This window comes from Kocuria sp. HMSC066H03, from assembly GCF_001812045.1.
Taxonomy (GTDB): domain Bacteria; phylum Actinomycetota; class Actinomycetes; order Actinomycetales; family Micrococcaceae; genus Kocuria; species Kocuria rhizophila.
The window spans coordinates 653,134-709,916 of the sequence record NZ_KV807506.1 but is presented as its reverse complement, the minus strand read 5'-3'; the positions used below and the strand labels follow the sequence as shown (position 1 = coordinate 709,916).

The 56,783-nt window shown below is 70.8% G+C and carries 49 protein-coding genes, 1 tRNA gene and 1 other RNA gene (2 of these 51 only partly in view); 22 read left to right on the top strand and 29 right to left on the bottom strand.

What is annotated here, in order from left to right:
- Nucleotides 1–318: the 3' portion of a hotdog fold thioesterase gene (locus HMPREF2833_RS06625; RefSeq protein ID WP_199717481.1), read on the top strand. Its footprint begins 168 nt before the window's first position; the window shows 318 of its 486 coding nt (coding positions 169–486); its start codon lies beyond the left edge, outside the window; the stop codon is at nt 316–318.
- A gap of 287 nt (nt 319–605) precedes the next feature.
- On the opposite strand, the gene aceA is transcribed toward HMPREF2833_RS06625, so the two are convergent.
- Nucleotides 606–1,892 (bottom strand): isocitrate lyase, encoded by a 1,287-nt coding sequence (gene aceA, locus HMPREF2833_RS06620; protein ID WP_039101611.1) that lies wholly within the window; start codon nt 1,890–1,892, stop codon nt 606–608.
- A gap of 161 nt (nt 1,893–2,053) precedes the next feature.
- On the opposite strand from aceA, the gene HMPREF2833_RS06615 reads away from it, so the two are divergent.
- Together HMPREF2833_RS06615 and rraA are read left to right on the top strand one after the other, a co-directional pair.
- Entirely contained in the window at nt 2,054–3,811 is a 1,758-nt protein-coding gene (locus tag HMPREF2833_RS06615) for a helix-turn-helix domain-containing protein (RefSeq protein ID WP_246829087.1), read from the top strand.
- 146 nt (nt 3,812–3,957) lie between these two features.
- Complete coding sequence (gene rraA / locus HMPREF2833_RS06610; protein WP_019309855.1) at nt 3,958–4,425, top strand: ribonuclease E activity regulator RraA; 468 nt, start codon at nt 3,958–3,960, stop codon at nt 4,423–4,425.
- A 129-nt stretch (nt 4,426–4,554) separates the two neighbouring features.
- Here rraA and HMPREF2833_RS06605 read toward each other — a convergent pair whose 3' ends face one another.
- The 5 genes from HMPREF2833_RS06605 to HMPREF2833_RS06585 all read right to left on the bottom strand — a co-directional run bounded on the left by HMPREF2833_RS06605 (nt 4,555) and on the right by HMPREF2833_RS06585 (nt 10,529).
- On the bottom strand, nt 4,555–5,328 hold the full coding sequence (locus HMPREF2833_RS06605) for a hypothetical protein (RefSeq protein ID WP_070637028.1): 774 nt from the start codon (nt 5,326–5,328) through the stop codon (nt 4,555–4,557).
- Between the two features lie 536 nt (nt 5,329–5,864).
- A complete protein-coding gene (locus HMPREF2833_RS06600) occupies nt 5,865–6,731 on the bottom strand; it encodes a 3-hydroxyacyl-CoA dehydrogenase family protein (protein WP_019309857.1) in 867 nt (288 codons plus the stop codon).
- Nucleotides 6,728–7,531: an enoyl-CoA hydratase/isomerase family protein gene (locus tag HMPREF2833_RS06595; RefSeq protein WP_047979442.1), complete on the bottom strand. Its 804-nt coding sequence runs from the start codon at nt 7,529–7,531 to the stop codon at nt 6,728–6,730. Before HMPREF2833_RS06595 ends, HMPREF2833_RS06600 begins: the two co-directional genes overlap by 4 nt.
- Before the next feature lie 154 nt (nt 7,532–7,685).
- Nucleotides 7,686–8,909 (bottom strand): thiolase family protein, encoded by a 1,224-nt coding sequence (locus HMPREF2833_RS06590; RefSeq protein ID WP_039101615.1) that lies wholly within the window; start codon nt 8,907–8,909, stop codon nt 7,686–7,688.
- 204 nt (nt 8,910–9,113) lie between these two features.
- A complete protein-coding gene (locus HMPREF2833_RS06585) occupies nt 9,114–10,529 on the bottom strand; it encodes an MFS transporter (RefSeq protein WP_070637027.1) in 1,416 nt (471 codons plus the stop codon).
- Nucleotides 10,530–10,811: 282 nt separating this feature from the next.
- Between HMPREF2833_RS06585 and HMPREF2833_RS06580 the strand changes: the two genes are divergently transcribed.
- The 7 genes from HMPREF2833_RS06580 (at nt 10,812) to HMPREF2833_RS06550 (ending at nt 17,674) form a co-directional block, all read left to right on the top strand.
- The gene (locus tag HMPREF2833_RS06580; protein ID WP_019309861.1) at nt 10,812–11,564 is read left to right on the top strand and encodes a 3-hydroxybutyrate dehydrogenase; all 753 of its coding nucleotides are present in this window, start codon (nt 10,812–10,814) and stop codon (nt 11,562–11,564) included.
- A gap of 109 nt (nt 11,565–11,673) precedes the next feature.
- Entirely contained in the window at nt 11,674–12,414 is a 741-nt protein-coding gene (locus tag HMPREF2833_RS06575) for a CoA transferase subunit A (RefSeq protein WP_019309862.1), read from the top strand.
- Nucleotides 12,411–13,088 (top strand): CoA transferase subunit B, encoded by a 678-nt coding sequence (locus HMPREF2833_RS06570; RefSeq protein ID WP_070637026.1) that lies wholly within the window; start codon nt 12,411–12,413, stop codon nt 13,086–13,088. The genes HMPREF2833_RS06575 and HMPREF2833_RS06570 overlap by 4 nt, the downstream gene beginning before the upstream one ends.
- A complete protein-coding gene (locus HMPREF2833_RS06565) occupies nt 13,085–14,275 on the top strand; it encodes an acetyl-CoA C-acetyltransferase (protein WP_070637025.1) in 1,191 nt (396 codons plus the stop codon). Before HMPREF2833_RS06570 ends, HMPREF2833_RS06565 begins: the two co-directional genes overlap by 4 nt.
- A 303-nt stretch (nt 14,276–14,578) precedes the next feature.
- Nucleotides 14,579–15,118: a DUF2243 domain-containing protein gene (locus HMPREF2833_RS06560; RefSeq protein WP_047979326.1), complete on the top strand. Its 540-nt coding sequence runs from the start codon at nt 14,579–14,581 to the stop codon at nt 15,116–15,118.
- Nucleotides 15,118–16,074 (top strand): cytochrome c oxidase assembly protein, encoded by a 957-nt coding sequence (locus tag HMPREF2833_RS06555; protein ID WP_246829086.1) that lies wholly within the window; start codon nt 15,118–15,120, stop codon nt 16,072–16,074. The genes HMPREF2833_RS06560 and HMPREF2833_RS06555 overlap by 1 nt, the downstream gene beginning before the upstream one ends.
- A 205-nt stretch (nt 16,075–16,279) precedes the next feature.
- Nucleotides 16,280–17,674 (top strand): short-chain fatty acid transporter, encoded by a 1,395-nt coding sequence (locus HMPREF2833_RS06550; protein WP_070637024.1) that lies wholly within the window; start codon nt 16,280–16,282, stop codon nt 17,672–17,674.
- A gap of 70 nt (nt 17,675–17,744) precedes the next feature.
- Here the strand turns inward: HMPREF2833_RS06550 and mmsB are convergent, their stop codons facing one another.
- The 4 genes from mmsB to HMPREF2833_RS06530 all read right to left on the bottom strand — a co-directional run bounded on the left by mmsB (nt 17,745) and on the right by HMPREF2833_RS06530 (nt 21,600).
- Entirely contained in the window at nt 17,745–18,665 is a 921-nt protein-coding gene (mmsB, locus tag HMPREF2833_RS06545) for a 3-hydroxyisobutyrate dehydrogenase (protein ID WP_070637023.1), read from the bottom strand.
- A 25-nt stretch (nt 18,666–18,690) separates the two neighbouring features.
- Nucleotides 18,691–20,085 (bottom strand): MFS transporter, encoded by a 1,395-nt coding sequence (locus HMPREF2833_RS06540; protein ID WP_305778336.1) that lies wholly within the window; start codon nt 20,083–20,085, stop codon nt 18,691–18,693.
- A 298-nt stretch (nt 20,086–20,383) separates the two neighbouring features.
- The gene (locus tag HMPREF2833_RS06535) at nt 20,384–20,878 is read right to left on the bottom strand and encodes a GNAT family N-acetyltransferase (RefSeq protein WP_070637022.1); all 495 of its coding nucleotides are present in this window, start codon (nt 20,876–20,878) and stop codon (nt 20,384–20,386) included.
- Between the two features lie 194 nt (nt 20,879–21,072).
- A complete protein-coding gene (locus tag HMPREF2833_RS06530) occupies nt 21,073–21,600 on the bottom strand; it encodes a TetR family transcriptional regulator (RefSeq protein ID WP_070637021.1) in 528 nt (175 codons plus the stop codon).
- 262 nt (nt 21,601–21,862) lie between these two features.
- On the opposite strand from HMPREF2833_RS06530, the gene bioB reads away from it, so the two are divergent.
- The 4 genes from bioB (at nt 21,863) to bioD (ending at nt 26,674) form a co-directional block, all read left to right on the top strand.
- Complete coding sequence (bioB, locus tag HMPREF2833_RS06525; RefSeq protein WP_070637020.1) at nt 21,863–23,278, top strand: biotin synthase BioB; 1,416 nt, start codon at nt 21,863–21,865, stop codon at nt 23,276–23,278.
- Nucleotides 23,271–24,632, top strand: a complete 1,362-nt coding sequence (gene bioA, locus HMPREF2833_RS06520; protein ID WP_083310946.1) for an adenosylmethionine--8-amino-7-oxononanoate transaminase — start codon at nt 23,271–23,273, stop codon at nt 24,630–24,632. The genes bioB and bioA overlap by 8 nt, the downstream gene beginning before the upstream one ends.
- Nucleotides 24,629–25,807, top strand: a complete 1,179-nt coding sequence (locus HMPREF2833_RS06515; protein WP_070637018.1) for an 8-amino-7-oxononanoate synthase — start codon at nt 24,629–24,631, stop codon at nt 25,805–25,807. The genes bioA and HMPREF2833_RS06515 overlap by 4 nt, the downstream gene beginning before the upstream one ends.
- A gap of 147 nt (nt 25,808–25,954) precedes the next feature.
- On the top strand, nt 25,955–26,674 hold the full coding sequence (gene bioD / locus HMPREF2833_RS06510) for a dethiobiotin synthase (protein WP_047979187.1): 720 nt from the start codon (nt 25,955–25,957) through the stop codon (nt 26,672–26,674).
- Nucleotides 26,675–26,712: 38 nt separating this feature from the next.
- Here the strand turns inward: bioD and HMPREF2833_RS06505 are convergent, their stop codons facing one another.
- A complete protein-coding gene (locus tag HMPREF2833_RS06505; protein WP_070637017.1) occupies nt 26,713–28,239 on the bottom strand; it encodes a gluconokinase in 1,527 nt (508 codons plus the stop codon).
- Between the two features lie 479 nt (nt 28,240–28,718).
- Between HMPREF2833_RS06505 and ilvD the strand changes: the two genes are divergently transcribed.
- Both ilvD and HMPREF2833_RS06495 read left to right on the top strand, forming a co-directional pair.
- Nucleotides 28,719–30,557, top strand: a complete 1,839-nt coding sequence (gene ilvD / locus HMPREF2833_RS06500) for a dihydroxy-acid dehydratase (RefSeq protein WP_070637016.1) — start codon at nt 28,719–28,721, stop codon at nt 30,555–30,557.
- Between the two features lie 154 nt (nt 30,558–30,711).
- Nucleotides 30,712–32,199: an alanine/glycine:cation symporter family protein gene (locus tag HMPREF2833_RS06495; RefSeq protein WP_070637015.1), complete on the top strand. Its 1,488-nt coding sequence runs from the start codon at nt 30,712–30,714 to the stop codon at nt 32,197–32,199.
- A gap of 159 nt (nt 32,200–32,358) precedes the next feature.
- Here HMPREF2833_RS06495 and HMPREF2833_RS06490 read toward each other — a convergent pair whose 3' ends face one another.
- Entirely contained in the window at nt 32,359–33,609 is a 1,251-nt protein-coding gene (locus HMPREF2833_RS06490) for a YkvI family membrane protein (protein WP_070637014.1), read from the bottom strand.
- Between the two features lie 156 nt (nt 33,610–33,765).
- On the opposite strand from HMPREF2833_RS06490, the gene HMPREF2833_RS06485 reads away from it, so the two are divergent.
- Nucleotides 33,766–34,335, top strand: coding sequence for a hypothetical protein (locus tag HMPREF2833_RS06485; RefSeq protein ID WP_135010707.1), 570 nt, complete (start codon nt 33,766–33,768; stop codon nt 34,333–34,335).
- 111 nt (nt 34,336–34,446) lie between these two features.
- Here HMPREF2833_RS06485 and HMPREF2833_RS06480 read toward each other — a convergent pair whose 3' ends face one another.
- Both HMPREF2833_RS06480 and HMPREF2833_RS06475 read right to left on the bottom strand, forming a co-directional pair.
- Nucleotides 34,447–35,163 (bottom strand): succinate dehydrogenase/fumarate reductase iron-sulfur subunit, encoded by a 717-nt coding sequence (locus HMPREF2833_RS06480; RefSeq protein WP_070637012.1) that lies wholly within the window; start codon nt 35,161–35,163, stop codon nt 34,447–34,449.
- Complete coding sequence (locus HMPREF2833_RS06475) at nt 35,163–36,155, bottom strand: succinate dehydrogenase/fumarate reductase transmembrane subunit (protein ID WP_070637011.1); 993 nt, start codon at nt 36,153–36,155, stop codon at nt 35,163–35,165. Before HMPREF2833_RS06475 ends, HMPREF2833_RS06480 begins: the two co-directional genes overlap by 1 nt.
- A gap of 283 nt (nt 36,156–36,438) precedes the next feature.
- On the opposite strand from HMPREF2833_RS06475, the gene HMPREF2833_RS06470 reads away from it, so the two are divergent.
- Nucleotides 36,439–36,852, top strand: coding sequence for a hypothetical protein (locus HMPREF2833_RS06470; RefSeq protein ID WP_019309884.1), 414 nt, complete (start codon nt 36,439–36,441; stop codon nt 36,850–36,852).
- Nucleotides 36,853–36,964: 112 nt separating this feature from the next.
- Here the strand turns inward: HMPREF2833_RS06470 and HMPREF2833_RS06465 are convergent, their stop codons facing one another.
- On the bottom strand, nt 36,965–37,519 hold the full coding sequence (locus HMPREF2833_RS06465; protein ID WP_019309885.1) for a DinB family protein: 555 nt from the start codon (nt 37,517–37,519) through the stop codon (nt 36,965–36,967).
- A gap of 262 nt (nt 37,520–37,781) precedes the next feature.
- Here HMPREF2833_RS06465 and HMPREF2833_RS06460 point away from each other — a divergent pair, with 262 nt between their 5' ends.
- Nucleotides 37,782–38,846, top strand: a complete 1,065-nt coding sequence (locus HMPREF2833_RS06460) for an alcohol dehydrogenase (RefSeq protein ID WP_039101628.1) — start codon at nt 37,782–37,784, stop codon at nt 38,844–38,846.
- A gap of 241 nt (nt 38,847–39,087) precedes the next feature.
- Here HMPREF2833_RS06460 and cls read toward each other — a convergent pair whose 3' ends face one another.
- The 6 genes from cls to HMPREF2833_RS06430 form a co-directional block, all read right to left on the bottom strand.
- Complete coding sequence (cls, locus tag HMPREF2833_RS06455) at nt 39,088–40,578, bottom strand: cardiolipin synthase (RefSeq protein WP_039101629.1); 1,491 nt, start codon at nt 40,576–40,578, stop codon at nt 39,088–39,090.
- Between the two features lie 9 nt (nt 40,579–40,587).
- Nucleotides 40,588–41,103, bottom strand: coding sequence for a GNAT family N-acetyltransferase (locus HMPREF2833_RS06450; protein WP_052239310.1), 516 nt, complete (start codon nt 41,101–41,103; stop codon nt 40,588–40,590).
- 47 nt (nt 41,104–41,150) lie between these two features.
- Entirely contained in the window at nt 41,151–43,448 is a 2,298-nt protein-coding gene (purL, locus tag HMPREF2833_RS06445) for a phosphoribosylformylglycinamidine synthase subunit PurL (protein WP_059281620.1), read from the bottom strand.
- 173 nt (nt 43,449–43,621) lie between these two features.
- Entirely contained in the window at nt 43,622–44,413 is a 792-nt protein-coding gene (purQ, locus tag HMPREF2833_RS06440; protein ID WP_070637010.1) for a phosphoribosylformylglycinamidine synthase subunit PurQ, read from the bottom strand.
- Nucleotides 44,414–44,415: 2 nt separating this feature from the next.
- Nucleotides 44,416–44,673 carry a phosphoribosylformylglycinamidine synthase subunit PurS gene (gene purS, locus HMPREF2833_RS06435; protein ID WP_019309891.1) on the bottom strand — a complete coding sequence of 86 codons (258 nt, stop codon included), beginning with the start codon at nt 44,671–44,673 and terminating at the stop codon, nt 44,416–44,418.
- Nucleotides 44,674–44,833: 160 nt separating this feature from the next.
- Complete coding sequence (locus HMPREF2833_RS06430) at nt 44,834–46,219, bottom strand: CitMHS family transporter (protein WP_070637009.1); 1,386 nt, start codon at nt 46,217–46,219, stop codon at nt 44,834–44,836.
- A 173-nt stretch (nt 46,220–46,392) separates the two neighbouring features.
- On the opposite strand from HMPREF2833_RS06430, the gene HMPREF2833_RS06425 reads away from it, so the two are divergent.
- Together HMPREF2833_RS06425 and HMPREF2833_RS06420 are read left to right on the top strand one after the other, a co-directional pair.
- Nucleotides 46,393–48,108 (top strand): sensor histidine kinase, encoded by a 1,716-nt coding sequence (locus tag HMPREF2833_RS06425; protein WP_070637008.1) that lies wholly within the window; start codon nt 46,393–46,395, stop codon nt 48,106–48,108.
- Nucleotides 48,105–48,761 (top strand): response regulator, encoded by a 657-nt coding sequence (locus HMPREF2833_RS06420; protein ID WP_039101634.1) that lies wholly within the window; start codon nt 48,105–48,107, stop codon nt 48,759–48,761. The genes HMPREF2833_RS06425 and HMPREF2833_RS06420 overlap by 4 nt, the downstream gene beginning before the upstream one ends.
- A 13-nt stretch (nt 48,762–48,774) precedes the next feature.
- Here HMPREF2833_RS06420 and HMPREF2833_RS06415 read toward each other — a convergent pair whose 3' ends face one another.
- The 7 genes from HMPREF2833_RS06415 to ffs form a co-directional block, all read right to left on the bottom strand.
- Nucleotides 48,775–49,134 carry a Rieske 2Fe-2S domain-containing protein gene (locus tag HMPREF2833_RS06415; protein WP_070637007.1) on the bottom strand — a complete coding sequence of 120 codons (360 nt, stop codon included), beginning with the start codon at nt 49,132–49,134 and terminating at the stop codon, nt 48,775–48,777.
- Nucleotides 49,131–50,042: a 3-methyladenine DNA glycosylase gene (locus HMPREF2833_RS06410; RefSeq protein ID WP_070637006.1), complete on the bottom strand. Its 912-nt coding sequence runs from the start codon at nt 50,040–50,042 to the stop codon at nt 49,131–49,133. The genes HMPREF2833_RS06415 and HMPREF2833_RS06410 overlap by 4 nt, the downstream gene beginning before the upstream one ends.
- Nucleotides 50,035–50,508: a MarR family winged helix-turn-helix transcriptional regulator gene (locus HMPREF2833_RS06405; protein ID WP_039101637.1), complete on the bottom strand. Its 474-nt coding sequence runs from the start codon at nt 50,506–50,508 to the stop codon at nt 50,035–50,037. The genes HMPREF2833_RS06410 and HMPREF2833_RS06405 overlap by 8 nt, the downstream gene beginning before the upstream one ends.
- Nucleotides 50,509–50,524: 16 nt before the next feature.
- Nucleotides 50,525–51,811 (bottom strand): aspartate kinase, encoded by a 1,287-nt coding sequence (locus tag HMPREF2833_RS06400; protein ID WP_019309895.1) that lies wholly within the window; start codon nt 51,809–51,811, stop codon nt 50,525–50,527.
- Between the two features lie 151 nt (nt 51,812–51,962).
- Entirely contained in the window at nt 51,963–52,568 is a 606-nt protein-coding gene (gene recR / locus HMPREF2833_RS06395; protein WP_012397356.1) for a recombination mediator RecR, read from the bottom strand.
- A gap of 176 nt (nt 52,569–52,744) precedes the next feature.
- Nucleotides 52,745–55,954: a DNA polymerase III subunit gamma and tau gene (locus tag HMPREF2833_RS06390; protein WP_039101638.1), complete on the bottom strand. Its 3,210-nt coding sequence runs from the start codon at nt 55,952–55,954 to the stop codon at nt 52,745–52,747.
- Between the two features lie 67 nt (nt 55,955–56,021).
- Nucleotides 56,022–56,112, bottom strand: an RNA gene (gene ffs / locus HMPREF2833_RS06385) — signal recognition particle sRNA small type.
- A 152-nt stretch (nt 56,113–56,264) separates the two neighbouring features.
- Here ffs and HMPREF2833_RS06380 point away from each other — a divergent pair.
- Nucleotides 56,265–56,349 (top strand) — tRNA-Ser (locus HMPREF2833_RS06380).
- A gap of 188 nt (nt 56,350–56,537) precedes the next feature.
- Here HMPREF2833_RS06380 and HMPREF2833_RS06375 read toward each other — a convergent pair.
- Nucleotides 56,538–56,783 carry the 3' portion of a hypothetical protein gene (locus HMPREF2833_RS06375; RefSeq protein WP_039101639.1) on the bottom strand. Its footprint extends 150 nt past the window's final position, so 246 of the gene's 396 nt are visible here — the last part of the coding sequence; its start codon lies beyond the right edge, outside the window — the gene reads right to left on this strand; its stop codon occupies nt 56,538–56,540.

Sequence of the window (56,783 nt, the reverse complement as noted above, 5' to 3'; positions counted from 1 at the left end):
GCCACCATGCCCGTGGAGGGCAACCGGCAGTCGCTGGGGCTGCTGCACGGCGGTGCGTCCGTGGCGCTCGGGGAGATGCTGGGCTCGTGGGCCGCGGTGATCCACGGCTCCACCATGGGCAAGGTGGCCGTGGGTGTGGACATCAACGCCACCCACCACGCCTCCGCCACGAGCGGCCGTGTGCGCGGGGTGGCCACGGCCATTCGCCTGGGCCGCACCATGACCAGCCACGAGGTGGTCATCACGCACATCGACACCGGCCGCCGGCTGTGCACGGTGCGGATCACCAACTTCCTCAAGGACGCGCCGAGCTCCTGAGCTGTGGCTCAGAGTGCGCGCGGGACCTGGGGCGGCCGGCGGGTCACCGTGGGCAGTTCCCGGCCGCAGCCGGTCGTCGCCGCCGGCCCGGGGCGGCGCGCCTGCACGCACAGAGCCGCCCCGGCGCCGCAGGGTTGCGGTGCCGGGGCGGTTCGTCGTCCGCGGGAGGGCTGAGGAGCCCCTCGGTGCGGACGGGGTGAACGCGGGGGTCGGGGTGCGAAGTCAAAGGCCCCAATGACCTGCTGCGACCCCCGCGGGTCCGGTTCAGTCCGTGGCCGCTGGGCGGCTCAGAACTGGGCGCTCTCGGTGGAGCCCTTGAGAGCGATGGTCGAGGAGTTCGGGTTGACCACCTGGGACACCAGGTCGAAGTAGCCGGTGCCCACCTCGCGCTGGTGCTTGGTGGCGGTGTAGCCGCGCTCCTCGGCGGCGAACTCGCGCTCCTGCAGGTCCACGTAGGCGCTCATCTGGTTGCGGGCGTAGCCGTGGGCCAGGTCGAACATGGAGTAGTTCAGGGCGTGGAAGCCCGCCAGGGTGATGAACTGGAAGCGGTAGCCCATGGCGGCGAGCTCGCGCTGGAACTTGGCGATGGTGTCGTCGTCCAGGTGCTTCTTCCAGTTGAAGGACGGCGAGCAGTTGTACGCCAGCATCTGGTCCGGGAACTCCTCGTGGACGGCCTCCGCGAACTGCTTGGCGAGCTCGAGGTCGGGCGTGCCGGTCTCCATCCAGATGAGGTCCGAGTACGGGGCGTACGCCTTGGCGCGGGCGATGCAGGGCTCGATGCCGTTGCGGACCTTGTAGAAGCCCTCCGCGGTGCGCTCGCCGGTGATGAACTCGGCGTCCTGCTCGTCCACGTCCGAGGTGATCAGCGTGGCGGCCTCGGCGTCCGTGCGGGCGATGATGATGCTGGGGACGTCCTCCACGTCCGCCGCCAGGCGTGCCGCGTTGAGGGTGCGCACATGCTGCTGGGTGGGGATCAGCACCTTGCCGCCCAGGTGGCCGCACTTCTTCTCGGAGGCCAGCTGGTCCTCCCAGTGCACGCCGGCCGCGCCCGCATCGATCATGGACTTCATGAGCTCGAACGCGTTGAGCGGTCCGCCGAAGCCGGCCTCCGCGTCCGCGACGATCGGCGCCATCCAGTTCTCCACGGTGTGGACGTCCTCGGCGTGCTCGATCTGGTCCGCGCGCTTGAGCGCGTTGTTGATCCGGCGCACCACCTGCGGAACGGAGTTCGCGGGGTAGAGGGACTGGTCCGGGTAGGTCTGGCCCGCCAGGTTGGCGTCACCGGCCACCTGCCAGCCGGAGAGGTAGATGGCCTTGAGCCCGGCCTTGACCTGCTGGACCGCCTGGTTGCCGGTCAGAGCGCCCAGAGCATTGATGTAATCCTCCGAGTTGAGCAGGTGCCAGAGTCGCTCCGCGCCGCGCCGGGCGTTGGTGTGCTCTTCTCGAAAGGAGCCCTGCAGACGCAGGACCTCCTCGGGGGCGTAGTCACGGGTCACGCCCGCCCAGCGGGGGTTCTCCTCCCAGTCGCGGGCCAGCTCGGCGGCGCTGCGGAGGTTGCTGTTCTCGCTGCTCATCTCGGTCTCCTTCGATCGGTCGTCCCGGCGGTACGGGGAAGTTCCGCCCGGGTAACTTGATGAGTTCTACTTTTGCCGCGATCTGCACCCCTGCAAAGGGGTTTTGCGAGTGAAGAACCGCATTTCTTCACGCCTGGGAAAATTGGTTCTAAACTCGGGGTATGACCCCGACCACAGGCCCCCGCAGGCGGCGCCGCACCGTCGACGCCGCTCCCTCCCCCTCCACAACCGGTCGCACCCCCGCGGACACCGACGGGCGGAGGGCCCCCGCCGCGCGCGGCACCGCGGGGTCGCGGACCCCCTCGGCGGCCGCCACTGGCCGGGACGGCAGGGGTGCCGAACGCGCGGCACCCGGCGCGGCGGCGTCGTCCTCCGGGGGCCGCGATGCCCTGCGGGGCTCACGCGCCGGAGCGGGAACCGGGGCGAGCGGACGGACGCCGTCCCCGGTGCCGCCGGAGGAGCCGGGGGACCCCACGGACCCGATCGTGCTGGGGCGCCGCATCCGGTACCGCCGCAAGCGACTGCGGATCACCCTGGAGGAGCTCGCGCGCACCGTGGGCATGGCACCCAGTGCGCTGTCCCTGATCGAGAACGGCAAGCGCGAGCCCAAGCTCAGCACCCTCTCGGCCCTGGCCGGTGCGCTGGACATGGGTGTGGAGCAGCTGCTCGGGTCCAAGGCGCCGTCCCGCCGCATGGAGCTGGAGATCCAGGTGGAGCGGGTGCAGCGCGGGCCCATGTACGCGGCCCTCGGGCTGCCCACCGTGCGCGTGGGTCCGGGGATGAGCACCGAGACGCTCGAGGCGCTCGCCGCCCTGCAGCAGCAGCTCGGCCAGCGGCTGGAGGAGCAGGCCGCCACCCCGGAGGAGGCCCGGCGCGCCAACACCCAGCTGCGCGCGCGGATGCAGGGTGTGAACAACTACTTCGAGCGCATCGAGACCATGGCCGCGGAGCTGCTGGCCGCGATCAAGCACACGGGCGGGCCGCTGTCCGAGCACCACATCTCCCGGCTCGTGGAGCACGTGGGCTTCGAGATCCACCAGGTTCCGGACCTGCCGCACTCCACGCGCTCCGTCACGGACCTGCGCAACCGGCGGTTCTACCTGCCCACCTCCGCGGGGGCGGGCTCTCCGTGGTCCGTGCTGCTGCAGGCTGTGGGGCACCACCTGCTGGAGCACCGCCGGCCCGCGGACTACGGCGAGTTCCTGGAGCAGCGCGTTGAGACCAACTACTTTGCCGCGGCGCTGATGATTCCTGAGGCCTCGGCGGTGGACCTGCTGGCCCGCGCCAAGTCCCAGCGGGAGCTGTCCGTGGACGACCTCCGGGACGCGTTCGCGGTGTCCCACGAGACCGCCGCGCACCGGATGACCAACCTGATGACCCACCACTTCGACATCCCCACGCACTTCGAGAAGGTGCACTCCTCCGGGATCATCCACAAGGCGTGGCAGAACGACGGCCTGCAGTTCCCCACGGACCACAGCGGAGCCGTTGAGGGTCAGCGCGCGTGCCGGTTCTTCTCCGCCCGCCAGGCGTTCTCGGGCACCAACAGGTTGCTGTCCCACTTCCAGTACACGGACACCCCGCACGGCACGTACTGGTGCTCGGCGCGCGTGGAGGGCTCCGAGCACGGCGAGTTCTCCATCTCCTTCGGGGTGCCCTACGAGCACGTCAAGTGGTTCCGCGGCCGCGCCACCTCCTACCGGCGCACCTCCACGTGCCCGGACCCCGCGTGCTGCCAGCAGCCCTCCCCGGCGCTCGCGGACCAGTGGGAGGGGCAGGCCTGGCCCTCGGCGCGTCCGGCCACCCACATGCTCGCGGCCATGCCCGCCGGAGCGTTCCCCGGAGTGGACGAGACGGAGGTCTTTCGGTTCCTGCAGCGCCACGCGCCCGCCGTTGAACTGGACGAAGACCTCGCGTAACCTCCATCACATTCCTACTGCCGCGTAGCCTGCCGTCCGCGGGCCCGTGCGTGTTCCGTTCCGGGGCGCCGTCGGGTCCATCGCACCCGGGCCACTCCGGGGGCGACGACGCCGCGCGGCCCCGTCCGCGACGAAAGGCCAGTCCCATGACCATCTCCACGTGCGACCTCTACGACGAGCGCGGTGACGAGCTGCAGTCCGTGACCACCCAGTTCATCTCGGTGGGCGGTGTGCACCAGTTCACCGGCCCCATCCGCACGGTGCGGTGCTTCGAGTCCAACGTGGACGTCAAGGAGCTGGTGGCCACCCCGGGTGAGGGCGCGGTGCTCGTGGTGGACGGGCAGGGCTCCATGAACTGCGCGCTGCTGGGGGACAACGTGGCCCGCACCGCCATGCAGAACGGCTGGGCCGGGCTGGTGATCAACGCCCCCGTGCGGGACCGTGTGGAACTCGGCACCCTGGAGATCGGCGTCAAGGCGCTGGGCACCAACCCCCGCAAGTCCTCGCCCAACGACTTCGGGGAGACGGACGTGATCCTGAACTTCGGCGGCGTGACCTTCCGACCCGGCAAGACCCTGTGGGCGGACGAGGACGGGATCCTCGTGGAGCGCTGAGGTGCGCGTCCCCGTGCAGGCGCAGGGGGCGGCCACCGGGGATCCGGCAGACGAGAGGAGCGGACCCGCCGCAGCGGGGCCGCTCCTCTCCTGTCGCTGGTCAGGCGTTGCCTGCCAGGGGTGTGAGCGCTACTTCTGGGCCACGAACGCGGACCCGTTCCACGTCCACTGCACGGTCTCCCCGGTGAGAACGCCGTCCGAGCCCACGACCTTCTGAGTCACGGTGGGTTCCCCGGCGGCGTCGATCGTCACGCCAGCCTGCTCGAACGGGTACTGCGACTTCTCCGACCCGGGCAGCGTGCCGTGGGAGTCGTAGCCCTTCTCCGTGGGGCTGATCACGGTGACACCCATGCTGTCCGAGAAGTAGACGTTGCCGTACTTGTCCACGGGACTCTTGGGGTCCACCTCCCACAGCTGGTCGCCGATCATGGGTTCGGCGCCGAACGAGACGGCGGTGGTCTTCTCCGGGGAGGAGGCGTATCCCACGGACTGCCCGTTCTGGTAGACGGCGTAGCTGGGCCGCTTCCCCTGCGGGGCGGTGTCCGGCACGGTGGTCAGCGTGTAGGACACGATCTCCATGGGACCGAACGTGGGGTGCTGGACCTTCACGCGGGCGGTCTCCTCGCAGACACCGGCGCACGGATCCTTCACGGCCGGCAGGGCGGAACCGGAGCCGGGTGCTCCGCTCGCGGAGGGGGCGGCGCTGGCCGCGGGCGAGCCGGCGGCGTCGCCCCCGCCGGTCGTGGCGGCGGGACTGACCGGTGCGGACGACGCCGTTGCGGCCTGGGTCTGCGACGCGGCCGGGCTGCTCGCCTCGGCGGACTGCCCGCCCTGCCCGCACCCCACGAGGAGCGGGACGGCCACGGCGGCTGCGGTCACGATTTTGAGCTTCTGGCTGTTCATGGTTCTCACCTTTCGGATGGATCACCTGCGATTGCCAACACCTCCACCCTGCGACGTGGTGTTTGCAATAGCAACACCTGTGATGCAATCGTGACCGTCGCCCGCCTCGCTCCTGCTCCGTGCGCCCGCGCCCGATCGTCCCGGCACCCTCGGGCGGGAGTCCAAGGCCTGCAGCTCGGGTGTCCTGGTGGGTGGCGCAGCGCGGGCGGCCCTGGAGGTGGGCAGCCCGGGAACGAGAACGAGCGGCCCACACACTGCTGTGCGAGCCGCTCGTCTTCCTCCCCTCCGGGTCCCAACCCCGGTTCTCTCCCCATCTCCCCGCGCCGGTTCCCAACACCGGCGCCGGCCCCTTTCTCCCCTCCGGGTGGGGGCCCGGATCCTTCAGGTGGGACACGCTCCACCCTGAAGCACGAGATTTGCGTGTGCAACCGTTTGTGATCGAATCGTGACAGGAAAATGCCCGCCACCCGGAAACTCCGGGTGGCGGGCTGCAGTGCAGAGCACCTCTCTGACGTGCTCGGACGGTGCGCGCGGTGTCAGGAGTAGTCGTAGAAGCCCTTCCCGGACTTCTTGCCCAGTTCACCGCGCTCCACCATGTCCCGCATGAGCTGCGGGGGAGCGAAGCGGGGTCCGAGCTCCTTCTCCAGGTACTCGGCGATCCCCAGCCGGACGTCCAGACCCACGATGTCCGTGAGCGCGAGCGGACCCACGGGGTGCTTGTAGCCCAGCACCATGGCGTTGTCGATGTCCTCGGGGGAGGCCACGCCCTCCTCGACCATGCGGATGGCTTCCAGGCCCAGCGCCACTCCCAGGCGGGAGGACGCGAAACCGGGGGCGTCCTTGACGGTCACGGGGGTCTTTCCGAGACCCGCGACCCACTGCGCGGTGAGATCCTGCATGGCCTGCCCGGTGCGCTCGCCCACCACGATCTCCACGAGCTTGGAGGCCGGGACCGGGTTGAAGAAGTGCATGCCGCAGAAGCGCTCGGGGCGCTGCAGCTCGGCGGCGAGCCCGTCGATCGACAGGGACGAGGTGTTGGAGGCGAGCCACGCGTCCTCGCGCAGGTTGGCCTCCACGTTCTGCAGGGAGGAGACCTTGAGGTCCCAGATCTCGGGAACCGCCTCGACCACCAGCTCGCACTGTGCGAAGTCCGCGTAGTCCACGCTCACCGCGAAGTTCTCGGTCCACACGTCCAGGTTGCCGTCGATCTTCCCGCGCTCCAGGGACTTGGCGAGGTCGGACTCCACGCGCTCCTTCGCCGCCTCCGCGGCGGGGGCGTCCACCTCCACCACGGTCACGCGGGATCCTGCGATCAGGAACGCGTGCGCGATGCCCGCGCCCATGCGGCCACCACCCAGCACACCCACGGTGGCGGGAACAGCGGACTCGGTCTTCTCAGTCATTTCTTGGGCTCCTTCTTGCGGTCCAGGAACGCTTGCATGCGGTCGAACTTGGCCTGCGACTCGAACAGGACGGCCTGCGCGAGCTCGTCCACGTGGGGGTGCGCCTCGCGCGGCATGGCGAACACCCGCTTGGAGATCCGCACGGCCAGCGGGTCCTGCGCGGCGATCCGGTCCGCGAGCGCGTCCGCGGCGGTCAGCAGCTCGTCCGGCTCGTGGATCTCGGTGATCAGGCGGGCCTCCAGGGCCTCGTCCGCGGAGAGGATGCGGCCGGCCATCAGGATGTCCTTGGCCAGGGCCTCCCCCGCGAGCTCCTTGAGCCGCCACAGGGCGCCGGCCGCCGCGATGATGCCCAGCCCGGTCTCCGGCTGGCCCACCTTCAGGCGCGGCGTGCCGATCCGGAAGTCCGCGGCCCACGCGAGCTCCGCGCCGCCACCCAGGGCGTAGCCGTCCAGGGCCGCGACCACGGGCATGGGCAGCTTGGCGATCCGGTCGAAGATCTGCGAGTTCACCCCGCGCAGGGCGTCCTCACGACGCCGCTCGCGCAGCTGGGCGATGTCCGCACCGGAGGCGAAGATCCCCTTGCCGTTCACGCGGGTGCCGCTGAGCACCATGATCTTCGGCTCGCGCTCCAGGTGCCCGCACACCGTGTGCAGCTCGTCCACCATGACCTGGTCGATCGCGTTGCGCACGTCCGGGCGGTCCAGGGCCACGTGCAGGCGGTCCGGGCGCTCGCTCACGCGCAGCGCCTCGAAGTCCGCGGCCCACGCGGGCGTTCCGCCCGCTGCCTGCTCCTCCGCGATGGCTGCCGCGGGTGAGCCGCCGGTGGCCGTGGTGCCGGGGGCGGCGGCCCCCGCCGTGTTCCCGTTCTCCGAGGACGACGCCGCGGCGGTGCCGCCCGCGCGGGGGTCGTGTGCGGCGTCGTCGTGCGTGGTGTTCGTGTCCGTCACGGCCGGATCACACCCGCTCGATCAGCAGGGCGGCGCCCTGGCCCACGCCAATGCACATGGTGGCCAGGCCCTTGGCGGTGCGCTCGCGCTCCATGCGGCCCATCAGGGTGATCACGATGCGCGAGCCGGAGGAGCCCAGCGGGTGACCGAGGGCAATGGCGCCGCCGTCCCGGTTGACGATCTCGGGATCCAGGCCGAGGCGGCGGATGGAGCCGAGGGACTGCGTGGCGAAGGCCTCGTTGATCTCCACGGAGCCGAGGTCCCCCACGGACCAGCCCGCGCGCTCGAGGACCTTCTCGGACGCGGGCACCGGGCCCAGGCCCATGATCTCGGGCGCGAGACCGGCGGAGGCGCCGTCCACCACCCGGGCCCGGGCGGTGAGACCGTACTTGGTCACGGCGCGCTCGCTGGCCACGATCACGGCGGAGGCGCCGTCGTTGAGCGAGGACGAGTTGCCGGCGGTGACCACGGAGCCGCCCTTCACCACGGGGCGCAGCTTGGCGAGCACCTCGGTGGTGGAGCCCTCGCGGGGGCCCTCGTCCGTGTCCACCACGGTGACCGCACCCTTGCGGCCCCTGACCTCCACGGGGACGATCTCGTCCGTGAAGTGCCCCGCCGCGATGGCCGCGAGCGCCTTGCGGTGGGACTCCGCCGCGAACTCGTCCGCGTCCTCGCGGGAGATGCCGTCCACGCGGGCGACCTCCTCCGCGGTCTCCGGCATGGAGTAGGTCATCTTGCCGTCCCGGGAGAGCGGGCCGTCCACGAACGCGGGATTGGGGAAGCGCCAGCCGATCGAGGTGTCGTAGACCTCGCCGGGCTTGGCGAACGCGGTGGTGGGCTTCTCCATGACCCACGGGGCGCGGGACATGGACTCCACGCCGCCGGCCACCACGATGTCCGCAGCACCGGACTTGACCATCTGCGAGGCGATCGTGATCGCGGACATGCCCGAGGCGCACAGCCGGTTCACGGTGATCCCGGGAACGGTGTCCGGGTAGCCGTTGAGCAGCCACGCCATGCGGGCCACGTTGCGGTTCTCCTCACCGGCGCCGTTGGCGTTGCCCAGGATGACCTCGTCCACCAGGGAGGGGTCGATCCCGGAGTCCTCCACCACGGAGCGGATGCACAGGGCGGCGAGGTCGTCCGGACGCACCGAGGAGAGGGCCCCTCCGTAGCGGCCCACGGGAGTGCGGGCTCCTCCGACGAGAAAGGCGTGGGGCATCTCGGACATGGCATCTCCTCAGGGGCGCAATAACTGACCGTTCGTTCTAGTTCAGGTTCCCCGATCGTGTGAGCCACGTCAATCGGTGACCGTGCATGTCAGTCTCTGTCCGGACAGACCGCGGGCCCGGCATCCTGGGCGGATGCCGGGCCCGCGGTGGGGAACCGGTCAGCCCCCGAGTGCACACCGACCGGGAGCTGTGGAGCGCGAGGCTCAGTGGCGCGCGGCGTCCGTGCCCGTCTCGGGCTCGCCGGCCACCGGGGCCACGCTCTCGCCCGGGTGGGAGCGCACGTACTCCTCGTGCACCTCGGCCACGTGCAGGTCCTTGCCCTGGTCCGACTTCTTCACGAAGCACACCGCGATGAAGGACACCAGGGACAGCAGGGCGATGTAGAGCCCGATGGTCCAGGCCTGGCCCGTGCGGCCCAGCAGAAGCTCCGCGATCATGGGGGCGAAGGCGCCGCCGATGATCGAGCCGAGCGCGTAGCCGATCGAGACGCCCGAGTAGCGGACGCGGGCCGGGAACATCTCCGCGTACATCGCGGACTGCGGACCGTAGGACGGGCCCAGGCCCATGGTGAGGATGAAGATGGCCAGCGCGAACAGCGGCAGGGATGCCGTGTTGAGCATCCACCACATGGGGATGGCCCACAGGATGATGATGCCGTAGCCGATCTGGAACGTGAGCTTGCGCCCGATCCGGTCCGACATCCACCCGCCGAGCATGGTGAAGATGAGCCATCCCACGCCGCCCACGATGGAGGCGATCAGCGTCTCGGGGCGGGACATGCCCAGTGCCTTGGTGCCGTAGGACGCGAAGAACGCGATCACCAGGTAGCCCGCGGCGTTGTTGCCCGCGAAGATCAGCGCGGCCAGGAGCACCTCGCGCGGGTTCTTGCGGAACAGCTGGCCCAGGGGTGCGGAGGACTCCTTGGCGCGCTGCTGCATCTCCAGGAACACCGGGGACTCGTCCACGGAGCGGCGGATGATCCAGCCCACGAAGATCAGCACGATGGAGAAGAGGAACGGCACGCGCCAGCCCCAGGTCTCGAACTGCTCGGGGGTCAGGGTGGTGGTCAGGAAGAACATGAACAGAGTGGCCATGAGCATGCCGATCGGCACGCCGATCTGCGGGTAGGCGCCGAACAGGCCGCGCTTGTTCACGGGGGCGTGCTCCACGGACATCAGGGCCGCCCCGCCCCACTCGCCGCCGGCGGAGAAGCCCTGCAGGATGCGCAGCAGGATCAGCAGGATGGGTGCCGCGATGCCGATCTGCTCGTACGTGGGCAGCAGGCCGATCAGCGTGGTGGCCGCGCCCATGCCGAACAGGGTCATCACCAGGGTCACCTTGCGGCCGAACCGGTCGCCGATGTGCCCGGCCACGATGGCCCCGAGCGGGCGGAACAGGAAGCTGATGCCCAGGGACGCCCAGGAGACCACCTGCGCGAGCTGCGCGTTTTCCGCCCCCAGGGGGTTGAAGAAGTGGGCCGCCAGGATGAAGGCGGCCGCCTGCGCGTAGATGAAGAAGTCGTACCACTCGATGGTGGTGCCCACGAGGGTTCCCGCAAGGACCTTGCGCTCTTCTCGTGACATGGTGCGGCCCTGCGCGGGCGCTGTGGTGGTTGCCATGTGGGGTCTCCAGGATCGTCGGACCGGAGTCCGTGGGGTGCCAGTGGCGGATGGGTCACGCATTAACCGACCAATTGGTCGTGAAGTGAGTGTAGAGCTGGGTGTGAACCGCGTCACCTGTGTCGTGTATCAAATCGTATATGTTACGTCGGGTGCAAGGGGCTCGGCGTCTCGACCTCTCGCCCGGTCCTGACATGGTCGGCCGCGAGGACCGCACCGTTCCGGGCGGGGGCGGGCCTGCGTACCCTGGAGCAAAGACCACCGCGAGTGAGGGCACCCGACATGACCGAGACCACTCTCAACGACAAGAAGGCGCTCGTGACCGGCGGTGCCAGCGGCATCGGAGCCGCCGCGGTCCGGGCGCTCGCCGCGCGCGGCGCCCACGTGGTGGTCGCGGACATCGACCACGACGCCGCCCAGCGCCTCGCGGACGAGGTGGGCGGTGAGGCGTGGGCCGTGGACCTCACGGACACCGCCGCGCTCGCGGAGCTGCGCCTGGACGTGGACGTGCTGGTCAACAACGCGGGCATCCAGAAGGTCTCGCCCGTCCAGGACTTCGACCCCGCGGACCTGCACCGGATCCTCACCCTCATGCTGGAGTCCCCGTTCCTGCTGATCCGCGCCGCCGTCCCCCACATGTACGAGCAGGGGTGGGGTCGGATCGTCAACGTGTCCTCGGTGCACGGGCTGCGGGCGTCCGCGTTCAAGTCCGCGTACGTGGCGGCCAAGCACGGACTCGAGGGGCTCTCGAAGGCGGTGGCCCTGGAGGGTGCGCCGCACGGTGTCACGAGCAACTGCGTGAACCCCAGCTACGTGCGCACCCCGCTGGTGGACAAGCAGATCAAGGACCAGGCGGCCACGCACGGCATCCCGGAGGAGCAGGTGGTCGAGAAGATCATGCTCACCGAGTCCGCGATCAAGCGCCTCGTGGAGCCCGAGGAGGTGGGCGAGCTGATCGCCTTCCTGGCCGGGCCGTCCGCGGGTATGGTCACGGGCTCCTCCTACGCCATGGACGGCGGCTGGATGGCCTCCTGAGCCGACGACGCCGCCCGCGCGCCTGCTGCGCCACGCGTTCGGCGGCCGGGACGCGGACCGTCTACGCTGAGATGCGGATCACACGTGCACACAATGCGAAAGGGTGGCCATGTCCAAACTCAGAGACAGCGCAGCGGAGCTGCTGGCCGAGACCCTGCGGGACGGGATGACGCTCGCGGTGGGCGGGTTCGGGCTCTCCGGTGTCCCGCGGGACCTCATCGAGGCGGTGCGGGAGAGCGGGGTCAAGGACCTCACGGTGGTCTCCAACAACATGGGCGTGGACGGCAAGGGTCTGGGGCTGCTGCTCGAGAACCGCCAGGTCTCCAAGGTGCTGGCCTCCTACGTGGGGGAGAACAAGGAGTTCGCGCGCCAGTTCCTGGAGGGTGAGCTGGAGGTGGAGTTCAACCCCCAGGGCACCCTCGCGGAGCGGCTGCGGGCCGGCGGCGCGGGAATCCCCGCGTTCTACACCGCCACCGGCGTGGGCACCCCCGTGGCGGAGGGCAAGCCCACCGCCGAGTTCGACGGCCGCACCTACGTGCAGGAGCGCGGGATCGTGGCGGACGTGGCCCTGGTGCACGCGTGGCGCGGAGACACGGACGGGAACCTGGTCTACCGGCGCACGTCCCGCAACTTCAACCCGGTGTGCGCGGCGTCCGGGAGGGTCACCTTCGCGGAGGTCGAGGAGATCGTGGCCCCCGGCGAGCTGGACCCGGACCACATCGTGACCCCGGGGGTGTACGTGCAGCACGTGGTGCAGTACTCCGGTGCGCCCAAGGAGATCGAGCAGCGCACCACCCGGCCTCGGCCGGACGCGCAGGGCGCCGGCGGCGTCGAGGGAGGAGCGGCATGAGCTGGACACGCGACGAGATGGCGGCCATTGCGGCGTCGGAACTGGCGGACGGCGACTACGTGAACCTGGGGATCGGCATCCCCACGCTCGTGGCCAACAACCTGCCGCCGGGGGTGAGCGTGGTGCTGCAGTCCGAGAACGGCGTGCTGGGCATGGGCCCGTTCCCGTACGAGGGGGACGAGGACCCGGACCTGATCAACGCGGGCAAGCAGACCATCACCCTGCAGCCGGGGGCCGCGATCTTCGACTCCGCCACGTCCTTCGGGATGATCCGTGGCGGACACGTGAAGATGGCCATCCTGGGGGCCATGCAGGTCTCCGAGACCGGGGACCTGGCCAACTGGATGATCCCGGGCAAGATGGTCAAGGGCATGGGTGGCGCCATGGACCTCGTGGCCGGGACGCCGCGCGTGCTGGTGCTCACCGAGCACATGGCCAAGGACGGCTCCGCGAAGCTCAAGCACGAGTGCGACCTCCCGCTCACCGGTGTGGGCGTGGTGGACCGCATCATCACGGACCTGTGCGTGTTCGACGTCGAGGAGGCCGGACTGGTGCTGCGCACCCTGGCCCCCGGCGTGACCGAGGCAGAAGTGGCCGAGAAGACCGAAGCGAACTACCGGGTGGATCTCGTGGACGTGACCCCCGATTCCGTACCCGTTCAGGAGGAACAGTGACAGAGAACGCCAATGACATCGTGATCGTCAACGGGGCCCGCACCCCGCAGGGCAAGCTGCTGGGCGCGCTGGCGTCCCAGAGCGCCGTGGACCTGGGCGCGCACGCCATCAAGCACGCGCTCCAGCGCGCGGGCGTGGCCCCGGAGGATGTGGACTACGTCTACATGGGCAACGTGGTGCAGGCCGGCAACGGGCAGAACCCCGCCAAGCAGGCCGCCGTGGCCGCCGGACTGCCCATGAACGTGCCCGCCATGAGTCTCAACAAGGTGTGCCTGTCCGGGCTGGTGGCCGTGACCGAGGCGGCCCGGATGATCCGCGCGGGCGAGGCGGACGTCGTCGTCGCCGGCGGCATGGAGTCCATGACCAACGCCCCGCACCTGGCTCTGGGGGCCCGCAAGGGCACGTCCTACGGGGACATGAGGCTCGCGGACTCGCTGGCCCACGACGGCCTCGTGGATGTGGAGCTGCAGGTCCCCATGGGCGAGCTGACCGAGACCGGCAACTCCGAGCGCTCCATCACGCGTGAGGAGCAGGACGAGGTGGCGGCCCGCAGCCACCAGCTCGCGGGCAAGGCGCAGCAGGACGGTGTGTTCGCGGACGAGATCGCGCCGATCGAGATCCCGCAGCGCAAGGGCGATCCCGTGACCGTCTCCGAGGACCAGGGCGTGCGTCCGGACTCCACCGCCGAGGGGCTGGGCAAGCTCCGGGCCGCCTTCACCAAGGACGGCACCATCACCGCGGGCAACTCCTCCCCGATCTCCGACGGCGCGGCGGCCGTGGTGCTGACCACGCGCGGCTACGCGGAGGAGCACGGCATGGACTGGCTCGCCGTGGTGGGCAGGCCCGGGCAGGTGGCCGGGCCGGACACGTCCCTGCACTCGCAGCCCTCGCGCGCGATCGAGCACGCCCTGTCCCGCTCGGAGTGGAGCGCGGCCGATCTGGACTTCATCGAGATCAACGAGGCGTTCGCCGCGGTCTCCGTGCAGTCCGTCCGGGACCTCGGCGTGGACATGGACAAGGTCAACATCCACGGCGGCGCGATCGCCCTGGGCCACCCCATCGGTGCGTCCGGTGCCCGCCTGGCGCTGCACGCGGCCATGGAGCTCGCGCGCCGCGGCTCCGGCAAGGCTGCGGTCTCGCTGTGCGGTGGCGGCGGTCAGGGCGAGGCCCTGCTGCTGAGCCGCTGAGACGGGCGGTGCCGCTGAGCGGCGCCGCGTGACCTACGGGGTGTCCCGCTCACCAGAGCGGGGCACCCCGTTCTCGTGGCCCGGGGCGTGGGCGGAGGGTCGGACCCGGGGGTGGGTGGTGGCCCCGCGGGTCCGGGCGGACACGTCATGTGGGCCGCTGCGGGTGTGAGAACCGTGCCACGGAGCACACACATCAGTAGGCTGATGACGGCAAGCGGTCCGAGGGCGGGCGGCGGTGCGGTTCCCGCTCGGGACACGCGCGCTGCGTCCAACCACGGGCCACCGCGCGACCCGGGAGGGAACATGGCACATCCGGAATCCACACCCGCTGCCCCGTCCGCAGGATCGGCGAGGAGCGAGACGACGGCTGACCGGGCGGCGTCGGGCCCGGACGTCACACGCACCCGGAAGCGGGCCGCGCTGTCCGGGTTCCTGTTCGGCTGCGGGATCGCGGCGGCCATGATCGACCTGTTCATCTTCCACCTGGGCCTGCAGTGGCACCACTTCTACGACCTCTCCACGCACGAGGTCGCTCTCGTGACCGACGGCTTCTTTCATGCGTTTGCATGGTTCATCACGGTGTGGGGTCTGTTCATGCTGGCCGACGTGCGCCGCAGTGGCGGGGTGCACTGGCCCCACTGGGTGGGTGCGGTGATCCTGGGCGTCGGCTCCTTCCAGCTCTTCGACGGGATCGTGGACCACAAGCTGCTGGGCATCCACCAGATCCGCTACGGCGTGGACCTGCTGCCGTACGACCTGGTGTGGAACGGCACGGCCGTGGTTCTCATGCTCGTGGGGTACCTGGTGATGCGGCGCGGCGCCCGGGCGTACCGGGCGGCGTAATGGGCTCGGGGACTCTGATCCTCCCCGGGTTCCTGACGCTCTTCGCACCCCCGGGGCTTCTCGCGGCTGTGGTGGGCGCGGGGGAGCAGGGGTCTCCGGGGGAGCAGGGGCACGGGGACCACGGGCAGCACGGTGGCGGTGCCGCTGGGCACGCGGACGCCGCGGTGGCCGCCCCGTGGCCGCTCTTCGAGTGGTTGGTCCTCGCGCTCGTGCTGCTCGCCGCAGTGGCGTACTGCTGGTGCCTGTGGGCCGGGCGCGGGCGACGCGGCGTGGCCACCTGGCGCCCGGTCAGCTTCCTCGCGGGACTGGCGTGCGTGGGTGCCGGGCTGGTGGGGCCCGTGGCCCAGGCCGGTCACGCAAGCTTCACGATGCACATGGTGGGGCACCTGCTGGTGGGGATGATCGGGCCGCTGCTCCTGGTGCTGGGCGCCCCGGTGCGGGTGCTGCTGCGCGGGCTGCCCACGGCCGGGGCCCGGAGGGTCACGCGGGTGCTGCGGTTCCCGTGGATCAGGTTCGTGATGCACCCCGCGGTGGCCGCCGTGCTCAACGTGGGCGGGCTGTGGCTGCTCTACACCACCGGGCTGTTCCACTGGATGCACGCCTCGGCGCTCGGCCACGCGGTGGTGCACACGCACATCTTCCTGGCCGGGTACGTGTTCACCGCCTCGATCGCTGGGCCGGACCCGGATCCGCACCGCTCGTCCTTCCGCGTGCGTGCGGCCGTCCTGGTGCTGTTCATCGCAGCCCACTCCATCCTGGCCAAGTGGCTGTTCGCCCATCCGCCCGCGGGGGTGGCGCCCGCGGACGCGGAGGTCGGAGCGCAGCTCATGTACTACGGCGGGGACGTGGTGGACGTGGCCCTCATCGTGCTGCTGTTCCTCGGCCACCACCGGGCCACGGCGCGGCGAGAGCCCGGCGCCCGGCACCCGGAGGTCACGGCGCGCGACCGGGCGTGAGCGGACAGGCCGGGAGCGGGGCCTCGTGGGCCTGCGCCGCGTCGTCGTGGGCACGTGGCACGAGGCGGGGGACGGGCGGGACTGCGGATGCGCACGAGGCGGGGAGATGCGCGGGGCCGTCACACTGCGCGCACAGCATGTAACGCATGTCACTGTCTCTAGGATCGGGGCGGTACCTGATCCGAGCCACCCCTGAGGAACCCCCATGAGCTCCCCGCAGCACTCCCCGGCCCGAGCGGCCTCCTCTGAACCGGTCCTGGCCCGCGCCATGCGCCCCGTCAACTACGTGGTGGAGCGGTTCATTCCCTCCGCGCTGATCTTCGCGATTTTGCTGACCGCGGTGGTCGGCGTCATGGCGCTGCTCCTCACGGACGCGAGCCCCGTGACCGTGATCGAGGGGTGGGGTGCCGGGCTCTCCGGACTGCTCGCGTTCATGACCCAGATGGCCCTGGTGCTTCTGCTGGGCCACGCCCTGGCGAGCACCCGGCCCGTGCGGGCGCTGCTCGGGCGGCTCGCGGCCATGCCGCAGACCGCGCTGGCCGCTTACGTGTTCGTGTTCGTGGTGGCCGCGGTGGCGTGCCTCATCACGTGGGGCTTCGGCCTGGTGGTGGGCGGGCTGCTTGCGCGCGAGGTGGCCGCCGAGTTCTCCCGGCGCGGCACCCCCGTGAGCTTCCCGATGCTCGTGGCCGCCGGCTTCTCCGGCATGGTCGTGTGGCACATGGGGTACTCGGGCTCGGGTCCGCTCACCGCGGCCACCCCCGGCTCCTTCATCGAGAAGCAGGTGGGTCACGTCATCCCCGTCTCCGAGACCACGTTCTCCTGGTGGAACATGACCGCCGCGGTGGTCACCGTGGTCCTCGTGGCGCTGGCCCTGTGGCTCGTGGCCCCGCGTGCCGTCCCGGAGTCCCACAGCATCACCGCGGAGGCGCTCGCGCAGTCCGAGCAGCAGATCCCCGAGCCCGCCATCGAGGCCCCCGCCGACCGCCTGGACGCCTCCCGGATCCCCACCCTGCTGGTGGGTCTCGCCCTCGTGGCCTATCTGATCATCCACTTCACGGGCGGCGGCAGCGTCACCCTGGACATCGTGAACTGGATGTTCCTGGCCCTGATCTTCCTGCTGTCCCGCAACGCGTTCGAGGTCATGGCCCTGGTGAAGAACGCCGCCGCGAACGTGGGCGACATCCTGCTGCAGTTCCCGCTGTACGCCGGGATCATGGGCATCATGACCGCCACGGGGCTGATCCAGGTGCTCTCCGACTCCATCGTGGCGGTCGCCACCCCGCAGACCCTGGGCCTGCTCGCCTTCCTCTCCGCGGGCCTGGTCAACTTCTTCGTCCCGTCCGGCGGCGGTCAGGTGGCCATCCAGGCACCCATCCTGCTCGACGCCGCCGCCCGCCTGGGCGTGGACCCGTCCGTGCTCATCATGTCCGTGGCGTACGGCGACCAGTGGACCAACATGATCCAGCCGTTCTGGGCCCTGCCCCTGCTCGCGATCGCCGGGCTGAAGATCCGCGACATCCTGAGCTACACCACCGTGGTACTCATCGTCTCCGGTCTGGTCTTCGGGGCCACCATGCTCGTGGTGGGCGCGGGCGCCTGATGAAGAGAAGGCAACGGCCCCGCGTGATCCAAGGATCGCGCGGGGCCGTTCTGCACTCCTGTCGTGGGGCTCAGCCCTTCTCGGGGTCCCAGCCGGGGATCTTGCCGTCCGGGGCTGCGTACTTGGCGATGAGGCTGCAGTCCTTGCCCGCGAGGCCCTCGTCGATGAGCTCCTGGAAGCGCTCGGCCACCAGGCGTGCGGCGGGCAGGTTCACGTCCGTCTGCTTACCGGCGGCCAGAGCCAGCCCGATGTCCTTGGCAGCGAGAGTGGCCGAGAACGTGGCGTCGAAGTTGTGGTTCGCCGCCGCGGAGTCCGTCATTCCCGGCACGGGGTACCAGGTCTGCAGCGCCCACGAGTTGCCGGAGGAGACCGAGGCGATCTCCCAGAAGACCTTGGGATCCAGGCCCAGCCGGTCCGCCAGCACGGAGCCCTCCGAGCACGCCTCCAGGCAGATGAACAGCATCATGTTGTTCACGATCTTCGCGGCCTGCCCGGTGCCGGCGGCTCCCGTGTGGACCACGCGGCCCGCCATGGGCTGCACGATCTCCTCCGCGCGGCGGGCGTGCTGCTCCTCCCCGCCGATCATGAACGTCAGGGTGCCGGCGGCGGCGCCGCTGATCCCGCCGGACACGGGCGCGTCCACGAACGCGAAACCGGCGTCCGCTGCAGCTCGGTGCAGCTCCTCGGCGGTGGCCACGTCGATGGTCGAGCTGTCCACGAGCAGCGCGTCCTTCGGGGCGAGCGCGAGCACGCCGTCCTCCCCGAGGTACACGGCGCGGGAGTGCTCCCCCTTGGGGAGCATGGTGATGACCACCTCCGCGCCCTCGAGTGCCTCCGTCATGCTGGGGAACGTCTGCACACCGCCCTCGCGTGCGGCGGCCATCGCGGCCTCGCTGAGGTCGAAACCGCGGACGTCGTGGCCCGCGGCCACGAGGTTGGCGGACATCGGTGCGCCCATGTGGCCCAGGCCGATCCAGGTGATGGTGCTCATGTGGTGTGTCCTTTCGTGGTGCTGGTCAGGAACTGGCGCCGCGCTCGGCGTCCAGTCGGCGTCGGTCCTCGGCGTCGATCTCGTGCAGGGACACGCCCCTGGTCTCGCGCAGGGTGAGCACGGAGACCAGGGTGATGAGGCACGCGATGGCGATGTAGATGGCGATGGGGACCCACGAGTTGAACTCGCGCAGCAGCGTGGTCGCGATGATCGGCGCGAGCGAGCCCGCGATGATCGAGGTGACCTGGTAGCCCAGGGAGACGCCCGAGTAGCGCATGCGGGTGGGGAACATCTCGGCCATGATGGCGGGCTGTCCCGCGTACATGAAGGAGTGGATGACCAGGCCCAGGACGATCGCGGCCAGGATCATCCACTGGTTGCGGGTGTCGAACATGGGGAACGCCACGAACGCCCAGCCGATGGCGAGCACCGCACCCGCGGCGTACACCGGGCGGCGGCCCACCCGGTCCGAGAGCCGACCGACGACCGGCACCATGATCACGTGCACGATGTGCGCGATCAGCAGCAGGAACAGGATGTTGGAGGTGTCCATCTTCAGCTGCGTGGAGAGGTACGTGATCGAGAAGGTCACCACGATGTAGTACAGGATGTTCTCCGCGAAGCGGATGCCCATGGCGCCGAAGACACCGCGGGGGTAGCGGCGGAAGACCTCGGCCACCCCGTAGGAGGCGCCCTTCTCCTCGATCAGCTCTTCCTGGGTCTCGGTGAAGATCGCGGCGTCCGTGACGTGGGTGCGGATGTAGTAGCCGATCGCCACGATCACCACGGACAGCCAGAAGCCCACGCGCCAGCCCCATGAGAGGAACTGCTCGTCGGTGAGGGTGCGGGAGAGGATCAGCAGCACCACGGTGGCGAACAGGTTGCCCAGGGGAACGGCCGCCTGCGGCCAGCTGGCCCAGAATCCGCGCTCCCTGTTGGGGGAGTGCTCCGCGACCAGCAGGATCGCGCCACCCCACTCGCCGCCCACCGCGAAGCCCTGCGCGAAGCGCAGCACCACGAGCAGCGCGGGAGCCCAGTAGCCCACCTGGTGGAACGTGGGCAGGCAGCCCATGAGGAACGTGGTGGTCCCCACCAGCAGGATGGCCACCTGCAGCAGGTGCTTGCGTCCGAACTTGTCCCCGAAGTGCCCGAACACGATGCCACCCAGGGGGCGGGCGATGAAGCCCACCGCGTAGATCAGGAACGCCTTGATGATCCCGTCCAGGGGGTTGCCGGTGTCCACGAAGAACAGCGGGCCGAACACCAGCGTGGAGGCCGTGGCGAACAGGAAGAACTCGTACCACTCCACCACGGTGCCGGCCATGGACGCCGCCACCACCTTCTTGAGGCCGCGGCGGGTCTCCGGGTTGTCGTTGGGGTCCATGTCGACCGCCGGGGCGGCGCTGCCCGCTGTGCTCATGGTGTCTCCTGGGTCAGAGGATGTGACGTCAGTCACGCACAGTGTGGCACGGGGCAACGGCGCCGCCCGGCACATCGCCACGCGGTGTCGACTCATGTCATCTCCGAGCGGGTGCCCGCCGTCCTGGTGCTGTCGGGCGGAGGTGGAGGTCTCGGCGACGCCGCTGGCCCACCACTGCGCGCCCCCGCCCCTCAACGCCTGCAATAACGGAGCAAATGCAGATTCGCGGGCGCGATGCTGCATTTGCTCCACCTCACAGCGTCCTGCTCGTCGGGCCCCGCCTCGCCCGGGGCGGGCCTCAGCGCACCATGCGGATCTCGCGGAGGTCCTCCACAGCAGGATCCGTGAGGGTGGCCCCGTCCGCGCGGAAGCCGTTGCGCTCGTAGAAGCGGATTGCGCGGGGGTTGGCCTCGGCCACCCACAACTGCGCGGGCTCCTCGCCAAGAACGGCGTCGAGCAGTGCCTGCCCCGCCCCGCTGCCGTGGTGCTCGCGGAGGACGTAGAGCGCGCGCAGCTCCCGCTCGCGGGCGGGGTCCGGTTCCACGGGGCGGCCATGCTCCGCGAACCCCACGATCGTCCCGTCCACCTCGGCCACCCGGATTCGTTCGCGTACGGTCGGGTCCGCGAGCAGCCCGGTCCACAGCCTGAGTCGGGCCTGCCGGGCGGCGTCCCCGAAGAAGTGCTCCGACACGAGTCCTGTGTAGGTCTCCCGCCAGGACTGCACGTGGACCTCAGCAAACCTCGGGGCGTCCTCGGGCGAAGGCACTCGCAGAGTGAAAGAGGGCGTCGTCATGCGGGCATTCTTCCCCGTCCTGCTCGCGCACGACAGCGGGGACGACGCCGCTGCACCAGGACCATGCGGACGTCCGCCTCTCAACGCCTGCAATAACGGAGCAAATGCAGATTCGCGGGCGCAATGCTGCATTTACTCCACCTCACAGCGTCCAGCTTGCCGGGCCACGCCTCGCACGGCCCACGACGACGCCGCTACGCCAGGATCGCGCGCACGCCCGCCTCGAACTCGGCGTCCATGGTGGCGGTGGGGAGGTCCATCGACTCGCGGGTCTGCTGGGCGGTCACGGATCCCAGGGTGAAGCGGGTGAGCGTGAGGGCCACCGTCTCGGCGTCCTCCGGGGTCATGCCCCGGTCCGTCAGCGCCGTGATGAGCAGCGGAACGGGCTGCATCCCCAATGGATCCAGGGCGTGCGCCACACTCACCACGTCCGCGCCGTCCCGCACGGCGAGCACCGCGGAACGGAACCGGGCGATGAGGAGCAGCGCTACGGCGTCGTTGTCCGCAGTGTGCGCGGGGCGGACCGCGGGGGTCTCGAGCGGGGCGACCATGCGCTGCGCGAGAACCGCGAGCAGCTCCTGCTTGTTGGCCACGTGCCAGTAGAGCGCCCCGGGTTGGACGCCCAGCTCTCTGGCCAGGCGGCGCATGGAGAGGTCGCCGAGACCGTAGGTCTGCAGGATGTGCCACGCGGCATCCACCACCTGGCTGCGGTCCAGTGCCACGGCGTGCCTCCCTGCTCTCGTGCCCGGGTGTGGGTTCCGCGGAAACTCTACCGAGTTGGGGTGGGTGGGATGTGTGCTGTGCGGGCGCCGTCGTTCGGGGCCCTGCAGGCACTGAGGAGGCTCGGACGCCCGGCCTGCCCGTGGTGGCGCGTTCTGCGAGGCGCGACCGCCCGTGAGGGGCGACGACGTCGGGTACGTCCCGATGGGCGCGCGTGCTCCCGTCACGAATTGACTTTCCTGAACGCCGTTCAATAATTGAACAATGTTCAAGAACCCCGCAGAGCTGGCCGAGCGCGTTCTCGCCGGCACCCCCGTGACCCCGGACGAAGCCCTCGACCTGCTGCGCACCGACGATCCCGGCATGCTGGATCTCGTGGCGGCCGCCGCACGCCTGCGCCGCGAGCACTTCGGCATGACCGTGAAGGTGAACTACCTGGTCAACCTGAAGTCCGGGCTGTGCGCGGAGGACTGCGGCTACTGCTCCCAGCGCTTGAATGCCGGGACGGACATCCTCAAGTACTCGTGGCTGAGTCCCGAGCAGGCCGTGGAGCAGGCCGAGTACGGCATCAAGGGCGGGGCCAGCCGCGTGTGCCTCGTGGCCAGCGGTCGCGGGCCCTCCAACCGCGAGGTGGGCACCGTGACCCGCACGGTGGAGGCGCTCAAGGAACAGCATCCGGACGTGGAGGTCTGCGCGTGCCTCGGCCTGCTCAAGGACGGTCAGGCGGAGTCCCTCAGCGGCGCGGGCGTGGACGCCTACAACCACAACCTCAACACCGCCGAGTCCCACTACGAGTCCATCTGCTCCACCCACACCTACCAGGACCGCGTGGACACCGTGGAGCGGGCCAAGGACGCGGGTCTGTCCCCGTGCTCGGGGCTGATCGTGGGCATGCGCGAGACGGACGAGCAGCTCGTCGAGGCGGTGTTCGCGCTGCGGGACCTGGGCTCGGACTCCGTGCCCGTCAACTTCCTCATGCCGTTCGAGGGCACGCCCCTGGCCGGCATGTGGCAGCTCAGCCCGCAGAAGTGCCTCAAGATCCTCGCCGTGGTGCGCTTCGTATGCCCGGACAAGGAGATCCGGATGGCCGGCGGGCGCGAGATGCACCTGCGCTCGCTGCAGCCCCTTGCCCTGCACGTGGTCAACTCGCTGTTCCTGGGCGACTACCTCACGTCCGAGGGCCAGGCCGCCGAGGCGGACCTGGCCATGATCGCCGACGCCGGGTTCACCGTCCTCGGGGCCGGTCCGGATCCGTCCCGGGACCGTCACGTCGGCCCGGCGGCGGCCCAGGGGAGCGGTGCGGAGCAGGGCTCGGGGGAGCGGACGACGACGCCGTGCGGGTCCGTGTGCGGATCGGCCGCTGGTTCCGGGGCCGCGTCCGGTGACGGTTCTGAGCCCGAGGGTGCGAGTATCCCCGCTGACGTGTCCCGGGGCGGGTCGGTCGAGGCGGTCGACAGCTCCCGCGAGGTCGGCTCCCGAAACACTGGCGACCGGGCGCGGGCCCGCGACACCGCGGCGTCGTCCGCGCCGACCGGCACCGGCATGTCTCCGGCTCTCGCGGCGCTGCTGGGCTCAGGGGACAGCCCGGAGCGGGACGAGGACGACACCAGGGTGCGGGTGGAGCTGAGCCCGACCGTGCGGCGTCGTGGTGCGGGCACGTCGGTGGCGCCGAATGCCTGAGCCCGGCCCCGTGGGAGATATGCCTCCCGGGGAAAGTCTTGCCGCGCGGGACCGCGGGCTGCTGTGGCACCCGTACGCCGCGCTGGACGGCCCCGCCCCGTACACCGTGGAGGCTGCGGAGGGCGTGACCCTCACGCTCGTGAGCCCGGAGGGTGAGCGGATCGAGGCGATCGACGGCATGTCGTCCTGGTGGTGCGCGGTGCACGGCTACCGGAACCCGGAGCTGGACCGCGCGGTGGTGGACCAGGTCACCGCGTTCTCCCACGTGATGTTCGGCGGCCTCACGCACCGCCCTGCCGTGGAGCTCGCCGAGCTGCTGGTGGAGGTCACGCCGACCGAGCTGCGGCACGTGTTCTTCGCGGACTCCGGATCGGTGAGCGTGGAGGTGGCCCTCAAGCTGGCCGTGCAGTACCAGGCGGCGCGGGGTCGCCCGGAGCGGCGGCGCATCCTCACGGTGCGCGGCGGCTACCACGGGGACACCACCGGGGCCATGAGCGTGTGCGATCCGGAGGGTGGGATGCACGCCGAGTTTTCAGGTTTGGTGGCGGAGCAGCTGTTCGTGGCGCCCCCGCCGGCGGCCACCACGCCCGACGGCACCGTGTGGCACGCGGACGAGGGCAGCGTGACGCAGTGGATCGAGGACGTTCGGGCCACCGCGCGGAAGCACCGGGGTGAGCTCGCGGGGATCATCGTGGAGCCCGTGCTGCAGGGCGCGGGCGGAATGCGCACCTACCACCCCGCGTGCCTGCGGGCGCTGCGGGACCTGGCGGACGAGCTGGACCTGGTGTTCATCGTGGACGAGATTGCCACCGGCTTCGGGCGCACCGGCAAGTGGTTCGCGAGCGAGTGGGCGGATGTGGTTCCGGACGTGATGTGTGTGGGCAAGGCCCTGACGGGCGGGTACATGACCCTGGCGGCGGTGCTCGTCTCCGCGGCCCTGGGGGAGGTGATCACCGCCTCCGAGCAGCGGGCGCTCATGCACGGCCCCACGTTCATGGCGAATCCGCTCGCGTGTGCGGTGGGCCTGGAGTCCGTGCGGCTGCTCCGGGACTCGTGGCAGGGGGACGTGGCGCGGCTGGAGACCGCGCTGCGCGAGATCCTGCCCGTGGCCGCGGACCTTTCCGTGGTCAAGGACGTGCGGGTGATCGGCGGGGTGGGGGTCGTGGAGTTCCACGAGGCACCGGACCCCGCGCTGCTCACGCGCACCGCACTGGAGCAGGGCGTGTGGTTCCGCCCGTTCGGCCGCCTGCTCTACACCATGCCGCCGTACGTGTGCACGGACGAGGAGGTCCGCACGATCGCCTACGCCCTGCTCCGGGCCGCGCAGCAGGTGGAACTGCAGGCCGGGTCATGACTGCTGCTGCTTCCGCACGCACAGTGGACGCCGCGGGACCCCTCGACGACTGGCTCCGCGACCGGCGGCAGCGGCGCGATGGGGCGGGACTGCGGCGTCGGCTGCGGATGCTGCCCGACGGCTGCGTGGACCTCGCCTCGAACGACTACCTGGGGCTGTCCCGGGACCTACGGGTCGTGGCTGCGGCACGCGCCGCGCTGGAAGAGTTTGGCACGGGATCCCGCGCATCGCGCCTGGTCACAGGGACGTTGGGAATCCACGAGGTGCTGGAGCGGGAGCTGTGCGAGCTCACCGGGCAGCCCGCCGCCCTCGCGTTCTCCAGCGGCTACGCCGCCAACACGGGGGTGCTCACGGCGCTGGGGGACGCGGACACGCTCATCGTCTCGGACACCCACGCGCACGCATCGCTGGTTGATGGGGCCCGGCTGTCCCGCTCGCCGGTGCGGATCGCGCGTCACTCGGACGTCGCGCACGTGGCGGAACTGCTGGCCGAGCGCTCTGAGACACGCGCGATCGTGGTCGTGGAATCGGTCTACTCGGTGTGGGGTGATCATGCACCGCTCAGGGAGCTCGCGGAGACGTGCAAGCGGCAGAATGCGCTCCTGCTCGTGGACGAGGCGCACGGCATCGGCGTGGCCGGCGGAGGGCGGGGGCTCGTGCACGAGCTCGGGCTTGCGGGATCCCCGCACGTGGCGCTGACGCTCACGCTGTCCAAGGCGCTGGGCGCGCAGGGCGGGGCGGTGCTCGGCTCACCCGCCCTGCGGGAGCACCTGGTCAACACGGCTCGCCCGTTCATCTTCGACACGGCCCTGGCACCGACGTCCGCGGCGGCCGCGACTGAGGCCGCGCGGATCATCGGGGAAGCCCCCGAGCTGGCGGCCCGGTTGCACGAGCGGGCGCGATTCGTGGCGTCCGCGCTGAACATCCCGCACGCCAGGGCGGCGGTGCAGTCCGTGCCCATGGTCACTTCGGAGTCTGCGGTTCGGGCCGCGGAGCAGCTGCGGGCCCGGGGTGTCGCGGTGGGCTGTTTCCGTCCGCCCTCGGTGCCGGACGGCATCAGCCGCCTGCGCATCACGGCGCCAGGAAACATGGAATTACAGGAATTGTCGGGAGCGCTGGATCACGTCCGGGAGGTGCTGGCGGACGTGTCCGGAGACGAACCGGCCATGCCGTGAGCGTTCTGGGGCCACGAGCACGCCCGCCCGATCGATCGCGCCGGTGGCTCATGGGATCACGTCCCCGGCTGCTGCATTGGTGAGCACACGTGGTCACCGGCCCTGCGGACCCCCATAACCCATCCCACGAACGGGCAGGAGGCCCCCATGATCAATCCTCTGAGCGGCATCTTCTCGTCACTCGGGCGCACCGTCCTGGTGACCGGCACGGACACCGACGTGGGCAAGACCTACGCCACGGCTGCTCTCGCGGTGGCCGGCTGGTACGCGGGGCGCCGCCGGATCGCCGTCTACAAGCCTCAGCAAACCGGCATGCGCGGTGACGACCCGGGGGACGTGCACGACGTCGCCCGGCTGGCCCGCGCCGCCGGCGTCCCGTCAGAGGCGCTCACCATTGCGGAGGGGCAGCGGCTGACCGAACCCATGGCGCCCCCTCCCGCCGCGGCCATCGACGGGGTGGAGCTGCTGCCGATCACGGCCCACGTGGCGAAAATCCTGGAACTACAAGAATCCCACGACCTCGTGCTGGTGGAGGGCAGCGGCGGCGTTCTCGTGGAGCTGGATGGAGACCGGCGCACGATTGCCGATCTGGCGGCAGCGTTGCAGCAGGAGGAGGCGCTCGGTGCGCAGACCGTCCTGGTGGCCCGCCCGGACCTTGGCACCCTCAACCACACCCTGCTGAGCCTGGAGGCCCTGCTGCACCGTGGGGTGCGGGTGGCCGGTGTGGTGCTGGGCAGCTGGCCCCACGAACCCGACCGCCTGCACACCTCCAACCGTGAGTACCTGGCGGACCTCCCGGCGCTCGACGGGCAGCGCATCCCGCTGCTGGGTGCCGTCCCGCAAGGATGGGGGCACGGGAGCCGCTGATTGCTGGAAAGGCGGGGGCCGGCGTCGTCGTGCCGCTCTCAGCCCCCCGCCACCGTGGCCCCGTAGAGGCGCTCGAACCGTTCGTGGACCAGGCGGTAGTGCTCCTGCGCCGCCTCACGCGGGTAGTACGTGGCCGCGGGCTCCGGCGAGGACCGCTCCACGTTTGGCGCCAGCGACTCCAGCATCAGCAGGGCGTTGCCCCGGCACGTGGAGCGCTTTATTGTCTGGTGGATCACGGGAGTGCCCAGGTAGTCGCCCAGGATCTGCAGCCACGAGGGCAGCTCCTGGGTGACCCGCCCGGCGGCCACGATCCGTTCCACGCCCGTGGAAGCGCTCTCCAGCTCGTCGGAGACCCGGCGGTAGGACCCTGCGATTCCCTCGAGCATCCCGCGGGCCATGGCGGGTGCGTCCGTGGTGGCGGAGACATCTGAGAACACCGCTCGCGCGCTGCCCGCCCACCCCGTGGAGCGCTCACCCGTGAGGAACGGCAGCACGCCGGGGGTCTCGGCGCTCACGGGGGCGGCGGCGATCCCGTTCAGCACCTCGGTGTCCAGGGCTAAGGTGTCCTGCAACCAGCTCACCGCGCGCCCCACGTCGTTGAGCGCCCCGCCCAGCAGGCACCGGGAGGAGTCGATGCGGTAGCACCACAGTCCCGGCGGGATGTCCTGCGGGCGGTGGTGCAGCAGCACGCGCATGGCCCCGGAGGTGGCCGCGGACGCCACGATGGTGCGCTCGTCCGTGCCACCCACCCCGATGTTCGCGCACAGCCCGTCCGCGACCGGCGCGAACCACCGCGCCTCCGAGAGCCCTCGCCACCGCTGCACGCGTGAGGGGTCCACGTCCGGCAGGGGCTCGTGGGGTTCCAGGATCGGGGACAGCTTCTCCTCGGTGATCCCCGCAATCCGGAGCATGCGCTGGTCCCAGTTGCCCGAGCGCCGGTTCAGCAGCCCCGTCCACGCTGCGGTCGCAGTGCCGGCGGCGGTGGTCCCGAGCAGCCGCAGCCACACGTACTCGCCAATGCTCAGCCACCGCTCCGCGGCTTCGAAGTCCTCCGGCCGGGTCTCCCGCAGCCACCGGAAGCGCGGCGCCAGGTAGCTCGTGTGCAGCCGCGCGCCCATCTTCTGCTGCACCTCGCGCTCGTCCAGCTCCTCCCGCAGCCGCGCGAGCTGCGGCGCGCACCGGGAGTCCGCGTACGTGAAGCACTCGGTCACGGCCTCGCCGTCGGCGTCCACGCCCACCAGGGAGGATGCGAAGGAGTCCAGCCCGACGCCGCCCACGCGCCCCGCGAGCTCCGGCCGGTCGCACACGCGGTCCAGGATCTCCGTGATCTCCCCGACCACCTGGTCCGGGTCCATCACGGACGTGCCGTCGGACGCGGTGGTGAACTCGTGCGGAACCTTGTCCCGGTAGTGGCGCACGGGCGTGCCGGTGGCGTCGTAGAGGGAGCCGCGGGTCGCGGTGGAACCGATGTCCAGCGTCATCACCAGCGGATCTCGCGCGTCCTCCAGGTCCACCGCGAAGTCGGCGCCGTCGTGCGGGCGGGGTGTCCTCTTGTGCTTGCCCATGTCTCTCCTGATCCCGCGTCCGCCGCGGGCTCTCGGGTTTCGGTGGTCTGCGCCCCAGTCTAGGAACCGCCGCCGGGGTCGCCGCACCACGGGGCACGACGCCGCTCGGAGGCTCCCGCGGGCGGGGCGCCTTCGCAGCCCCTGGGGCGGGAACGCCTGAGGTGCGGTTCTGCCCCGGATTTCGCGGAAATTCCGGGTAGAACTGCACCTCAGACGCTGCGGATCGCGGCACAGGGGAGCAAGCCCGCTCAGCGGGGCGGTTGCACGGCGGAGAACGGTGAGGCGGGGCGGGGAGCTGGCCGTGCGGCGTCGTCGGCGGGAGGAGCGGTGCCTGCAACTAAAGTCCGGGATGTGAGATCCGTGACCGCGATGTGAAACCCGCCCCGGGGCCGCGCGTAGGCTGGGGCGCAACACGTGTGCCGGGGCGGGGTTGGAGAGCGACGGCCCGCCCCGGCACTGTCTTTCGGGAAGGAACCACAGTGCCGCAGCTGCGTTCAGCAACGTCCACCACCGGCCGCAACATGGCGGGAGCGCGCGCCCTCTGGCGGGCCACGGGCATGGGGAGCGAGGACTTCGGGAAGCCGATCGTGGCGATTGCGAACTCGTTCACGCAGTTCGTCCCCGGCCACGTGCACCTCAAGAACATGGGTGACCTGGTGGCGTCCGCGGTCCAGGAGGCCGGGGGCGTGGCCAAGGAGTTCAACACCATCGCGGTGGACGACGGCATCGCCATGGGCCACGACGGCATGCTGTACTCGCTGCCTTCGCGGGACATCATCGCGGACTCCGTGGAGTACATGGTCAACGCCCACTGCGCGGACGCGCTGGTGTGCATCTCCAACTGCGACAAGATCACCCCGGGCATGCTCATGGCGGCGCTGCGGCTGAACATCCCCGTGGTGTTCGTCTCCGGCGGACCCATGGAGTCCGGCGAGGGTGTGGAGGGCGTGGTGGAGCACCGCGTGGACCTGGTGGATGCCATGTCCCTGGCCGTGGACGAGTCCGTCACGGACGCGCAGCTCGCGCAGATCGAGGAGAACGCGTGCCCCACGTGCGGCTCGTGCTCCGGGATGTTCACCGCCAACTCCATGAACTGCCTCACCGAGGCGCTGGGGCTCTCCCTGCCCGGCAACGGCACCACGCTGGCCACCCACGTCAACCGCAAGCGGCTGTTCCTGGAGGCCGGTCGCCGAGCGGTGGAGTCCGCGAAGAAGTACTACGAGCAGGACGACGAGTCCGTGCTGCCGCGGAACATCGCCACCAAGGCCGCGTTCGAGAACGCCATGGCCCTGGACATCGCCATGGGCGGCTCCACCAACACCGTGCTGCACATCCTGGCCGCCGCGCAGGAGGCCGAGGTGGACTTCACCCTCTCGGACATCGACGCCCTCTCCCGCCGCGTGCCGTGCTTGGCGAAGGTGGCGCCGAACTCCACAAAGTTCCACATCGAGCACGTGCACCGCGCCGGCGGCATCCCCGCGATCCTCGGCGAGCTGCGCCGCGGGGGGCTGCTCAACGAGGACGTCCACACCGTGCACTCCCAGACCATGGGCGAGTGGCTGGACGAGTGGGACATCCGCTCGGGCAAGGCGTCCGACGCCGCCCGCGACTTCTTCCTCGCGGCTCCCGGCGGGGTGCGCACCACCCAGGCGTTCTCGCAGGCCAACGAGTACGAGGACCACGACGTGGACGCCGCCGAGGGCTGCATCCGCTCCGTGGAGCACGCCTACACCGCGGAGGGTGGGCTGTGCGTGCTGTTCGGCAACATCGCGGAGGACGGCGCGGTCATCAAGACCGCGGGCATCGACCCCGAGCTGTTCCACTTCACGGGCCGGGCGTTCGTGGTGGAGTCCCAGGACGAGGCCGTGCACGAGATCCTCTCCAAGAACGTGACGGAGGGGGACATCGTCGTCATCGCGTACGAGGGCCCCAAGGGCGGCCCCGGGATGCAGGAAATGCTCTACCCCACCAGCTACCTCAAGGGTCTTGGCCTGGGCAAGACGTGCGCGCTCATCACGGACGGCCGCTTCTCGGGCGGCACGTCCGGGCTGTCGATCGGGCACATCTCCCCGGAGGCGGCCGCGGGCGGTGCCGTGGGCCTTATCGAGCACGGGGACGAGATCGAGATCGACGTGGAGAACCGGATCCTGCGGGTCAACGTGGACGACGCCGAGCTCGCGCGCCGTCGCCAGGAGAAGGGGAATGCCCCCTGGAAGCCCACCAAGCCGCGCGAGCGCAGGGTGTCCAAGGCGCTGAAGGCGTACGCCTCCATGGTCACGAGCGCCGACAAGGGCGCCGTGCGCGTCGTGGAGGACTGACCCCCGCAGCGGCCCCGGATGGTCTCGGCCCGGGTGGGAATCGGATAATCTGTGCTGAATTGGTGTGGCAGCACACATTCTTTTCCCGCCCGGGCCCTCGCGCGACTGGAACAGTCCCACGGTCCGGGCATCCCCGAAGATCCCGGAGTTTTCCATGGAAGCACTGACCGAACTCGTCGGAACGGTGGGCGAGTACGTCTGGTACGTCGTCTTCGCCGTCCTCATCGGCGTGGGCCTGTACCTGACCGTCCGCACCAAGGCCATCCAGCTGCGCGGCATCCCCGAGATGTTCCGCGTGCTCACCGATCCGGCCGGTGAGGAGGACGGGCGCAAGGGCATCTCCTCGTTCCGCGCATTCACGGTCTCCGCAGCGGCTCGCGTGGGCACGGGCAACATCGCCGGCGTGGCCATCGCCATCACCCTGGGCGGACCCGGTGCCGTGTTCTGGATGTGGATCATCGCCGCGATCGGCGCGGCCAGCGCGTTCGTGGAGTCCCTGCTGGGCCAGCTCTACAAGGTCAAGACGTCGGACGGCTACGTGGGCGGCCCGGCGTACTACATGGAGCGCGGGCTCAACAAGCGCTGGATGGGCGTGCTCTTCGCGGTCATCATCACCGTGACCTACGGCTTCGTCTTCAACTCCGTGCAGTCCAACTCGATCGTGGACGCCGTGGCCGGCTCCTTCAACGTGGACGTCACCGAGGGCCAGAACATGTGGCTGCGCGTGGTGCTGGGCCTGGCCCTGGTGGTCATCACGGCACTGGTGATCTTCGGTGGCATCCGCTCCATCTCCGCGGTGACCCAGATCCTCGTGCCCGTGATGGCCGTGCTGTACCTGGTGCTGGGGCTGCTCGTGGTGGTCCTGAACATCACCGAGATCCCCGCCATGTTCGGCATGATCATCGAGGGGGCGTTCGGCATTCGCGAGTTCATCACGGGTGGTCTGATCGGCGTGATCATCCAGGGCATGAAGCGCGGTCTGTTCTCCAACGAGGCCGGCATGGGCTCCGCCCCGAACGCCGGCGCCACCGCGTCCATCTCCCACCCGGCAAAGCAGGGCTTCGTGCAGTCCCTGGGCGTCTTCTTCGACACCATGCTGGTGTGCTCCATCACCGCGTTCATCGTGCTGCTGTCCAACCCCACCTACGGGGACCAGCGCCAGGGTGCGTCCCTCACGCAGACCGCGCTGGGCATGCAGCTGGGCGAGTGGGCCGTGCACTTCCTGACCGTGGCGATCTTCCTCTTCGGCTGGTCCTCCGTGATCGGCAACTACTACTACGGCGAGTCCAACATCCGCTTCATGACCCGCTCCCGCGTGACCATGGGCGTCTACCGCTTCGCCGTGCTGGTGTGCGTGTTCATGGGCGCGGTGCTGGCCCTGGACCTCGTGTGGTCGCTCGCGGACCTGTTCATGGCGATCATGGCCACACTGAACCTCATTGCGCTGGTGATGCTCGCAGGTGTGGCGGCCAAGGTGCTGCAGAACTACATGGAGCAGCGCAAGGCTGGCGTGGAGCCCGTGTTCAAGGCGGGAGACATTCCCGGCATCCACGGCCTGTCCGCGTGGGACGGCACGGACACCGTGACCCTGCCGATCTTCTGGGAGCAGCGCACGCAGGAGAGGAACACCGCCCGCGGCTGAACCCTCCCGCGGGCGCACGGCGGATCCGTCCGCACCGGATCACGACGCCGCCCGCTCCCGTCCATGACGAAACCCCCGGTCGCTGCCGGGGGTTTCGTCATGTCCTGCAGGGTGTGCAGGGCGGGTTGCGGTGCTGTGGGAGGCCGCCCAGCGGCGTCGTCAGGAGGAGGACTTGTCCTCGCCGAGCTCCCGCTTGACCTGGACCTCCATGGCGCCGGTGAGGGCCTCGTTGTCCGCGGGGGACTCCTCGGTGGCGTCGCGCAGCTGGTTCTCGTTGTACGCGGTGAACTCCTTGGTCTCGTCACCGCGCTTGGTCATGAGTGCGCGGATGCGGGTGCGGCGCCCGGCTTCCACACCGATGGCCTCGCGGTTGCGGAACCACCAGATGAACATGACGACCACCAGCACCATGCCCACGTAGCCGATCACCGGGTACACCACGCTCATCAGCGTGCCGAAGCCCACCAGGCTGATCACGTAGCCCAGGACGCAGATGCCCAGGAACACCGGGACGTAGCGCTTGCGGTGGTTGACCGTCATGCGGCGGCCCAGCGCGTAGAACATGCTGATGGTGGTGTTGTAGATCATCAGGAAGGTCACGAACACCATGGCCAGGGAGGCCACCGGGTGCATGCTCTCGAAGAGCTTGAGCATGGGCACGTCCGCGTCCCCCACGGCGTCGAAGTTCACGAGCAGCGCGAACGCGTTCATCACCAGCAGGATGGTGTAGACCACGCCACCCAGCAGGCCGCCGCGCCCGGCGTCGCGCGGGTCCAGGGTGTTGCCGCCGATCATCAGGGACATGGACACGCCCAGCATCAGCGCCATGCAGGTGTAGTTGATCGCGGAGAGCCACCACGGGCTCACGGGGGAGTCGGCCTGCACGGCCAGATCGCTCATGGCACCGAGGTCCACGGGAAGCTGCATGAGGGTGTAGACGAACGCGACGATCACGGCCACGAAGATCACCGGGGTCACGGCGGAGATGATGTTGGTGACCTTGTTGACGTCCAGCAGACCGGTGAGCATCACGATGGCCACCATGATCGCGGAGCCGATCCACGCCGGGAGCCCGAACTGCTGCTCCAGGGTGGAGCCCGCGCCGGCGAGCATCACGATGCCCATGGCCAGCAGGGTGAGGGACACGGAGATGTCCAGGAAGCGGGAGACCACGGGGGCGGAGACGGAGCGGAACACCCCCAGGTGCTCGTCGGCCAGGAAGTAGCTGCCGATGTTGATGATCACCGCTCCCGCCGTGATCATCAGGATGCCCGCCACGACGGCTCCCGCGAGCCCCCAGAGGCCGAACGAGACGAAGTACTGGATGACTTCCTGGCCCGTGGCGAAGCCGGCGCCCACCATGAGGCCGATGAAGGCCAGGGCGACTTGAAGGGTTTTCTTGGCGGACACGAGAGCATCTCCTCGAGGGGTGGGTGAATGTCGTGGTGCGCACGCCGCGGCGTGACAACCTGTCGGGCCAAGCATAGAGAATGCGCCGGAGCCGGACCGCCCGGGCCCCGCGGCGGTGGGATACTCGAGGGCGGGCGACGAGTGGAGGGAGTGGCCGTGGTGCAGCAGTGGCAGTCGGATCTGGAGGCCTGGGCGGCGGGGTGGAACGCGGTCGAGGAGGACGCTTCGCCGGGCGAGGTGCGGGCGTGGGACGGCGCCCTGCCCGGTGGGCGCGGTGACGGTGCGGTGCTCGTGTGCGAGCCCGGGCAGGCGGAGGAGGTTCGGGCCGCGGCGCGGGCGGCGGGCCGGGAGGTGCTGGCCACCGAGGTGCTGCTGAGCGGTGACGTCCAGGAGCTGGACCGCGGGCTGGGCTTCCCCGGGGATGCCGGGATGTTCGACGCCCCCATGGGGGACCACCTGCGCTTCGAGGTGGACGAGTGGGGCCGCCCCGTGGCGCACTCGACCCTCTCCGTGCAGGGGGAGGTGGCGTTCATGGGGCCGGTAGTCGCGGGCACCGCCGAGGACCGGGACCCCGCGGAGGTGGTGGACCCGCTGGTGTCCGCGATGGCCAACGAGGCGTTCCTGGCGGACGCGCAGCGGCTCTACGCCGTGGTGCCCGAGGACGACGTTCCCGGGCTTGAGCCCCAGGGGTGGCGGCGCGCGGCCGCCGTGCTGCGGCTCTCCTGAGCGGGTGGCACCACCACAGCGCGCCTGAGCGGGCGCAACCACCAGTGCGCGCCTGAGCGGGCCGCACCAGCAACGCACGCGTGCGGGATGCCCGGGCACCCCGGGGCCGCGTCAGTCCTGCGGATCCCCGGGCGCGGGGTACCGGTCCGGGAAGCTGCGGTGCAGGTTCTCCCGGGCCACGGACGTGAGGTTCTCCAGCGGCAGCCCCGCGGGGCACACCTCTGTGCAGTCCCCCAGCAGGGAGCACGGGCCGAACTCCCGGTCCGCGGCGTCCAGCACCTTGGCGGCGCGCTCGTCACGCTCCTCGGGGGTCTTGGCCAGCGGCGGCAGGTGCTTGAGCATGGTGCCCACGAACAGCTGCCCGGAACCGTTGGGGCACGCGGCGATGCACGCGCCGCAGCTGATGCAGCCCGCGGTGTTCAGCGCCTTCATGGCCACCGGGAACTTGGCCTCCTTGGACACGCGCCGCAGGGACTTCTTGTCCACGGCGAGGTCCTTCGTGACGGGCAGTGCCCCGGCGCGCAGGGGCTCGATGAAGACCTCGTCCCCGTCCCGGTAGGCGTTCAGGGACTGCATGCACGAGGCCCTGTTGCGGTCCGGGCCGTGCGGCACGCCGTCCACGGTCACACCGCACTTGCCGCAGATGCCCTCGCGGCAGCCGTCGTCGAAGCTCACGGGCTCGTCCCCCTGGCGTTCGAGTGTCTCGTTGACGGCGTCCAGCAGCTCCAGGACGCTCATGTCCTCGCGGGCCTCCACGGGGTGGACGGTTTCGAAGCCCCCGGGGGTGCTGGCGTCCGCCTGGCGCCACACGTGCACGGTCAGCAGCATCAGCGCACCACCTTGAAAGATACGGCCAGGGGAATACTCGCGTTGCCCACGGCGACGACGGCGCCCACGGCCTTCGCGGCGACATCCACCCGGTGCACGCGCCGGGCCGTGGTCGTGAGCCCGGTGTCCAGTGCGGCCGTGCGCAGCCCGTGGACCATGTGCCCGGCCAGCGCGGCCATGGAGGCCGTGTAGAACACCGCCACCACGGGCCGGGAGAGGCTGCCCACCAGGTTCCCGTAGGCGTCCCCGTGCTCGAAGGACCGTGACGCCGCCGGGCGGGTGCCCGTGGTCAGGTCCAGCACGTGGTAGGTCACGAACAAGCCGAGCACGGCGCCCGTGGACCGCATGGAGCGCGCGATCATTTGGGGGACCGAGCGGCGTCGTCCCCGAGGGCGCCTGCGGGGGGCGCCGGCGTCGAAGCGGCCCGGGAGGAGGGCACCGTCGAACGGGGCGCGACGGTAAACCTGCGCTGTGCCCGTCATCTGCCTGGGCACGCCCATGGGCCGTCCGGGCAGCGCGAGGCGGGGGCGCCGGTCCACCACCGTGGCGACCTGCCGCGTGACCTGCCGGACGGTTCCCGCCACGGTGCGTCCCTCGGCGCGCCAGGCCCGCAGGGTCAGCTCCGTGCCGGCGGCCACGTGGGTGGCCGTGCTCGCGAGCAGCCCGATCCGCGCCGCCCACAGCAGGGTGTTCGCGGGCAGGACCGGCGCGCCCGCGTGGCGCAGCAGCAGCGCGTAGCGGTTGTACCGCTCCCGCCCCAGGTAGACCTGCATGTTGCCCGCCATGTGTCCCACGGTGAACACGCTCAGCACGGTCCCGGAAGCGGCCATCGCGAGTTTCAGGTCTGCGTTCGACGCCGCTCCCACCGAGGCCTGCCACGCGCCCGAGGTCGCCGGGGCGGCGTCGTCGGCGGTGGCGGGTGCGGCCCGGCGCGTCGGCGGCGCAGCGGTCGGTGCGGTGCCCTGGCGCGAGGGAGGGGTGGCGGGGTTCATCACTGAGCCATCTTAGAAGCTCCCCGGGAGGGCCATCAGTTCCCGGGGTCACACGCGGTCATGCCCGTTGCGCACCGGACACGGCACCCACCCCGGGGGTCGCACGACGCCGCTAGGGCGCGATCCGCGCCCACGGCCCCGCACGTCCAGACCGGGGCGGGCAGACCGCGCCGCTCTTGAGGTGCCGGCCGTGGTGTGTGAGCGTGGAGACCATGCAGCCCGGATACGACCACCTCGCCGAGGAGTACGTGCGCGCGTTTTGCACCAAGTTCAGGAGTGCGTCATGAGCGGCACGGCCAAGGAGTGGGGCACGCTGGCGGAGCTGTGTCTGGTGCTGGCGGGGATCCCGCTGGCGGTGATGGCTCCCCAGGTGCTGTGGCAGGTCTTCGGGGAGCGCCGGGCCACCGGGCCGCTCACCCTGCTGGCGCAGTTCCTGGCCACGTGCGTGGTCCTGGTGGTGCTCATGCTGGTGGACACGCTCGTGGACGCCGCGTTCCTGGCCCTGACCCGGAACACAGTGGCCACCCAGATCTGCTCGGCCGCTGTGTTCGTGCTCGTGATTGCCGCCCTGTTCTCCGTGTGGGTGCCGTGGTCCGTGGGGCTCGTGCTCGCGAGCGCCGCCTCGGCCCTGCTGGTGCTGCTGTTCTCGAAGCTCACGACCGAGCGGTACAAGGGCTTGCTGGAGCGGGACAGCTGAGCGCGGAGCCCCGGTGTGAACATCCGCCGGGATGTGCGGGAGGCGCGGCAGACGGCGTCCCGCTAGCCGTCCCCGCGGCCCCGCCAGTACCACGGGCCGGTCTGCCGTCCGCTCAGTCCCCCGTGACTCCGTCGAGCGCCTCCCGCAGCAGGTCCGCGTGGCCGCAGTGGCGGGCGTACTCCTCGATCATGTGGGTGATCACCCAGCGCGCGCTCATGTCTCCGCCAACGGGCCGTTTCACCGGGGCGTCCAGCGGGTTGGCGTGCTCCGCGGCGAAGAGGACCCACCGCTGCCGAGACGTCTCCACGGCTGAGGACCAGAGGGACCGCAGCTGCGCGGCGTCGTCGTCCGGGGCCGAGTTCCAGTCCCAGTCGGGGTCCTGCTGCCACTCCACCGCATCCCACGGTGAGCACGGTTCACGCCCGCCGAGCACGTGGCAGAACCAGTGGTCCTCCACGTAGGCGAGGTGTTTGAGCATCCCGCCCAGTGTCATGGAGGTGGGCAGCGGTCTGCTGTGCAGCTGTTCCGTGCTCAGTCCCTCCGTCTTCCAGCGGATCGTCGCACGCAGGAAGTCCAGGAACCCGAACAGGGTGGTGGTCTCGTCTCCGCGCTGGGGCGGTTCTGGGCGGCCATGCTCGTCCACGGCGGGTGATGTCATGCGGCTCACACTAGGCCTCGGGGCGCCGGACCGCCGTGTGCCACACCGGCGGACGACGCCGCTCGGCCCCGCGGTCCCGCCCCGCGCGTCGATTGCGCCAGCCCCGCGGCGTCGTGGTGCGCTGGTGCAGCGCCCGGGCCGTCGTGCGCAGTTGTTACTCCAGAGTCGACATGATGCCCCGAACCGGTGTTGCCCCGATGTGACGCGGCCTACAGTGACAGTGCAGCCCACATGTGAAGTGCACATCCGAACACGCTGCGAAGGAGCAACCATGAAGGTTTTCGGTCACGCAGAGCCCGGTTCCCCGGCGGAGGAGATGGACGTCGACCGCCCGGCCCTGGAAGGGACGGACGTCATTGTCCGGGTCACGCACTCGGGGGTGTGCCACTCGGACGTGCACTGCCAGGACGGCTACTTCGACCTCGGCGACGCCGGCCACTACGAACTGACCGCCGCGGGGGCCCAGTACCCGGTGGTGCTCGGCCACGAGATCGTGGGGGACGTGGTGGCCACCGGCCCGGACGCCACCGTGGAGCCCGGTGACACCAAGTACATCGTCTACCCCTGGATCGGCTGCGGCGAGTGCCAGGCCTGCCGGGAGGACCGCGAGAACTACTGCAGCGGGAAGAAGCGCAACCTGTCCGTGCAGCGCAGGGGCGGCTACGCCGAGGAGGTGCACGTTCCGGGGGAGCGCTACCTGATCCCGCTCGGGGACATCGACCCCTCCTTCGGCGCCACACTCGCGTGCTCCGGACTGACGTCCTTCTCCGCCGTGCAGAAGATCATGCCGGTTCCTGCGGACAAGCCCGTGGCCGTGATCGGCGCCGGCGGCGTGGGGCTCATGACCATTGCCGTGCTCAAGGCCCTGGGCCACGAGAACATCGTGGCGGTGGACATGAGCCAGGCCGCACTGGAGAACGCCACCGCGGTGGGCGCCTCCGCGACCGTCACCGTGGGCGGGGAGAACCTGGTCAAGGACATCGTCGCGGCCGGCGGGGAGAAGATCGCCGCGGCCATCGACCTGGTCAACAACGGGGACACCTCCAGCGCCGCGCTGTTCGCCATGGCCAACGGCGGCACCCTGGTGAGCGTGGGGCTGTTCGGCGGCCAGTACTCGTTCCCCACCGCGCTCGCGGCGTTCAACCTGCTGAACATCCGCGGCAATTTCGTGGGCAGCCTCCCCGAGCTCAAGGAGCTCGTGCAGCTCGCCCAGGACGTGGACCTGCCCCGGCCGCCCATCGTGGAGGTCCCGCTCAGCGCCGAGCAGGTCAACGCGTCCCTGGAGGGACTGCGCAACCGCACCGTCAACGGCCGCGCGGTGCTCGTGGCGGACTGACCTGCACCGGGCCCCGTGCCCACCGCGCACGACGACGACGTCGCCGCCCCGATCTCACCGGGTGGCGACGGCGTCCCCGCACCCGTGCGCGGAACGCACACGCGGGGACACCGCCAGTGTGGCGCCGCGCCCGGGTCGCCCTGCTCCGGGTGGACGGCCGCGTGGACGGCACGGCGTGCATGGCGCCAAGGGACCGGACGACGCCGCACTGGGCCGCCCGGCGTCGTCGTCCGGGGTGGTGTCAGAGCAGGCCGGAGGTGAGGCGGCAGATGTTCTCCACGTACTTGCGCCCCAGGGAGCGCTGCTCCCACGCGGCCACGTCCAGGAGCGTGGAGCACGCCGTGAAGTCCTCGACCACGCGCTCCATGCGGGCGCGGAACTCCCGGTCCACGATCATCACGGAGACCTCGAGGTCCAGGGCGAAGGAACGCTCGTCCATGTTGGAGGAGCCGATCACGGAGACGATGTCGTCCACGAGCACGAACTTGGCGTGCAGCACCGTGGGGGAGCTGTAGCGGTAGATCTCCACACCGGCGCGCGCCAGCTCGGAGTAGTACGAGTTCTGGGCGTGCTGCGCGAGGAACTGGTCAGAGGTCTCCCCCACGAACAGCTGGATCTGCACCCCGGCCTGCGCCTCCGTGGTGAGGGCGTGGAGCAGGGACTCGTCCGGCACGAAGTACGGGCTGGAGATCACCACCCGGCGGTTGGCGTTGTAGATCAGGTGGTTGAACAGCCGCAGGTTGTTCTCGGTCTCAAAGCCGGGTCCGGAGGGGACCACCTGCGCGTACGCGGGCCCGGGGCTCGGCTCCAGGGCGGAGGGGGACTCGTCCAGCAGCAGGTCGTCCGTCTCGGAGTACCAGTCGGAGACGAACACGGCGTTGAGCTCCGTGACCACGGCGCCGGTGCAGCGGATCATGAGGTCACGCCACTGGCGGCCCTTCCGGATGTTCTTCCGCTTGTTGTACGAGCGGTGGATGATGTTCTGCGAGCCCGTGTGGGCCACCCGGCCGTCCACCACCAGGATCTTGCGGTGGTTGCGCAGGTCCGGGCGCTGCCACTCCCCGCGCCACGGGCGGATGGGCAGCATGCGGCGCCACGGCACACCGCAGCGGTCGAACTCCTTGACCAGCTCGGCGTAGCCCGGGTAGCCCAGGGAACCCACGTGGTCGATGAGGATGCGCACGCGCACGCCGCGCTCGTGGGCCCGGATCAGGGCGTTGAGCAGGTCCCGGGAGACCTGGTCCACGGCCACGATGTAGAACTCGAAGTGCACGTAGTCCGTGGCGGCGTCCACGTCCGCGGCCATCCGCGCCATGTTCTCGTGGTTGTCCGGGAGGATCTCGAAGTCGTTGCCACCCACCATGGGCAGCGCACCCAGGTTCTGGTTGAGCTCCGCCGTGGTGCGCACCCACTGGGGGTAGCGCTCCAGCTCGCGGCCCACGGCCACCCCCGGGGGAGTGTTCTCCTGGATCACGTGGTTCATCCGAGCCTGCTGCTCCATGCGCTTGCGCGGCAGGCGGGCGGAGCCGAGCACCAGGAACAGCACGATCCCCGCGTACGGCACCAGCAAGATGGCCAGCAGCCACGCGAGCGCCACGGAGGGGCGGCGCCGGTGCGGGATCCAGCCCAGGGCCACGATCTTGAGCAGCAGGTCCAGCCCCGCGAGGGCCACCAGGATCCACTCGGGCAGGGTGTCCGCGGGCAGCAGGTTGAAGGGTATCCAGGGGCTCACGGGAGTGGCTCAGGGGCGCGGCAGGCGGTAGGAGTCCTCCGAGCCGTCGGAGGGCAGGGGCTGGAACCCGCACCGCGCGAGGACGTGGTGTGCGGGGTGCTCGCCCGTGGGCACCGAGGCCTGGACCGCGCGCACGTCGGGATCCTCGAAGGCTTCCTCCAGCAGGGCGCGCAACCCCTCGGTGGCGAGCCCCTGGCCCCGGTGCTGCGGCACCAGGGACCCCTCGACCTCGAGCTCGTGGTCCATGGCGGGACCGGTGAACCCTGCCGCGCCGATGACCTGGCCCGAGGAGCGCTCCACCACGGCGCGCTGGGCGCACCGTGACTCGGTGAAGAAGTGCTCCCCGGCGGCCAGGGCGTCCCGCGCCCAGTCCTGGTTCTGCGCGGAGGGGAAACCCCGCGCGAAGTGGGGCAGGGAGGTGCCCGAGGCGACGGCCTCCAGCTCGTCCGGCGTGAACGGCCGCAGCTCCAGCCGTCGTGTGACTATCGGGGCCGGGGGCTCGGCGCCCGGCAGCTCGTCCAGCATGCCCATACCTTCCGGGGTCTCTCGTGCCGCCCGCGTGCTCGCGGGGATCAGCCGAAGTGCCGCGGCAGCGTGGCCTCGTGGGCCGTCCGCAGCTCGTCCAGCGGCACCGCGAACTCGCCCTGGACGTCCAGGGAGCCGTTCTCGGTGTCCACCACGCCGATCCTTGCGAAAGGATAGTTGCGCACGGTGCACATGTCCCGGAAGCGGACCTCCTCGGAGCGGGGCACGCTCACGACGGCGCGCGCCTGGGTCTCGGAGAACAGCAGCGTGAACAGGTCCAGGCCGTCACGCTCGGCCACCTCGCCGAGGCCGATGCGGGCGCCCACGCCGAAGCGCAGGGCCATCTCGGCGAGCGTGGCGGCGAGCCCGCCCTCGGCGACGTCGTGCGCGGCGTCGATCATGCCGTCCCGGGACATGTTGATCAGCATGTCCGCGAGCACGCGCTCCTGGTCCAGGTCCACGCGCGGGGGCGTGCCGCCCAGGTGGCCGCGGATGCGCGCCCACTCGGAGCCGTCCAGCTCGTCCGCGGTCTCTCCCATGAGGTAGACCGCCTGGCCGTCCTCGCGCCAGCCCGAGGGGGTGCGGCGCGTGACGTCGTCGAACACGCCCATCATGGCCACCACCGGGGTGGGGTTGATGGCCACACCGCCCGTCTGGTTGTAGAGGGACACGTTGCCGCCCGTGACGGGCACGCCGATGGCCTGGCAGCCGTCCGCGAGACCGCGCACGGCCTCCGCGAACTGCCACATCACGTCCGGGTCCTCGGGGGAGCCGAAGTTCAGGCAGTCGGAGACCGCCACGGGGCGGGCGCCCGCGGTGGCCACGTTGCGGTACGCCTGCGCGAGCGCGAGCTGGGCACCGTGGTACGGGTCCAGGCGGGTGTAGCGGCCGTTGGAGTCGGTGGACAGGGCCACGCCCAGGTTGCTGCGCTCGTCCACGCGGACCACGCCGGCGTCGTCGGGCATGGCCATGGCCGTGTTGCCCTGCACGTAGCGGTCGTACTGGCTGGTGACCCACTCCTTAGAGCACAGGTTGGGGGAGGCCATCAGCTCGAGCAGCGCGGGGCCGAGCTCCGCGCCGGACGGGCGCGCGGCGTCCTCGGGGGAGCCGGTGAAGTGCGCTTCCTGCAGGGCGTCCTGGGACTCCGGGCGGGCATAGGGGCGCTCGTAGACGGGGCCGTCGTGGGCCACGGTGCGCGGATCCACGTCCACGATCACCTCGCCCTGGTAGTCGATGACCAGCCGACCGGTGTCCGTGACCTCGCCGATCCACGAGTACTCCACGTCCCACCGGTCCATGACCGCCTCGAAGGCCTCGACCTTCTCCGGGGTGACCACGGCCATCATCCGCTCCTGGGACTCGGACATGAGGATCTCACCCGGGGTCAGCGAGGGATCGCGCAGCAGCACCTCGTCCAGGTTCACCCGCATCCCGCCGTCCCCGTTGGAGGCCAGCTCGGAGGTGGCGCAGGAGATGCCCGCCGCCCCGAGGTCCTGGATGCCCTCCACCAGGGAGGACTTGAACAGCTCCAGGCAGCACTCGATGAGCACCTTCTCCGCGAAGGGGTCACCCACCTGCACGGCGGGGCGCTTGGAGGGCTTGGAGTCGTCGAAGGACTCCGACGCCAGCACGGACGCGCCGCCGATCCCGTCACCGCCGGTGCGCGCTCCGAAGAGCACCACCCTGTTGCCCGTGCCGGAGGCGTTGGCCAGGCGGATGTCCTCGTGGCGCATCACGCCCACGGCCAGCGCGTTGACCAGGGGGTTGCCCTGGTAGCAGGGGTCGAACTCCACCTCGCCGCCGATGTTCGGCAGCCCCAGCGAGTTGCCGTAGCCGCCCACGCCGGCCACGATCCCGTGCACCACGCGCTGGGTGTCCGGGTGGTCGATCGCGCCGAAGCGCAGCGGGTCCATCACGGCCACGGGGCGGGCGCCCATGGAGATGATGTCCCGCACGATCCCGCCCACGCCCGTGGCCGCACCCTGGTAGGGCTCCACGTAGGACGGGTGGTTGTGGGACTCGATCTTGAACGTCACGGCCCAGCCGTCCCCGATGTCCGTGACACCGGCGTTCTCCCCGATGCCCACCATGAGGTTCTGGCGCATCTCCTCCGTGACCTTCTCGCCGAACTGGCGCAGGTGCACCTTGGAGGACTTGTAGGAGCAGTGCTCGGACCACATCACGGAGTACATGGCCAGCTCCGCCGCGGTGGGACGGCGGCCCAGGATTTCCTTGATGCGCTCGAACTCGGCCTCGTTCAGGCCCAGCTCGGCCCAGGGCAGCTCGGTGTCCGGGGTGGAGGTGGCGTGCTCCACGGTGTCCAGGTTGAAGTGCGTTTCACTCATGACGTCTGCGGGTCCCTTACGTGAACGGGTGGGGCGTGAGGTGCGCTCACGCCGGTTCGTGGTGGCTGGTGGGTGCTGCGCGGCGGCGGTGGCCCGCTGGCGGAGGAGGGGCGGTTGGCTGGCGGCGCGGTGCGGCACGACGACGCCGCCCAGGCACGCGGCGTCGTCGCCCGTCAGCTGGTCAGGCGCTCCAGGACGGAGACGAACACGTCCAGCCCGTCCGTGCCCTCGCGCATCCCCACGGCGCCGGCCCCGGAGAGGTCCGCGCCGAAACCGGGCTCCACGGCGTGCTCGGGGTGCGGCATGAGCCCCACCACGTTGCCCTGCGCGTTGGTGATCCCGGCGATGTCGTTGCGGGAGCCGTTCGGGTTGCCGCCCGTGTAGCGGAAAACCACGCGGTGCTCGGCCTCGAGCTCGTCCAGGGTGCGCTGGTCCGCCACGTACTGACCGTCCTGGTTCTTCAGCGGCACCACGATCTCCTGGCCGGCCGTGAAGCGACCGGTCCACGCGGTGTCCGCGTTCTCCACGCGCAGGCCCTGGTCCCGGCAGATGAACTTCAGCTGCTCGTTCTTGATCATGGACCCGGGCAGCAGGTGCGCCTCGGTGAGCACCTGGAAGCCGTTGCAGATGCCGAGCACGGGCATCCCGCCGTCCGCGCTCGCCGCGTCCACGATCTTGTCCATGAGCGGGGCGAAGCGCGCGATCGCACCGGCCCGGAGGTAGTCACCGTAGGAGAAGCCGCCGGGCAGGATCACCGCGTCCACGCCCTGCAGGTCCTCGTCCGCGTACCAGAGCGGCACGGCGGTGCCGCCGGCGATCTCCACGGCGCGGGCGGCGTCGCGGTCGTCCAGGGTGCCGGGGAAGGTCACCACGCCCACGCGCACGGCAGCGAGGCGGGAGTCCGGGGCGGGCTGGGAAAGGTCCGCCACCAGGGGGGTCTGCTCGGGGCTCAGGTTCTGGGCCACGCTCAGTGCTCCTCGGGCAGTGCGCTGACGTTGACCACGTCCTCGATCACCGGGTTGGAGAGCAGCTTCTCCGCGGCCTCGCGCGCCTGGGCGAGCACCTGCTCGGTGGCCTCGCCCTCCACGGTGAGCTCGAAGCGGCGGCCCTGGCGGACCTCGGTGAAGCCGCTGAGACCGATGCGGGGCAGCTCGTTCGCAATGGCCTTGCCCTGCGGGTCGAGGATCTCCGGCTTGGGCATGACGTCGACGACGATTCGGGCCATGGAACGCTCCTGTACGCGGTGTGGGAACTGTGGGGCGCGCGGAGTCGGTGCCGTCTCACGTCTGGCGCGTCCGGGGCCGTTCCCCGGGCGACGACGACGCTCCGCGAGCTTGCGCTCCCCACTCTAGTGGGTGCCCGCGCACCCGGGCGCCGTGCCGCGCTCAGCCGATGCCGACCGCGCCCACCAGCAGGCCCACCACGAGCATCACCAGGGAGACCACCAGGGCCCGCCACAGCACCTTCTTGTGGTGGTCGCCGAGCTCCACGCCCGCGAGGGAGACCAGCAGCAGGATCGCGGGCACCAGCGGGGACTGCATGTGCACCGGCTGGCCCGTGATGGAGGCCCGGGCCATGTCCACCGCGGGGATCCCGTAGTGCGCGCCCGTCTCGGTGAGCACGGGGAGCACGCCGAAGTAGAACGCATCGTTGCTCATGAAGAACGTGGCGGGGATGCTGATCAGACCCGTCAGGACGGCCAGGTACGGGCCCATGCTGGAGGGGATCACGTCCACGAGCCACTGGGACATGGCATCCACCATGCCCGTGCCGGACAGGATGCCCGTGAGCACCGCCGCCGCCATGACCATGGAGACCACCGCGATGATCGAGGAGGAGTGGGAGGCCAGCATCTTGCCCTGGTCCGACATCCTGGGGAAGTTCACCACCATGGCGATCGCGCTGGCCACCATGAACAGGTACGGCAGGGGCACCACGTCCGCCACGAGCAGCACCATGACAAGCACCGTGAGGGACAGGTTGAACCAGAACAGCTGCGGTCGCAGGGACTCACGGTTCGGGTCCAGGGCGGTGTTCGTGAGGCCCTCGCCGGTCAGCAGCGGGGAAGGGGTCCTGGCGGTTCGGGCACCCGGGGTGCCGGCACCCGGGGCGCCGGAGCCCACGGCCGCTCCGCGGCCCCAGCGGGCGGGATCGGCGGCGGCCAGGCGGCGTCGTTCGGAGCGGCCCAGGAGCACGGCGAAGACGAAGATGACCACCAGCCCGGCGGCCAGGGAGGGGAGCATGGGCAGGAAGATGTCCGTGGCCTCCACGTGCAGCGCGGCGGCCGCACGGGCGGTGGGCCCGCCCCACGGGACGATGTTCAGGGCGCCGTTGGTCAGGCCCGCGATGCACGTGAGCACCACGGGGCTCAGGCCCAGGCGCTGGTACACGGGCAGCATGGCCGCGGTGACCACGATGTACGTGGTGGAGCCGTCCCCGTCCAGGGAGACCAGGGCGGTGAGGATCATGGTGCCCACCACCACCTTGGCGGGGTCGTGACCGGTGGCGCGCACGATGAGGTTCACGAGCCGGTCGAACAGGCCCACGTCGATCATCAGGCCGAAGTAGATGATCGCGAACATGAGCAGCGCGGCCGTGGAGGACATGTCCTTGACGGCCTCCATGACCATGTCCCCAATGCCCAGCCCGGCGCCCGCGAAGAGGCCGAAGACGGTGGGGACGATGATCAGTGCGAGCAGCGGGGTGAGGCGCTTGGTCATGATGAGGCCCATGAACGTGGCGATCATCAGGAACCCGAGCAGAACCAGCATCAGTGACTCCTGGGTGGTGGGAAGGGGACGGGGCACGTCGGGCGTGCGGCTCATCACACCGTAGGAGTGAGAGGCGCATCACGTCCCTGTTGTGCTCATTGCGGGACGTTGTGCTCGTTGACCCCTTTGTGCTCTTTCTGCTCGGTGACGTGGCGCACCCCTAGGATGAGCGCATGAGCAGCGAGCGCACCCCCGCGGGAACGTTCACCACCCGCATGATGGTGGTGCTCTTCGCGATCGTGGCCGGGATCGTGGCGCTGTGCCTCGCGGCCGTGGTGGTGCTGACCGTGGAACGGGTGTACGACCAGGCGGAGCAGGAGGCCCTGGGTATCGCACGCACCCTGGCCGTGGACCCGGTGGTCGTCTCCGAGACCGCGGCGCGGGCCGGGGCCACCGCCCTGGACCCCGCCGCGCTCGCGGAGGGGCCGGTGCAGCGGCGCGGCGAGGCCGTCCGGCAGAGCACGGGTGCCCTGTTCGTGGTGGTCACGAACGACCAGGGGATCCGCATGTCCCACCCCAACCCCGACTCTCTCGGTCAGAGGGTCAGCACCGCCCCCGACGCCCTGGGCGGCCACGAGTCCGTGTCCCGGGACGCCGGCACCCTGGGGGACTCGGTGCGCGCCAAGGTGCCCGTGCGCCAGGGGGACCGTGTGGTGGGGGAGGTCAGCGTGGGGGTCCCCGTCGCGGCCGTCACGGGTCAGCTGCAGCGGGCAATTGCCTCCATCCTCGTGATCGCGGTGCTGGCCGTCGCGCTCGCCGCGGGGGCCGCCGCCCTGCTGGTGCGCTGGCTGCGGCGCACCACACTGGGGCTGGAGCCCGAGGAGATGGCGCAGCTCGTCCGGGACCAGGAGGCCGTGCTCTACGGGGTGGAGGACGGGGTGATCGGCATCGGCCCGGACGGGCGGATCAGCATCCGCAACAAGGCCGCCCGGGTGATGCTCGAGCTGCCGCGGCGCGCGGAGGCCGCGGACGTCGTCGGCCGTCCCTACACCGAGGCGGGGTTCGACGCCGCGCTGACGGACGCGATCACGCGGCAGCGCTCCGGGAGCGGGTCCGGTGAGGTGGTGGTGCGCCTGGACACCTCCCGTCGCACGATCCGGGCGCAGGTGCAGAGCGTGCACCGGGACGGGGTGGACCTGGGCCAGGTGGTCCTGCTGCGGGACCTCACGGCCATGGAGGACCTGCGCAGCCGGCTCACCGCCATGCAGGCGATGACCGACGCCCTGCGGGCGCAGCGCCACGAGTTCGCCAACCGGCTGCACACCATCTCCGGGCTGCTGGGCAACGGGGAGCACGAGCACGCGCGGGACTACGTGGCCGAGATCATGGCCTCCGGACCCGTGCGGGACCCGGTGGAGAACATCACCGCGGTGGAGGAACCGTTCCTGCGGGCGTTCATCGGCGCCAAGGGCGTGCAGGCCCACGAGCGCGGGGTGCAGCTGCGCGTGGGGCTCGAGACCGCCCTGGCGGGCCAGCTCGTGGAGGCCCAGGACGTCACCGCGATCCTCGGCAACCTCGTGGACAACGCCGTGGCCGCGGTGATCGACGCGGCCCCGGCGGAGCCGGACGATCGCTGGGTGGAGGTGGACCTGCTCAGCGAGGGCTCCACGCTGCACCTCGCGGTGGCCGACTCCGGGGCCGGGGTGGCACCCGGTCTGGACATCTTCGCCTCCGGGGTCAGCACGCGCGCGGGCGCCGAGGCCGGGGTGCACGGCCACGGGGTGGGGCTCAGCCTGTCCCGGCGGCTCGCCCGCACCATGGGCGGGGACGTGTGGCTCGCGGATCCGGGTGGCGGGGCGGACGGGCTCGGCGCCGTGTTCGCCGCCAGGCTGCCCGGCGTGCTGGCCGGTGCCCCACCCACATTCCCGACCGCGGAGGAGAACCCGTGAGCGACCTCAGAGTCCTGATCATCGACGACGACTTCCACGTGGCCGCCCTGCACGTGGGCTACGTGAACTCCGTGCCGGGTTTCGAGGCGCTGCCACCGGTGCACGACCTGCGGGCCGTGGCCGCGGCAGTCGAGCAGCACGCCCCGGACCTCGTCCTCGTGGACGTCTACTTTCCCCAGGGCTCCGGGCTGGATGTGCTGCGGGCCGTGGACGTGGACGCGTTCGTGCTCTCCGCGGCCTCCGAGCGGGCCACCGTGGCCACGGCGTTCCGCCGCGGCGCGCTCGCGTACCTGCTCAAGCCGTTCGAGCCGGAGGTGCTCATGGCCAAGCTGCGGGCCTACGCGCGGTACCGCCGCCAGCTCGACGCCCCCGGGCCTCTGTCCCAGTCGGCGATCGACCGCGCCCGGCGTGCCATGACCGGCGCCGACGACGCCCCGGCCGGCACCGCGGCGTCGGCCACCGAGTCCGCGGTGGCGGATGCCGTGGCCGACGGCGGGGAGGTCACCGTGATGGACGTGGCCCGTGCCGTGGGGATCTCCCGGGCCACCGCCCAGCGCTACCTGTCCCAGATGGTGCAGCGGGGCACGGTGCAGCTGGAGCTGCGCTACGGCAGCAGGGGCCGCCCGGAGCACCGGTACGTGGCGCGGGACTGAACCGGGCAGGGGCTCACACGTCCACCTCGACGAGACCGGCCACCTCCCGGCACGGGACCTCCGGCAGGTTCTTGGCCGGGTCCGGGGGCGCGGTGCGGCCCATGTCCAGGGCCAGCCGGGATCCCTGGAACGTGCCCGCGAGGTCGAAGACCCAGTAGTGGTTGGGGCATTCCAGCGCATCGGCGCTCTGCTCCGCCGAGCGGCACACGGTGGCGCCCTGGTGCGGGCACTCGTTCGACAGGGCCCGCAGGGTTCCGGCCGCGTCCCGTGTGAGGACCAGGGCGGCGTCCCCCACGCGCACCGGGACCGCGCTGGACGGGGCCGCGAGCGCGCTGGCGGCCGCGGCGGCGTCGGGAACCTGCTGCCAGCTCACGCGGCGGCCGCCAGAATGCGGTCCGTGGCGGCGACGAGGCGCTGCCGCAGCGCGGTGCCGCGTGCGGCGAACGCGCGCTGCCGCCGCACGTACTCGGCCTTGCCCTCGGTGGTCTCGATCCGCACGGGCTCGTAGCCCCAGTCCGCGAGGTCGTAGGGGGAGGCCTCCATGTCCGTGACGCGCACGTCCCACGCGAGCTCGAAGCAGTCCGCGAGCAGCTCCGAGTCCACCGCGGGCAGCAGCTTGTACGCCCACTTGTAGAGGTCCATGCTCGCGTGCAGGCACCCCGGCTGCTCCATGGTGCGCTGGGCCTCGCGCGTGGGCTGCAGCTCGTTGCGCTCCACGGCCTGCGGCTGGAAGAAGCGGAACGCGTCGAAGTGCGAGCACCGGATCCGGTGCCCTTCAACCACGGCATCGGTGCCGCTCGCGCCCAGGCGCAGCGCCGCGTTCTCGTGGCGCACTCCGTTCTCGTCCGCGCGGTAGGCCATGGCCCACTCGTGCAGCCCGAAGCAGTCGAACGTGCCGGTCTTCCCGGCCGTGTTCGCCAGGATCTCGCGTGTGAACTTCACCGCCGTCTCACGCTTGGCCAGGAAAGCGTCCGCATCCACGACGACGCCGCTCGCGGCCTCCCGTACAGCCACGGTGGCGGCCAGCTCCGCGGCGGTGGCGGGGCGGTAGAACTTCCAGTCCGCACGCTCCGGGGCGTCGAGCAGGACGACCCCGGGGCCCGGGTGCCAGCGGGTGAACTGCGCGGGGGAGAGCGTGTAGTAGGTGAAGAGGAAGTCCTCCACGGGGTGCTTCTCCCCGCGGGAACGGCGCTCCAGGAACGGCTCCGTCCAGCGGGAGACCCGGTCCTGGTGGGCCCGTTCCCTCCGGGTCCACTGCTCCCGGCTGAGGACCTCACGCACGGGTGCCGTCCTCCTCGTTCTCCTGTGCGGTGGCGATCAGCAGGTGCATCTCCTCGTTGAGCCGCTGCACCTGTTCCGCGGTGACCCGCAGCCGGCGCATCATCTCCTCCGGGACCTGCACGGCACGCTCCCGCAGCGCCGCGCCCTCCGGGGTGACGGTCACGGCGAGCGCCCGCTCGTTGCCCGGATCCCGCTCCCGGGTGATGAGCCCGCGGGCCTCCAGGCGCTTGAGGAGCGGGGACAGTGTGGCGGAATCCTGCATGAGGTGCTCACCCAGGTCCTTGACCGTGCGCGGGTGGCGGTCCCACAGGGCCAGCATCACCAGGTACTGCGGGTGGGTCAGACCCAGCGGCTCCAGGACCGGGCGGTAGCTGTGCACCACCATGCGCGAGGCCACGGACAGGGAGAAGCACAGCTGGTTGGACAGGGCCAGCGGGTCCTCGGCAGGCGTGGGGCGTGTGGTCATGGCAGGTGCGCAGGGGTCAGCGCCCCGTGCCCCCGTAGACGGTCGCTTCCTCGCTGGAGTCCAGGTCGAAGGCCGTGTGGACGGCGCGCACGGCCTCGTCGAGCTTGTCCACGGAGGTCACGATCGAGATGCGGACCTCGGACGTGGAGATCATGTCCACATTGATGTTCGCGTCCGCGAGCGCCTGGAAGAACTGGAAGGCCACGCCCGTGTTCGTCTTCATGCCCGCCCCCACCAGCGACAGTTTGCCCACCTCGCTGTTGTAGTCCAGGCGGGTGTAGCCGATCTTCTCCTCGGCGGCGCGCAGCAGGTTCATGGCCAGCGTGCCCTGGGACTCGTCCAGGGTGAAGGACACGTCCGTGAGCGGGTGCTCGCCGGTGGAGACGTTCTGCACGATCATGTCCACGTACACCTCGGAGTCCGCGAGCAGGCGGAAGATCCGTGAGGCGATGCCCGGGTGGTCCGGCGCGCCCACGATCGTGATCTTGGCCTGGCTGCGATCATGAGCGATACCGGCGATCAGCGGCTGTTCCAAGGGGATCTCCTTCTGGGGAGTGAGGATCTCGTCGGGGCTGGGCAGGACCCAGGTGCCCTCGTTGTGGGTGAAGGACGAGCGGACGTGCAGCGGGACGTTGAAGCGGCGGGCGTACTCCACGCAGCGCAGGTGCAGGATCTTGGCGCCGTTCGCCGCCAGTTCCAGCATCTCCTCCGAGGAGACCCGGTCCAGCTTCTGGGCCGAGGGCACGATGCGCGGATCCGCGGAGTACACGCCGTCCACGTCCGAGTAGATCTCGCACACGTCCGCCTTCAGGGCTGCGGCCAGCGCCACGGCGGTGGTGTCCGAGCCGCCACGGCCGAGCGTGGTGATGTCCTTGGACGAGCGGTTCATGCCCTGGAAGCCCGCGATGATCGCCACGTTGTCGTTGTCCAGCGCCTCCTGAACCCGCAGCGGGCTGACCTCCACGAGCTTGGCCGCACCGTGGGCGCCGTCCGTGATCATGCCCGCCTGGGAGCCCGTGAAGGACTGCGCCGGGACCCCGAGGTCCGAGATGGCCATGGCCAGCAGCGCCATGGAGATCCGCTCGCCGGAGGTCAGCAGCATGTCCAGCTCGCGGGCGGGTGGCTTGCGGGCCACCTCGTTGGCGAGGTCCAGGAGGTCGTCGGTGGTGTCGCCCATGGCGGAGACGACCACGACCACCTGGTTGCCGGCGTTGCGGGTCTCGGCCACTCGCCGGGCGACCCTGCGGACGCCGTCGGCATCGGCGACCGACGAGCCGCCGAACTTCTGGACAATGAGGCTCATGCATTCCTCTCGCGGACGGGCACCTGCCCTGTGCGGGCGGGCGGTCTCGGGGATTCTGCTCCATGCTACTGGTTCGGGGGACAGCCGATCACGGGATCACGGGGCGGTTCCGGGCAGGCAGGCGCACCGTCCGGCGGGCCAGCGCGTTGCCCTACGTGGCCTCCGAGACCACCGTGCGGCCCTCGAACGCGCGGCCCAGTGTGACCTCGTCCGCGTACTCCAGGTCACCGCCCACCGGCAGCCCGGAGGCCAGCCTGGTGACCCGGATGCCCAGGGTCTTCAGCAGCCGGGACAGGTACGTGGCCGTGGCCTCGCCCTCGAGGTTGGGATCCGTGGCCAGGACGATCTCCTGCACCGTCTCGTCCGACAGCCGGGTCATCAGCTCCCGGATGCGCAGCTGGTCCGGGCCCACTCCCTGCAGCGGGGAGATGGCGCCGCCCAGCACGTGGTAGAGCCCGCGGTAGCTGCGGGTGCGCTCAATGGCCATCACGTCCTTGGACTCCTCCACCACGCAGATCACACTGCGGTCCCGGCGGGCGTCCCGGCAGATGGCGCACTCCTCCTGCTCGGTCACGTTGCCGCAGATCACGCAGAAGGACACGGAGGTCTTCACCGTGGAGATGGCGTCCACGAGCTGCTGGACCTCGTCCTTGTCCGCGTCCAGCAGGTGGAACGCGATGCGCTGCGCGGACTTGGGGCCCACGCCGGGCAGGCGCCCCAGCTCGTCGATGAGGTCTTGGACCGGTCCTTCGTACACGGTGCTCCTTCGGGAAGATGGTGGTGGCCGGAGCCGCGGGCCGGCGGGTCACCGCACGGTGGTGCGGTGTCGCGGTGGGGCAGTGTCGCGGGAGGGCGGCTACGCGGCCCTGCGGCTCGGTGCGCGGCACGCTGTGGCGTCCTGTCGTGCCGGGCGGGCCGTCGCGGCGCGCCGGGTCACTGGCTCGCGTCGTGCGCCCGCTCGTCGATGAGCATCCCACCCAGGATGCGTTCGATCGCGGCTTTTCCGTACAGGGACGAGTCCTCCAGGGATTCGTCGTCCGCGCCCGGGACGAAGTTCTCGTCGTCCACGCCGGGGCTGCGGGTGCTGGGCGGCGCGATCTTCGCGGATCCTCCGCTGGCTGCCGCGATGGCTGCCGCGTGGCGCTCGCGCCAGCCGCGACGCGGGGTTCCCGGGCCGCCCGTGCTGCCCGGGGAGCTCTCCGCGGCCTTGGAGGGTGCGGCAGACGCAGAGGCCGGTGACGCCGACGGGTTCGGCTCGTCGTACATGTCCGCCGGGGGTTCGTCCTCCGGTGGAGGGGGCGGTTCTTCGGGGCTCCAGTACTCGGGACCGCGGTCGGCGGAGGGGCGGTGAGAAAGCGTGGTCGACGGGCCGTGGTCCTGCCGGCTCCCACCGTGAGGGCTGGGCCGCAGTGCGTCGTCGTCCTGGGTTCCCACTGCGGAGCCGCCGTTCCGAGGGTCGGGGACGTGAGCAGACCTCGCCGCGCCGCTCTCGGAACCGGTTGCCTGCTCGTTTCCCTGGGGCCCGTCCATGGCCGCGGCGCCCGGTGCGCGGCGCCCACGACCGTCACGGGCGAGGGGCTCACCGGTGGGGGAACCGGAGCCGTCCGGTGCCGGGTTTCCGGGCCGGGGATCGGGGCCTGTGGCGGTGCCGGGATCCCCGGCTGCCCCGGACGTCCGGTCGACCGGCGGCGCCGAGGAAGACGCGGTGTCTGCGGGGCCGGGCTCCCGGGGTGCCTGGGTGCCCTGTGACTCGGAGCTCGCTCGGCTCTCTCCGGTCTCGGTGCCCGGCTGGGGGATCGCGGCCACGGACCACGAGGTGACCGGTTCGTCGTCCTCCGGTGGTGCGGTGTCGGAGCCGCGCGATCGGCGCGGCTGCGGCTCCTGTGAGGCTGGCTGCCCACCGGCCCCCTCCCGGGACGGTGGCGCGGACGATCCCTGCGGGGACCCGGGGCCCGCTTCATCGGAGGACGGCGCCTGCCGTCGTCGGTTGACTCCGAAGCCCTCCGGCTCCCGGAAGTAGTCCGGCTGCTCCTGGGGGGACGACGGGGCCGTGGCAGAGGGGCCGCGAGGGGCGCGGGGTGCTGGACCTCGCCCACCAGGGCCCTTCCCGGGGCCGGCAGACGGTCCGTCTGCGCCGCCGCCCTGGCCCCTCGTGTCCCCGGGACGCACAGCCTCGACCGCGCACTCCAGACCCACCACGTTCTGGATGGCAGCGCGGACGTCTGCCTCGAAGCGGGGGAAGTTCATGATGTCGCCGTCACCCTCGAAGGCGATGCGCAGCGTGGAGCTCTCGTAGGAGATGGGGGTGCCGCGCACCGTGATGGCCCAGGCCACACGCCGGATCTCCGCGAGCGCGGACACGATTTCCGGCCAGGAGGATCGCAGCAGCTCCAGCTCGCCGCTCGTGACGTCACTGGCGGCGGCGTCGCCCCCGCCGGAGTCGCTCCCGCCGGAGTGCTCGGCGTGCTGAGAAGCAGCAGCCTGATGTCCCTGTGCTGCTGCGGTGTCTCGACCGGCGGGACGACCGGTGGCGGATCCACCGCGTTCACGCCCGGGGCGGGGCTGGTCGGACACGTTGTTCTGTGCTGCGGCTTCGGGGGCGGACGTGGTGCCGTCTGCGGGCGGGTGACTTCCCTGGGGACCGCGGGCGCCCTCTGGGACCGGTTCGCCGGCGGCGGGGTGCTCGCTGCCCTGCGGATCCTCCGCCTCGTCCTCGGGGATCGAGGGCTCGGCGATGTCCGGTGTGGTCATGGCGGAGCGGCCCGGTTCCGAGCCGTCCTGCCGGACGGGCCCGGACGGCGTCGGGTCCGAGGGCTCACGGGCGGGGGCCGCAGAGGAGTCGGGGTCCGACGACGCGTCGGGGGCCACGGGTGCGATCTCGGGAGCACCGGGTGCGTGAGCTGCGGGCGCGTCGCTCTGCTCCACCGTTCCCGATGCAGCGGGCACCTCCTGGCCGCCCTGCCGGATCCCGGCGCCCCGCGGGATGCTGAGGCGCCGCTCCAGCCGGTCCACGCGGGAGGTGATGCCGCGGGTGGTGTCGTCCGCGGAGGGCAGCAGGATGCGGGCGCACAGCAGCTCCAGGTGCAGCTGCGGGGAGGTGGCCCCCGTCATCTCGTTGAGCGCCTCGTTGGTGATGTCCGCAGAGCGGGAGAGTTCTGCGGCGCCCAGCTGGGTGGCCTGGTTGCGCAGGCGGTTGATCTGGTCCGTGGGCATACCGTGCAGGATGTTGGCGGCAGAATCCGGGACGGCGTTGACCACCACGAGGTCCCGGAAGCGCTCGAGGAGGTCCTCCACGAAGCGGCGCGGGTCCTGCCCGGTCTGGATCACGCGGTCCACGGAGGAGAACACCGTGGCGGCGTCCCCGGCGGCGAAGGCGTCAACGACGTCGTCCAGCAGAGCCGCGTGGGTGTAGCCGAGCAGGGCGACCGCGAGGTCGTAGGTGAGCCCGCGCTCGTCCGAGCCCGCCATGAGCTGGTCCAGGACGGACAGCGAGTCGCGCACGGACCCGCCACCGGCGCGCACCACCAGGGAGAGCACACCGGGTTCGGTGGTGACGCCCTCCTCCTGGCACAGCTGCTCGAGGTAGCGCATGAGGGGCTCGGGCGGCACCAGCCGGAAGGGGTAGTGGTGCGTGCGGGAGCGGATGGTGGTGAGCACCTTGGAGGGTTCCGTGGTGGCGAAGATGAACTTCACGTGCTCCGGCGGCTCCTCCACGATCTTCAGCAGCGCGTTGAAGCCCTCGCGCGTGACCATGTGGGCCTCGTCGATGATGAAGATCTTGTAGCGGTCCCGTACGGGTGCGAAGGTGGCGCGCTCCCGGAGGTCACGCGCGTGGTCCACGCCGCCGTGGGAGGCGGCGTCCATCTCGATGACGTCCAGCGAGCCGGCACCGTCCCGGGCCAGGTCCTGGCAGGACTCGCACCGTCCGCACGGGGTGGCCGTGGGCCCCTCGGCGCAGTTCAGGCAGCGGGCGAGGATGCGGGCGGACGTGGTCTTGCCACAGCCCCGGGGTCCGGAGAAGAGGTAGGCGTGGTTGACCCTGTTCTTGCGCAGCGCGGTCATCAGCGGCTCGGTCACATGCTCCTGACCGATGACATCCTCGAAGGTCTCCGGGCGGTAGCGGCGGTACAGGGCGGTAGTCACAGACAAGACTCTAGCGGGGGTCGCAGACGCCCTCAGGGGGCGCGCACGCATGGGGAGCCAGGAACGTGAAGACCCCCCGTGCACCCGCCAGAGCCCGTATACCCTTGCTGCCTTCCGGCCCTGGGGGAGTTTTACGAGATGGCGCCACACGAGGGGCTGGCCACTACTTTAGCCCAAGCGCGCGCCGAGTTCGAACCGGCCATCCTCCGCGTCCTCCACGCCCAGGCGGGTGCGGATTCGCGCGCTGGACGGGAGTTCGGCTATGCTGATTGCCGCACGTGCCCCGCGAGAGCGGAACACGTGCGTGCCTGGAGGATTCGCCTAGCGGCCTATGGCGCACGCCTGGAACGCGTGTTGGGTTAACGCCCTCGGGGGTTCAAATCCCCCATCCTCCGCAGCAGACATGAGCTGCGACAACGTTCACGTTGTCGCGGCTCATGTCATTCGGAGCCGCAGGTCCTGGTAGGACCTGCGGCCTTTTCATGCCGCCCCGGCGCCGACGTGGCGCACCCGAGGAATCGCTGTGCCGGTCCGGAAACCTCTCTGGCTGCGGCGGCCACGGGCCCCGCAGCCAGGACGGGAACTACTTGCGGCGAGGCGTGAACGAGGTGGAGCACTTCCACGTGGTCTTGCCGGAGACGGCGGTGACATCCACCCAGACCGTGCGGCCCGGGGTTGCCCCGGCGATCGGGTACTTCACTGCGGCGGTGCCGCGGGCGGAGGCCTTGGCCTGCTTGGTGTTGGTTGTGGTCTTGTACTTCGCGCGGGTGGTCACCTTGGCGTTGGCGCCCACGCGGGACACGTTCACCACCGTGGTGGTCCACTGGCG

Excerpts from the sequence above, each read along its gene's own strand:
- HMPREF2833_RS06600 (WP_019309857.1), bottom strand. The coding sequence starts at position 6,731 with ATGACTGAGAAGACCGAGTCCGCTGTTCCCGCCACCGTGGGTGTGCTG.
- HMPREF2833_RS06560 (WP_047979326.1), top strand. The coding sequence starts at position 14,579 with ATGGCACATCCGGAATCCACACCCGCTGCCCCGTCCGCAGGATCGGCG.
- HMPREF2833_RS06425 (WP_070637008.1), top strand. The coding sequence starts at position 46,393 with ATGAGCAGCGAGCGCACCCCCGCGGGAACGTTCACCACCCGCATGATG.
- HMPREF2833_RS06405 (WP_039101637.1), bottom strand. The coding sequence starts at position 50,508 with ATGACCACACGCCCCACGCCTGCCGAGGACCCGCTGGCCCTGTCCAAC.
- HMPREF2833_RS06495 (WP_070637015.1), top strand. The coding sequence starts at position 30,712 with ATGGAAGCACTGACCGAACTCGTCGGAACGGTGGGCGAGTACGTCTGG.
- HMPREF2833_RS06585 (WP_070637027.1), bottom strand. The coding sequence starts at position 10,529 with ATGGCAACCACCACAGCGCCCGCGCAGGGCCGCACCATGTCACGAGAA.
- HMPREF2833_RS06580 (WP_019309861.1), top strand. The coding sequence starts at position 10,812 with ATGACCGAGACCACTCTCAACGACAAGAAGGCGCTCGTGACCGGCGGT.
- HMPREF2833_RS06400 (WP_019309895.1), bottom strand. The coding sequence starts at position 51,811 with ATGAGCCTCATTGTCCAGAAGTTCGGCGGCTCGTCGGTCGCCGATGCC.
- bioA (WP_083310946.1), top strand. The coding sequence starts at position 23,271 with ATGCCTGAGCCCGGCCCCGTGGGAGATATGCCTCCCGGGGAAAGTCTT.
- HMPREF2833_RS06515 (WP_070637018.1), top strand. The coding sequence starts at position 24,629 with ATGACTGCTGCTGCTTCCGCACGCACAGTGGACGCCGCGGGACCCCTC.
- HMPREF2833_RS06550 (WP_070637024.1), top strand. The coding sequence starts at position 16,280 with ATGAGCTCCCCGCAGCACTCCCCGGCCCGAGCGGCCTCCTCTGAACCG.
- HMPREF2833_RS06460 (WP_039101628.1), top strand. The coding sequence starts at position 37,782 with ATGAAGGTTTTCGGTCACGCAGAGCCCGGTTCCCCGGCGGAGGAGATG.
- HMPREF2833_RS06570 (WP_070637026.1), top strand. The coding sequence starts at position 12,411 with ATGAGCTGGACACGCGACGAGATGGCGGCCATTGCGGCGTCGGAACTG.
- HMPREF2833_RS06505 (WP_070637017.1), bottom strand. The coding sequence starts at position 28,239 with ATGGGCAAGCACAAGAGGACACCCCGCCCGCACGACGGCGCCGACTTC.
- bioD (WP_047979187.1), top strand. The coding sequence starts at position 25,955 with ATGATCAATCCTCTGAGCGGCATCTTCTCGTCACTCGGGCGCACCGTC.
- bioB (WP_070637020.1), top strand. The coding sequence starts at position 21,863 with ATGTTCAAGAACCCCGCAGAGCTGGCCGAGCGCGTTCTCGCCGGCACC.
- HMPREF2833_RS06480 (WP_070637012.1), bottom strand. The coding sequence starts at position 35,163 with ATGCTGCTGACCGTGCACGTGTGGCGCCAGGCGGACGCCAGCACCCCC.
- HMPREF2833_RS06470 (WP_019309884.1), top strand. The coding sequence starts at position 36,439 with ATGAGCGGCACGGCCAAGGAGTGGGGCACGCTGGCGGAGCTGTGTCTG.
- HMPREF2833_RS06590 (WP_039101615.1), bottom strand. The coding sequence starts at position 8,909 with ATGTCCGAGATGCCCCACGCCTTTCTCGTCGGAGGAGCCCGCACTCCC.
- aceA (WP_039101611.1), bottom strand. The coding sequence starts at position 1,892 with ATGAGCAGCGAGAACAGCAACCTCCGCAGCGCCGCCGAGCTGGCCCGC.
- purS (WP_019309891.1), bottom strand. The coding sequence starts at position 44,673 with ATGGCCCGAATCGTCGTCGACGTCATGCCCAAGCCGGAGATCCTCGAC.
- rraA (WP_019309855.1), top strand. The coding sequence starts at position 3,958 with ATGACCATCTCCACGTGCGACCTCTACGACGAGCGCGGTGACGAGCTG.
- HMPREF2833_RS06535 (WP_070637022.1), bottom strand. The coding sequence starts at position 20,878 with ATGACGACGCCCTCTTTCACTCTGCGAGTGCCTTCGCCCGAGGACGCC.
- HMPREF2833_RS06615 (WP_246829087.1), top strand. The coding sequence starts at position 2,054 with ATGACCCCGACCACAGGCCCCCGCAGGCGGCGCCGCACCGTCGACGCC.
- HMPREF2833_RS06450 (WP_052239310.1), bottom strand. The coding sequence starts at position 41,103 with ATGCTGGACGAGCTGCCGGGCGCCGAGCCCCCGGCCCCGATAGTCACA.
- HMPREF2833_RS06575 (WP_019309862.1), top strand. The coding sequence starts at position 11,674 with ATGTCCAAACTCAGAGACAGCGCAGCGGAGCTGCTGGCCGAGACCCTG.
- HMPREF2833_RS06540 (WP_305778336.1), bottom strand. The coding sequence starts at position 20,085 with ATGAGCACAGCGGGCAGCGCCGCCCCGGCGGTCGACATGGACCCCAAC.
- mmsB (WP_070637023.1), bottom strand. The coding sequence starts at position 18,665 with ATGAGCACCATCACCTGGATCGGCCTGGGCCACATGGGCGCACCGATG.
- purL (WP_059281620.1), bottom strand. The coding sequence starts at position 43,448 with ATGAGTGAAACGCACTTCAACCTGGACACCGTGGAGCACGCCACCTCC.
- HMPREF2833_RS06605 (WP_070637028.1), bottom strand. The coding sequence starts at position 5,328 with ATGAACAGCCAGAAGCTCAAAATCGTGACCGCAGCCGCCGTGGCCGTC.
- HMPREF2833_RS06430 (WP_070637009.1), bottom strand. The coding sequence starts at position 46,219 with ATGCTGGTTCTGCTCGGGTTCCTGATGATCGCCACGTTCATGGGCCTC.
- HMPREF2833_RS06555 (WP_246829086.1), top strand. The coding sequence starts at position 15,118 with ATGGGCTCGGGGACTCTGATCCTCCCCGGGTTCCTGACGCTCTTCGCA.
- HMPREF2833_RS06475 (WP_070637011.1), bottom strand. The coding sequence starts at position 36,155 with ATGAACCCCGCCACCCCTCCCTCGCGCCAGGGCACCGCACCGACCGCT.